A 53,031-nucleotide genomic window follows, 5' to 3' on the forward strand; every position below is an offset into this window, starting at 1 on the left:
TCAAGAACCGCGACCTCGGCCGCGTCCCCGCCGCCGGCACAACTGAAGAATGAACCATCAAACCGAGCCGAGCAGATGGTCCAAATTGAGATTCCGTCAGATGGTCCGGGTTCGCGTGCCGTTGACAGGGATATGGTGCTCAGCGATTGCGCGGAAATGCGCGGCCGCGTCGGCGCGGGTGGAGCGGTGTGTGATCCACGCAGTGGCGACGCGGCCGTGCTCATCTTCCGGCCAGTTCAGCTTCCAGTCGCTCGTCGGGGCGTACAGCGCGGCGATGTTCTCCGGATCGCCGCCGGCCATGCGGGCCAGCAGATCTTCGACGACGATGCGGGTGAGCGCGGCATCATTCACCATTCCGACTTTGCCCGTGTGGACTCCGCGAGTCCATTACCTCCGACGTCATGCGAATCGAACGATTCAGGATTTCTTGCTGGGGATGACGATGACCACGATGAGGGTCAGGATGCTGAAGAACAGGCCCAGTAGACCCCACCCGAACGGGTTGCGGCCTTTGGCTGCGGCGATGGCGGCGCAGATGAACGCGGCGATGATGCTGCCGATGGCGACGAAGATTCCTTTGATGCCGCGCAGAATGAATCCGGCCGCTTCCGGATCGGTGTGGGCGGCTGCCAGCAACAAGTTCATGATCACTCCTCCTGTGCCGCGACCTTCCGTGCCGAATAATCCGGCCCTCGGCATCCGGCACTGACCCTCGGCCGACGTCCGTCCCCCGCGCACATCGGCGAGACCCGAACATGTCGGTGCCCCATGGGAGAATCGAATTCGTCGAGACTTGAACCGGGGGGTGGAAATGAACGAGCAATCCGGGCGTCGGCCCAAGGGGTTGGGTAAGCGGGCATGGCTTACCACGCAGTTCGTGCGACGGATTCTGCGCACGCTGGCGTGGGCGAATGTCGTGCACGTCACCGTGACGGGCCGAGAGCTGGTGCCGAAGGCGGGGCCGGTGATCGTGGCGAGCAATCACATCTCGATGCTGGACGCGGTATTCCTGTGGGGCGCGTTGCGACGCAGGGCAATTGCCATCGCTATGGCCGAGCTGTGGTCGTGGCCGGTGGTCGGGTGGCTGGTGCGACGGCTGGGGCATATTCCGGTGGTGCGGCGCGACAGTGCATCCGGGCAGTCGGCGATGGCGCAGGCGGAACAGATTCTGCGATACGGCGGGGTGCTGATCATCTATCCGGAAGGGCGGCTGGTCGCACCGGGCGAGAGTGAACCGTACAAACCGGGAGTGGCGAAACTGGCATTGGCGACCGGAGTTCCGATCGTCCCGGTGGGGACCACTGGGACCGACCGCGTGTTGCCGATGCGCCGCATCCGCGGCGACGGCCCCGCGTTCGACCGCCGCCAGCGGGTGCGCATCCACTTCGGCACGCCCATCGATCCCGCGGAATTCGACGATCCGGAGAAATTACTCGATCACCTGCGCCGGCGCATCGAGGACCTGCGGGAATGAGCTCGGCGGCCGGCAGATGCCGACGGCTCGGCGGCATCCTCCCGTAGGGTCGGCATGTGCGCACTCCGGATGGAACCGAGCTCCGATGACCGCGGAGCGCGTCTGGTACGCCGCTTACGGATCCAATTTGTTCGAGAAGCGGTTCACGTACTACCGGGCGGGCGGCAACCCGCCGGGCACCCCGCGTCTCTACGGGGGTTTCCGAGATCCCACGCCGCCCGCGCGGAACCGTCCGCTGTCCCTGTCCGGATGCGTCTATTTCGCCGGGCAGAGCCCGGTGTGGAGCGGCGGCGTCGCGTTCTACGCCCACCGGCCGCCACCGGGCTGGCCGGCCGGCGCGGCCGCGCGTGGCTACCTGCTGACCGTCGGCCAGTTCAGCGATCTGATGGCCCAGGAGATGCACCGCCAGCCCGGAGAAGGCCCCGACTTCGATCCGTCCGAGGTGGTTCTCCAGGGCTACGTCCAACTCGGCGACGGCCGCTACGAAACCCTGTGGCACGTCGACGACGTGGACGGCATCCCGGTCCTGACCTTCACCTCCCCGGGCAGCCCGCTGACCGCCGACCTGACCAAACCGTCCGCGCGCTACCTCGGCATGCTGGCCGGCGGTCTCGGCGAATCCCACGGCTGGCCTCCGGACCGCATCCTGCACTACCTGTCCGAACTCCCGGGCGTGCGAGACTACTGGGAACCGGAAGAACTCCGAGGAGTGGTCGACGGCCTAAGCCTCTGATGTGGCGGCCGGGCTGCCCACGTCAGGTGAGCTCTTCCACCGGGGGGATGGTTCCGGTGGTGGCGTGCAGGGCGGTGCGGGCGGCAGAGATCGTGGGGTGGGTGCGGGTGCCGGCGCGGTAGGCGATCCGGGTGCGACGGCGAATGGGGAGCGCGGTCAATTCGACCGGGGTGGTGTCGGTTTCGGGATGGAGGGGAATCGCGAGCTGGGGGATGAACGCGACCCCCTGCCCGGCGGCGACCAGGGCGATGACGGTGCCGAAATCGTCGGAGCGGTGGCGGATATGGGGGACGAAACCCGCTGCCTCGCAAGCTCTTACGGTCATGGTGTGGCAGAGGGTGCCGGGTGTTCCGGAGATCCATGCCGCATCGCGGTAGGCGGACAGCGGCTGGGTGGTGCGGGCGGCCAGGTAGACCGGCTCCTCCAGGAACGGTTCGGTGTCCAGGCCGGCCTCCGGTTCGGCGGGCACGTAGTCGTACTCCTGGATGAGCGCGATATCCAGAGTGCCGGCGCGCAGTGCCGCGGGCACGGCCGCCGGATCGAGTTCCGTCACATGCAGTTCCAAGCGCGGATGAGCCCGGCTGAGCGAGACCAGCGCATGCGGCAGGATCCGCTGCACGGCGGTGGGGAAGGCGCCGATGTGCAGGGCGCCGGTGAGCTCGGCCGTGGCCAGTTCGGCCTCCGCCTGTTCCAGGATCGCGAGGACCGCTTCGGTATGTTCCACCAGGCGGCTCGCCGCCGCGGTGAGGGTGACGCGGCGACCGCTGCGTTCCAGTAGCGTGACTCCTGCCTCGCGTTCCAGGGCGGTGAGCTGCTGGGATACCGCCGACGGGGTGTAGGACATGGCTTCGGCGACCGCAGCAATCGTCCGGCGATGGGCCAATTCCCGCAGCAGCCGTAGGCGGCGAACATCAAGCATGAGTTCAGCTTAAGCTCGATAGAAGATTTGTGAACTGGACCTGAATCAACGCCTCGACGAGGGTAGGTGGCATGACGTTCAGCGGTCTCTTCGTTCCACTCGTCACGCCGTTCACGGCGGACGGCGAGCTGGCCGGCGACGCACTGGGCCGGCTCGCGCACGAGGTCCTCGATGCGGGCGCCTCCGGACTCGTCGCCCTGGGTACCACCGGTGAGCCGGCCACCCTGACGGCGGAGGAGAAGCGCCGGGTCGTCGACATCTGCGCCCAGGTCTGCGCCGAGCGTGACGTGCCGCTGATCGTGGGCACCGGCTCGAATTCGACCGCCGATTCCGAGCACGCATTGGCCGTGCTGGACGAGCGAGTCTCGGCGGCGCTCACGGTGGTCCCGTATTACACGAAACCCTCGCAGCGTGGCGTCGTGGAACATTTCCGGCGGCTCGCGCACCGGAGCCCGGTGCCGCTGCTGATCTACAACGTCCCGCATCGCACGGGCCGGCCGCTCGATACGGAAACCTTGACGGAACTGGCCGAACTGCCGAATGTCGCGGGCTTCAAACATGCCGTCGGCGTCGTCGACGAGACCACCGTCGCGTGGCTGGCTGCCGTCGGCGAACGGACGACGGTCTTGTGTGGCGACGATCTGTACGCGGCGCCGCTGCTGGCGATGGGCGCACAGGGGGCCATTCTGACCTGCTCGAATGTAGCGCCCGCGGCCTATGCGGAGTTGATCGCGGCCTGGCGGGACGGACGGATCGAGGCGGCGCGGAAAATCGGCAACCGGTTGGTCGCGCTCGCGCGGGCGCTGTTCGCCGAGGCCAATCCGACTGTGGTGAAAGGGGTCCTCGCGGCACAGGGCCGGATACCGAGCGCGCGCGTGCGCCTGCCGCTATTGCCCGCGTGCGCCGATTCGGTCTCGGCGGCACTGGCCGCGGCCGGCCCCATCGGCTGAGCGCGCAGCAAGCCGATCGCCCGAGCGTGCGTCGGCCCGATCGGACCGATGCACGCGGCAACGCCTGTCGGCCGCGCCCGCAGCGGGGTTCATCACCCGAGGTGACAATATGCGCGTCAGTGATCCGAGCCGGAATCGCCGTCGCGATGTTGGCGGGATATCCGCCACAGGAATTCGGGATCGTCATCGGGACCCACGACTCGACGTCTCTTTTCGGGTCCTCGTCCGATGCCGATCCGGGGCGCATGGTCCGGTCCGAACGCTTTCCAGCACAGCACCGCAACAGCCACGACCGCGATGAGTGCCAACAGGTACGCCACGTCGCTCACCTCCTGACATCGAGGGTAATCCCGTGCGCGTACCTGTCGCACTGTGACCGCCGGAATGAGCGGTCTTGTCGGCTCAGGGGCGGGTCGCCTCGGTGGTCAGCGACTTCAGCAGCTGCATTACTTCGGACTCACGGAAGCGGCGATGTCCGCCCGGGGTGCGCAGCGAACCCAGCCGCCCGGCGTGTGCCCATCGAGTGACCGTTTTCGGATCGACGTGGAACAGCGCCGCCACCTGGCCCGGGGTCAGGAGGGCCTCCTGGCCGTTGACGGAACCCAACGTGCGGCTCGCCGCGGTGATCGCAGTCATTCGCAAACCTTTCCGTAATCGACAGATCCCTCATCAGATAGCGACATCGTTGCACCCGGACCCCCAGGTGTTCGAACGATCTAACGTTGGTAAAGGGGAAGTAATAGACAAAACGGATATACATACGGCTGGGTTCGTTGCCTCGGCGAATATCCGGCGATCGAATTCAGGGGACGCGGGCAGGTCGGAACGGGTGCGGCGGCGTCGCCTACCCTGGTCGTGTGAGTGAAGCATCCCGATCCGACGACGCCGCGAGCGATCGGGCCCCGGCCTCGGCGGGTCGGCGGCTCGCGCGCAACCTGGCGCTGTACACCCTGGCCCGGCTGGCTCTGGTCGCCGTGATCGCCGCGATCATCCTGGTGGTGGCGCATGTGGTGAACGTCGACATCCCGCTGATCGTCGCGCTGCTGTTCGCGTTGGTCGTGGCGATGCCGCTGTCGCTGGTGCTGTTCAAGCGGCTGCGGGCGCGCGTGAACGAGGACATCGCGGCGGTCGACGAGAAGCGCCGCAACGACAAAGCGAACCTGCGAGCTCGCCTGCGCGGCGAGGAGGCGCAGTGAGCGACAATCGCGTAGCGGCTCGCTGCGCCGACCGGGTGCGGGTGTCCCGCATGGCACAGGAGGCGCAGTGAGCGACAATCGCGTAGCGGCTCGCTGCGCCGACCGGGTGCGGGTGTCCCGCATGGCACGGGAGTCGCAGTGAGCGAGCGGGTGCTGCGGTGAAGTACTGCGATCGCAGTACTTCGCGGGAGTGGGTCGACAATGCGGTGCGGCTGATCGAGGCTGATGCGCAGCGCAGCGCCGACACCCATCTGCTGCGGTATCCGCTGCCGCCCGAATGGGGTGTGCGGCTGTATCTCAAGGACGAGTCCACTCATCCGACCGGCAGTTTGAAACATCGGCTGGCCCGTTCGCTGTTTCTCTATGCGATCTGCAACGGCTGGGTGCGCGAGGGGATGACGATCGTCGAGGCGTCCTCGGGATCGACGGCGATCAGCGAGGCCTATTTCGCGAAACTGCTCGGCCTGGACTTCGTCTCGGTGGTGCCGGCGAAGACCTCGCCCGAGAAGATCGCTCTGATCGAGGCGCAGGGCGGCCGATGCCATTTCGTCGACCGCGCGCCCGATATCTATACCGAGGCCGTGCGCCTGGCCGCCGAGTGCGACGGCCACTACATGGACCAGTTCACCTACGCCGAACGGGCCACCGACTGGCGCGGTAACAACAACATCGCCGAATCCATCTATCAGCAAATGGTTTTGGAGACCCATCCGGTCCCGGACTGGGTGGTGGTCGGCGCGGGCACCGGCGGTACCAGCGCGACCATCGGCCGGTATATCCGCTACCGGCGCCACGCCACCCGGCTGGCCGTGGTCGATCCGGAGAATTCGGCGTTCTACGGCGGGTACGAGGTCGGCGACCCGGGATATCAGACCGGTATGCCATCGCGAATCGAGGGCATCGGCCGGCCGCGGGTGGAGCCTTCCTTCATCGGCGATGTGGTCGACCGGATGATCGAGGTGCCCGACGCCGCTTCCATCGCCGCATGCCGCCATGCCAGCGATGTGCTCGGCCGGCGGGTGGGCGGCTCCACCGGAACCAATCTGTGGGGCGCGTTCGCGCTCATCGCCGAGATGAACGCCGCCGGCCGCGAGGGCAGCGTGGTGACGCTGCTATGCGACGGCGGGGACCGTTATGCCGGAACGTATTTCAACGACGAGTGGGTTGCGGGCCAGGGGCTGGACCTCACCGATTCGCACGCGATTCTCGACGAATTCACCGCCACGGGTATCTGGACAGCCTGAGTCGGCGGACCACTCCATCATTGTTCGCCGCGGGGGAACATGCCTGATGTCAATTTTGATTGACACGCCCGCGATGTCAACGTAAATTGACGTACATGAGTGAAGCGACAACGCTGGCGGCCGCCGCGGGCAGTCCCGACCCCCAGGTCGGGCTGCGGGCGGTGCTCGCGCTGCGGCGATTGCTCGAGCGGCTCGAGGCGATCCAGGTGGCCAATGCCCGTCAGCAGGGCTGGTCCTGGCAAGCCATCGCCGAGGCGCTCGAGGTCAGTCGGCAGGCGGTCCATCAGAAGTACAACCGGAAAGGCGGAATCCGCTGATGTTCGAAAGATTTGCCAAGGCGGCGCGCTCCGCCGTCGTGGACGCGCAGGAGGAAGCGCGTGAATTGCGTTCGCCCAGTATCGATGTCGAACACCTGCTGCTGGGGCTCGCCACCTGCGCCGATGACCAGTTGCGACACGTGCTGGAGGACAACGGCATCTCCGCCGAAGCTATTCGGCGCGCGCTGCCGAGCCGGGCGCAGACGGAGGAACCGCTGGGTGAGGAGGACGCGGCCGCGCTGAAGTCGATCGGCATCGATCTGGACGCGGTGCGAGACAGTGTGCGGGCCACCTTCGGTGAGGGCGCCTTCGACGAGGCCGTGCCGGTTCCGGACCAGGGCCGCGGGCGTTTCCGGTTCGGTGGCGGAATGCGCTTCGGCCACATCCCTTTCACCCGCGAGGCCAAGAAGGCGCTGGAACTATCACTGCGCGAGGCGATCTCCCGCGGTGACGATCGCATCGAGGCGGGGCACGTGCTGCTCGGCATCCTGCGCGCGCCCAACCCGACCACGCGAGAACTGCTGGGCGGGAACGAAGGGATGGAACGAGTGCGCGACGCGGTCCAGGAGATGCTCGACCGCGCGGCGTGAGGGCGAGCGCACCGTCACCAGGGGCGGGGACGGGTCGCAGCGCGTGACCGGTGACCCGCCTCGTCCGCCGTTAGCATTGCCGCATGGCACTTCTGCTCCGTTTGGCGATCAACGCCCTCGCGATCTGGCTCGCGGCGGCCTGGGTCGGCGGTATCGAATTGAAGGATCCGCCCGATGCGGGCACCGGCGGCAAGATTCTCGTCGTGGTCTGCGTCGCGATCGTCTTCGGGCTGGTCAACGCGCTGATCAAGCCGATCGTGAAATTGCTGTCACTACCGCTGGTGATCGTCACGCTGGGCCTGTTCCTGCTGGTGATCAACGCTCTCATGCTGTGGCTGACCGCCAAGATCACCGAAACCACCGATTACGGCCTGCGGGTCGACGGGTTCTGGGCGGCGATCTTCGGTGCCGTCATCGTGACCCTCGTCAACTGGGTGCTCGGCGTCTTGGTTCCCGAGGGCGGCCGGGACTGACGCCGCGGTGCGGCAGTTCGTCAGCCGAGGCCGAGCGCCAGTGCGGTGAGCAGGGACCAGCCCAGCATCGCCAAGCCGGTATCGCGCAGCGAGGGGATCAATCCCGGCCCCTGCTGCCCACCGCGCACCGGGGCGTTGGATCGGACGGCGAGCGGTATCGCCAGCAGGCTCACCAGGGCCCACGGGGTGCGCAGCACCAGCAGCAGCGAGGCGACGAACGGGACCATCATCAGCACCAGATGCAGTGTGCGGGTGCGGGTGTCGCCCAGTTTGACGGCGAGGGTGGTCTTCCCGGTCGCCGAATCGGTGGGGATGTCGCGCAGATTGTTGGTGACCAGCACCGCGCTGGAGAAGGCGCCGACCGCGATCGCGCCGACCAGTCCGGCCCAGTCGAGCCGTTCGGCCTGGACGAATTCGGTGCCCAGCACCGCGACCAAGCCAAAGAAGACGAAGACGGCGATCTCACCGAAACCGCTGTAGCCGTAGGGTTTACTGCCGCCGGTGTAGAACCAGGCGCCGGCCAGGCAGGCCGCGCCGATCAGCAGCAGCCACCACGCGGTGGTGATCACCAGGACCAACCCGAAGATCGCGCCCACGCTCAGGCAGGCGATCGCCGCGCCGCGCACCGCGGCCGGACTCGCCAGACCCGAACCGACCAGTCGCAGCGGGCCCACGCGCTCGTCGTCGGTGCCGCGAATGCCGTCGGAATAGTCGTTGGCGTAGTTGACGCCGATGATCAGAGCCAGCGAAACGAGCAGGCTCAGCAGGGCCTTCCACCACACCGCGGCATCCAGCGACGCGGCCGCGCCGGTGCCGACGAGGACCGGGGCGATCGCATTGGGCAGCGTCCGCGGGCGGGCGCCTTCTAGCCATTGTGCTGCACTAGCCATATCCGGCAGCCTAATGGTGGTGGCCCGGAGGCGGCAGCGCAGCGTCACCACGGAGGGCTTCACCATTGGGCGAAATCGACACAGCCTAATGGTGGTGGCCCGGAGGCGGCAGCGCAGCGTCACCACGGAGGGCTTCACCATTGGGCGAAATCGGCACAGCCTAATGGTGGTGGCCCGGAGGCGGCAGCGCAGCATCACTGCCCACTGTCGATAACATTATTGCGATATATCGGAGTAAACTGCACGACGTGACGTGGCCCGGGGAGCGGTCGGCCCCGGGCGCAGCGCCCGATATTCATTCGACCGGTCACATACGATTGCGACGGCATGTTTCCTGATCACAGCGGCTCCGGGTCGACAGCGCGCCGCGCCCGTGCGGATGCCGGGACGACGCACACCCGGCCGGATAGCAGCGGCCGGGACGAAAGGCTGCCCGAGATGGGCCTTCGCGTGGCGCTTCTGGGGGAGGTCGCGCTGCGCCGCGACACGGATCTCGTCGCGGTGCCCGGCGCTCGGGCGCGGTTGCTGATCGCCGCGCTCGCGGTGCATCCCGGCCGCAGCCGCAGCGCTCAGGCGCTGATCGACGACATCTGGGGCGAGCAGCCACCGCGCGTACCGATGAACGCCCTGCATACGCAGGTGTCGAGATTGCGTTCGGTCTTGCCGGAGGGGGCACTGGAAATCGGCCCGGCGGGATATCGGCTGCTGCTGACCGAGGAGCAGGTCGACCTGAGTCTGGCCCGCGGCCTGGAACGGGAGGCGCGGCTGCGCTTCGAGCGCGGCGATCCCGCCGGATGCCTCGGCCTGGTGCAGCGGGCGCGCGCGCTGTGGCGGGGCGAACCCGGCGCGGATCTGCCGCCCGGTCCCGTCGCCGACGAACTGCACGAATTCGCGGCCGCGCGCTGGTCGGCGCTGGACACCGTGGAACTGGTGGCGCGTGAGGCCGCCGGCGATATCGGCGGTGCGTTGCGAGTGGCACGGCGGGCGGCCGCCGCCGAACCGCTCGACGAGCCCGCGCACGCCACCCTGATGCGCTTGCTCGCCGGCGACGGGCGTGCGAACGAGGCCCTGGAGGTCTTCGCCGGACTGCGGACGCGACTGGGCGAGGAATTGGGTGCCGACCCCGGCCCGGCGCTCGTCGCGTTGAACACCGCGATTCTGCGCGGTGACCATCCGGCCGTGGGCCCGGTGCAGCCGCACCCGGGGCAGGCCACCTCCGCGATACAACGGGTGTCCACCGCCCAGCACGCGCTGTCACCGGAACCGTACGGGCACCCGGAAACCGCTGCCGCGCCACCGAATACGGCGCTCGGCCTGCGCGCGGCACCCAATCCGTTGCTCGGCCGCGACGGCGATCTGGTGGCACTGGAGAAGCTTGTCCAGGAGTTCCGGGTGACGACCGTGCTCGGTCCGGGCGGCACCGGCAAGACGCGCGTCGCCAACGAGCTGGGCGCGCGAATCGCGGGCAAGCAGGCGGTGGCGCTGGTCGAATTGGCCTCGCTACGTGCCGCTTCCGACGGCGACCCCGGCGAGCGCAACGCCGCGACCTGCGCCGAGATCGAGGCGGCCATCGGGGCGGTCCTCGGTGTCAACGAATACTCCCGCGAAGCGAATGTGTTGCGCCGCAACCAGACCATCGACGGCCGGCGCCGGTTGCGGGAGGCGCTGTCGCTGCGTCCCGTCCTGTTGATCCTGGACAACTGTGAACATCTCATCGACGCGGCCGCCGAGGTGGTCGCCGACCTGGTCGGCAGTTGTGAACATCTGACAGTGGTGACCACCAGCCGGGCGCCGCTGGCGATCACGGCGGAGACGGTATATCCGTTGCCGCCCTTGGCGATCGACGCGCAGGGCTCCCCGGCCACCGAGCTGTTCGTCAGCCGGGCGCGGGCGGTGCGACCCTCGGCCAGGCTGGATCCGGCGGTCGTCGCCCGGTTGTGCCGCACCCTGGACGGGCTGCCGTTGGCCATCGAACTGGCCGCGGCCCGCGTGCGGACCATGAGCGTGGAGGAGATCGAAAGCCGGCTCGAACATCGCTTCGCCCTGCTGCGTTCGGGCGACCGCAGCTCACCCGCGCGTCACCGCACCCTGCACGCGGTGATCGAATGGAGCTGGAATCTGCTCGAACCCGAACAGCGCGTGGCACTGCGACGGCTGTGCCGGTTCCCTGCCGGATTCTCCTTGGAGGCAGCCGAATTCGTGGTCTCGGGCTCGGATTCGATCGACGCGGTGGCCGCTGTGGACGGGCTGGTGAGCCAGTCGCTGCTCACCGTGCTGGCCGACGACGAGATGGTCGCCACCCGCTACCGCATGCTCGAGACGGTGCGAGAATTCGGCGAGGAGCAACTGCTCGCGACCGGCGAATCCGATCTGGTGATGAATCGGATGTGTTGCTGGGCAGGGCAATTCGCGCAGGATGCGGCACTGAACTACGACGGGCCGGACCAGGTCCGCACGGTGCTGTCGCTGGCCGCCGAACTCGACAATCTGCTGGCGGTGCTGCGCCACGCCGTGGAAAACGCCGATTCCCGCACGGTGTACTCGGTGTTCGCGCCCGTCGCCATGCTGTGGGTGATGCGTGGCGCGCATATGGAGCTGATGAGCTGGGCGCCCCGGATCGTGCCGGTGCCGCCGCCCGAGGGGCCGCGCACTCGGATCGAGTCGGATCTGGAATTGCAGAGCTATATCTTCCTGGCGATGCATCTGGCCTTCGGCGAGCCCGGACTGCGTCCCCTCGCGGTGATCCGGTCCCGGGCCCGCCGCTTGCTCGCCACGGCCGACCTCACGTCCGGGGTCCGATATCTCGGCGACATGCTCTGCGCGCGAATCAATGTCGCTTACGGCGTGCGTTTGATGGCGGCGGGCACCCGCTCCGACGACGACCACGTCCGTGCCCTCGCCTTCCTGCTGCGCGCCAATATGCGGGAGAACGCGAGCTATACCGCCGGCTCGATTCGCGATGCGCGGCAAGCTCTCGCATTGGTCGAGGGCCGTGATGTCTGGGGCACCGCGATGTGCTCGCAGCATCTGGGGCAGATGGCCTCGCAGGCGGCGCGGTACGAGGAGGCCGTGGCCTACTACCGTCGCGCGGTGGAGCTGATGCAGGAGTTGCGCTGCTTCGAGGAGAGTGTGGAACTGCGCAGCTTTCTGGCGGTCTCCATGGTCGGCGCCGGACAGTTGGTCGACGCGCGGCGGGAACTCGAATATGCGCTGGGCGTCATCGACGACGGCGTCGGATTGGACGAACCGGTGACGCAGCCGAACCACCGCAAGGGGGCCGTCGTCGCCGGAATGGCGGAACTCGAACTGGCGGAAGGTGAGATCGAGCGCGGTCTGCGCACGTTCCGGCGCAGCCTGCAACTGTTCAATTGGCCGTATGCCGGGGCCGGTCCGGGGCCGGGTGACATCATTGTCGCCAGCGCCGTGCTCGATGCCCACATTCTCAACGACGCCGTGCACGAGGTGCCGGAGTTGCCCGGTCAGGTGGCCAGGGTGGCGCGAGAGCGGCTCACCCAGTTCATCGACCTCCCGCAGATCGGTGGCGCCGCCGGTGCGCTCGGTTCCTATCTGATCCGGACCGGAACCGATCCGGAAACCGGCGCGACGCTGTTGGCGATGGCGATGAAAGTCGTCGGCCGCCAAGACTATTCGTCGATGCGCTGGAATCGGCATCTGGATCTGGCGCGGGCCACCGTCGGTACGGAGACGGTCGCTGCCGGGCAGGATGCGGTCTCGAGTCTCAACCGCCGTTCGGCCGCACAGCGCATCCTCGCGATGCTGCCGGAACTGGAAACTCTGCTCGGCGCCTGAGGCGGTGGTCGCGCGATCTCCGACCGGCGTGCCGTGGGATGTGGCGACATCTGCCCGCGGCACTGTCCGCCGGTCACTTTCGCGACCGGCGGACAGTGCCGCGGTGGATTCGATCACGCCCGGCGCATGTAGGCCCGGATGGCCAGCGGGGCGAAGATCGCGATCACGACCGCCGAGCCGATCAGGCACCATGCCAGGTTGCTGCTGTAGACGTTGCCGTTCATCAGCTCGCGGCACGAATTCACCATGTAGTACACGGGATTGGCCTTGTTGATGCCCTGCATCCAGCCGGGCATGGTGCTGACCAGAGCGAACGCCCCGGACATGAAGGTCAGCGGGAACATGATCATCATCGAGATGCCCTGCACCGAGGCGGCGCTCTTACCGGTGACACCGACCAGTGCCCAGATCCAGCTGACCGCGAACGAGCAGAACACCACGACCAGACCGGCGACGACCACGCCGACGACGCCGCCCTCGGGCCGGTAGCCCAGGATCAGGCCGACCACGATGGTGAGGACGGTCGCGATGCCGTAGCGCACCATGTCGGCGATCAATGCGCCCGCCAGCGCCGAAACACGGGCGATGGGAAGGGATTTGAAGCGGTCGAAGACGCCCTTGTCCATATCCTCACGCAACTGCGTGCCGGTGACGACCGAGGTGAGCACGACCGTCTGGACCAGGATGCCCGGAATCAGCACCGGTAGATAGGCCTGCACGCTGCCGCCGATGGCGCCGCCGAAGATGTAGGCGAACAGGGCGGTGAACAGGATGGGCTGCACGGTGACGTCGAACAGCTGCTCCGGATTGTGCTTGATCTTGAGGATGCCGCGATACGCCATGGTGAGCGAGTTCGCGACGGTCCGGCGTAGTGAAATGCGGTTGCTGGCAACGGGAATCGCGGCGCGCGCGGCGTGCCGGCCGGTTGCGGGGGCGGGAAGAGTGGTGGTCACGATATGTCCTTCGGGGGAGTGGGGAACGTGGCGGGGGCCGGTCTCATGCCGCCGTGCCCTCGGAGTTGGAACCGGCGGAGTCGGATTCGGCGGCGTCGGATTCGGCGGCGTGGCCGGTGAGAGCGAAGAACACCTCGTCCAGGCTCGGCTTGCTGACGGTGATCTCGTCGACGCGGATATCGTTGTCGCGCAACCGGATCAATAGATCCGCGGTCACGCTCGGATCGCTGAGCGGGGCGGTGACGCGACCGGCCTCCGGCGAGATGCTCGCCTCGACCAGCTTGCCGTCGGCGCGGGAGAGGAATTCACCGATCAGGGTGCGGGCCCGTTCGATGACGTCGCGGTCGGCCACGGTGATCTGCAGGGCGGACTGCCCGACCGAACCCTTGAGTTCGTCGGAGGTGCCGTCGGCGATCACCCTGCCGTGGTCGATCACCGCGATGCGGTCGGCGAGTTGGTCGGCCTCGTCCAGATACTGCGTGGTGAGCAGCACGGTGGCGCCCTCGCGCACGAGCCGGCGGATGGTCTCCCACATCTGCGCGCGGGTGCGCGGATCCAGGCCGGTGGTCGGCTCGTCGAGGAACAGCAGCGGCGGCGTCGCGATCAGGCTGGCGGCCAGATCCAAGCGCCGGCGCATACCGCCGGAGAAGTTCTCCAGAGCCTTGGTCGCCGCCTCGGTGAGTCCGAATTCCTCGAGCAGTTCGGCCGCGCGGCGCTTGGCCTCGGACCGGCTCAGCCCGAGCAGCCGGGAGAAGATGATCAGGTTCTCGGTGGCGCTGGGATTTTCGTCGACCGAGGCGTACTGGCCGGTGACACCGATCAGCGAGCGGACCGCGGTGGGCTCGGCCACGACGTCGTGACCGAAGATCCGGGCCCGGCCGCCGTCGGGGCGCAGCAGGGTGGCGAGCATGCGGATGGTGGTGGTCTTGCCGGCCCCGTTCGGGCCGAGCACGCCGTAGACGGCGCCCTGCGGCACCGCCAGGCTCACGCCGTCGACGGCCCGCTGCTCCCCGAAGACCTTGACCAGCTCGTCCGCCTCGATGGCGAGTGCTTCAGCAGGTGCGTAAGAAGTCATGCCACAACCGTGCGGGGGCCGGCTTGCACCCGTCTTGCACCGCTGTTGCGCGGTAGCGCAAGAACGATCGCGGGGCCGCTTGCATGTCGCACCGCGCACGCAAGCGGCGACATCGTCGCAGGTGGAAGCGCTGGTCAGGTCTGTGACAGGGTGAGCCGTATCACCGCGGCGCGGTCAGTGTGTTCACCGCGGCGCGGTCAGTGTGTCGCCTGCTCCAGCAGGTGGTCGCGCAGCTTCACGCGATTCGGCTTGCCGGGGCCGCGCATCGGGATCTCGTCGAGGATCGCCAGTTCCCGCGGGGCGGCGATCGGGTCGAGCTCCGCCACCACGTGGGCGCGCAATTCGTCCAGCGTGGGTATCGTGCCCGGATTGGGCACCACCGCCACCGCCACCCGCTGACCCAGCCGCGGATCGGGCAGACCCAGCACCACAGCCTCGCTGATCGACGGGTGGGTGGCGAGCACGGCCTCGACGACCTGCGGGATCACCAGTAGGCCACCGGTCATGATGGCCTCGTCCAGGCGCCCGGTGATGGTCAATACGCCGTTGTCGAAGGTTCCGGCGTCCTCGGTGCGAAACCAGCCGGGCTCGGCGAACGCTGGATGGTCGGGGATGCCGCGATACCCCTTGGCCAGCATGGTCCCGCCGAGCAATACCCGCCCGTCCTCGATGCGCACCTTCGCGCCCGCCAGCGGCACGCCCTCGTAGACGCAGCCACCGCAGGTCTCGCTCATGCCGTAGGTGCGGACCACGTTGATCCCGGCCGCGCGGGCCCGGTCGAGTACCGGCTGCGGTGTCGCCGCGCCGCCGACCAGTACCGCGTCCAGGGCCGCGAGCGCCTGCGCGCCGACCGGATCGTCGAGTGCCTTGATGAGCTGCGTCGGCACCAGTGAGGTGTAGCGCCGGGGTCCGGTCATCCCGGATACCGCCGTCGCCAGCCCGCCGGGCAGGAAACCACCCGAGACGTCCAGCACCACCGGTTCGGTGCCCGCCTGGATGCTGCGCAACAGCACCTGCACTCCGGCGATGTGGTGGGTCGGCAGCGCCAGCAGCCACTGGCCCGGACCGCCGAGCCGCTCGTGGGTGGCATCTCCGCTGGCGCGCAGGGCGGCCGAGGTGAGCATCGCGCCCTTGGGGACGCCGGTGGTGCCGGAGGTGGTGACCACGAGGGCCACGTCGTCGTCGATCTCCTCACCCGGGCGCAGTGCACTGGAGAGTCGATGGGATTCCCGGCGATCGCCGGTGGGGATCGGCAGCCACGCCGGACCGTTGCCCTCCAAGGCTTCCCGCAGATGCGGCAAGACGTCACCCACCGCGGCTCCGGTGGGCATGGGGAGGGTCCGCAGGGTGGTGCTCACGTTCGCGATCGTGTCATGTCGAGGTCGATGACCCGTGAACGGGTCCGCACTTCCTTCGCTGAATCGGGGAGAAGTCAGTCCGACGTCGGTGTCGCCAGCGGCCAACCACCCGCTGCCAGGTGCGATGCCACTCGAGCGATATCGTCCTCGCCCGGCAGCTCCTTGGCAACTCGGGCGATTGCCGCCTCGATCTCGTGCTGGGCGATCTCGTCGTCGCCGGTGCGTTCGCGCACCAGCTCCTCGACCACCAGATGCACCTCGTAGTCGGTGAGCCGGCGATGCAGGACGGCCAGCAGCGCGACATAGTCCGATTGGGGCACACCCTGCGGATATCCGGCGCGCAGCCAGCCCAGCACCTTCTGCAGGACCGACGGCGTGGCCTCGTTCGATTCGGGTTGCTGTGGCGATGCGGATTCGGTGGTCACGTTTGTCCTTTCGACGATCAGGGCGGCGCCACGCGGCCGCTCAGCCTTGACCGAACAGATGGATGCCGAGTCGGGCGGCCAGAAAACCTCTGGCAACGAACAACACTCCGGCGATGACGGTCAGCAATACCACCGAATAACACAACCCCGCGCAGGCCGCAGCCGCACGCCGGCGGGTGGAATCCGGTTGTGGCGCATCTCCCGCGATCGAATGCAGCCGCACCCCGAGCGCGAAGATCGCCGGCAATCCGGCCCCGAAGATCAAGGCGGCGGCGGTGACTCGCCACAGCTCGGTCAGATCGTCGATCAGGGTCTGCATCAGAAGTTCCTTGCGGCGCGATGAGAGGCGCGTGAGTCGCCGGGTGGGGAAGTCGCGGTGTCACCCGCGGCGTCGACGGCGCCCGAATCGGTGGCGCCGGGATCGGTGCGCCCGGAATCGGCGGTGTCCACGGCCGGATCGGTGCCGGGGCCGGCGGGCCGGGATTCGACAGCCGGTCCGGTGCCGTCGGTCCCCGGCAGGCTCGTCCACTGCTCGTTCACGTTCGCGGCGTGCACCGGGGTCCGGCGCGAGCGCAGGTAGATCAGGCCGGCCGTCGCGATCAGGACGGCGAAGACGACCAGTACACCGGGCAGTCCGCCGATCAGATGCGCCAGCGCCCAGCAGATCGCACCCGCCAGCCCGGCCAGCGGCAGGGTGAACACCCAGGCCACCACCATGCGCCCGAGTACCGACCAGCGCACCTCGGCGCCCGGACGGCCCATGCCGGTACCCAGGATGGCGCCCGTCACCGTCTGCGTGGTCGACAGCGGCAACCCGAAATGCGCCGAGGTGAGAATGATCGCGGCACTGGTGGATTCGGCCGCCAGACCCTGCGGCGGGGTGATGTCGACCAGTCCCTTGCCGAGGGTTCGGATGATGCGCCAGCCGCCCAGCGAGGTGCCCGCGGCGATGGCCACCGCACAGGCCACGATCACCCACAGCGGCAGCGGGTCGCTGGGTTGAGCGGACCCGTAGGCGATGAGCGCCAGGAAGATGATGCCCATGGTCTTCTGCGCGTCGTTGGTGCCGTGGGCCAGTGACACGAGCGAGGCCGAGCCGATTTGGCCCCATCGGAAACTCCGGTTCACCACCCGCTGATCACTGCTGCGGGTGATCCGGTACACCAGCCAGGTGCCGACCGAGGCGACCAGCGCCGCGACCACGGGCGCCAGCACCGCGGGCACGATGATCTTGGTGAGCACGCCCTTCTGCCCGGCCGACCAGATCACCCCGCTCCAGCCGAGCGCGGCGATGGTGGCGCCGATCAAGCCGCCGAACAGGGCGTGTGACGAGCTGGACGGCAGACCGAAGAGCCAGGTCAGCAAATTCCACAGGATCCCGCCCACGAGGCCGGCGAAGACGATGGCGAGCAGGTCCGCACCGCCCACCTCGTCCAGTCGCACGATGCCCTCGGCGACGGTGGCGGCCACCTCGACACTGAGGAAGGCGCCGATCAGATTCAGCCCGCCGGACAGCAGCACCGCGGCGCGCGGGCGCAGGGCGCCGGTGGCGATCGAGGTCGCCATGGCGTTGGCGGTGTCGTGGAAGCCGTTGGTGAAGTCGAAAACGAGAGCCGTGACGACGACGATGAGCAGAACGAACAGTTCGGCGGTCACGCGTCCAGTGTGCGTTATCGATCCGTTAACGCGATCGCCAGGTTCCCGACATGTCCGACAGATCGGGATGGTAAGGCGGGTTCATTCCGGCGGCTTGCGGGTGTCGCGGCGCAGCGGATGTTCGGCGGGCACCTCGACCAGAACGATCGGAACGCCGTCCGGATCGCGCAGCCACATCTCGATCAGACCCCAGGGTTCGCGCACCGGCGGCCGGTCGATGGGAATGCCCCGGGTCGCCAGTTCCGTGGCCGCGACGCTCGCGTTGCGCACCTGCAACCACACCGCGCCGGCGAATCCGGCCGGGGCCGTCTCGTCGCGTCCGTGCGCGGCTACCTCGATCAGCGATTGCCCGGCGAAGAACACCGTGCCGCCCGGATACTCCCGCGCGATCGCCAATTCCAGCCCGTCTCGGTAGAAGGCCAGCGTGCGTTCGTAATCGCTCGGCCGCAGGATGATTCGACTGCTGAGGATGTCCACGAATCGAGCCTAGAGGGACCACCTCGGGCCGAGTCGTGGCTTCGCGAGGTCCGGCGCGAACCGGCGCGACTCCGTGACCGAATGCCGGCCACGGAGTCGGCGCGAGGCGAAGCGGCCTCAGAAGTAGTACGGGTAAGGACTCCAGTCCGGCCGGCGCTTCTCCAGGAACGCGTCGCGGCCCTCGATCGCCTCGTCGGTCATATAGGCCAGGCGCGTCGCCTCACCGGCGAACAGCTGCTGGCCCACCAGGCCGTCGTCGGTCAGGTTGAACGCGTATTTGAGCATGCGCTGAGCCTGCGGGGATTTCGCGAGGATGTCGGCAGTCCACTCCAGCGCCTCGTCCTCGAGCCGGTCGTGGTCGACGACCGCGTTCACCGCACCCATGTCATGCATCTGCTCGGCGGTGTAGGGGCGGCCCAGGAAGAAGATCTCCCGGGCGAATTTCTGCCCGACCATCTTCGCCAGGTAGGCACTGCCGTAGCCGCCGTCGAAGCTGCCGACATCGGCGTCGGTCTGCTTGAATCGGGCGTGCTCGCGGCTGGCCAGGGTCAGGTCGCAGACCACGTGCAGGCTGTGCCCGCCACCGGCTGCCCAGCCGTTGACCAGCGCGATGACCACCTTCGGCATGAACCGGATCAGCCGCTGCACCTCGAGGATGTGCAGGCGTCCGGCTCGGGCCTTGTCGACGGTATCGGCGGTCTCGCCGTCGGCGTACTGGTATCCGCTGCGCCCGCGGATGCGCTGATCGCCGCCGGAGCAGAACGCCCATTCACCGTCCTTGGGACTGGGGCCGTTCCCGGTGAGCAGAACCGCACCCACATCCGGCGTCGTCCGCGCGTGGTCGAGCACCCGGTACAGCTCGTCGACGGTGTGCGGCCGGAAGGCATTGCGCACCTCCGGACGATCGAAGGCCACGCGCACGGTGCCCTGTTCGATGTGCCGGTGGTAGGTGATGTCGGTCAGGTCCTCGAAACCCGCGACGGGCTCCCAGAGTTTCGGATTGAACGTCACCCGAGCCATCATGCACCCCACCCGTCACCGGCTGTTCGCCCCCGCCTGGGCGGGCCGTCGACAATGTGAGGTTCGTTCGGTATCGGAGAACTACCGACGGGTTGGGTTGGACGGTGTAAGAACTGGCGTTACCGTGCAGGTATGAGTGAGCGCGCGGAACCTGTGATCGACACCAGTGCGGTCGATCCCGATCGGTACGAGAAGCACGGCGGATTTCCCAAGGTGGAGGAGGCCGAACTCGGCCCGAACTACGCGCCGTTCCTGGAGGCGATGCGCACACTCCAGGACCTCACCGTCTCCGTGGACTGTCCCGACGAGGTGTTCGGGCAGGCGCTCGCCCAGGCGAACGCGCTCGCCGAACTGCTCGAGCCTTATCGCGCACAGGAGCTGCAGGGCCCGGCGGGACGGGCGCCGGCGCTGCCGGGGCGCGGCAACCTGCTGCTGCCGCCGTGGGTGATGACCGAGGCCGGTCCCACGGGTGTCCGGATGCGCGGCGAATTCCGCCGGTATCACCTCGGCGGCAACCACGCCGTGCACGGCGGCGTGCTGCCGCTGCTGTTCGACGATCTGTTCGGCTCGCTCGTGCACTACGCGGGACGGCCGATCAGCCGCACCGCATTTCTGCACGTCAACTACCGCACGGTGACCCCGCTGGAGACGCCGCTGACCGTTGAGGGAACCGTCGATCGGGTGGAGGGGCGCAAGACTTTCGTGTCCGCGCGACTGCGTGACGAATCCGAAACGTTGCTCGCCGATTGTGAAGGGCTCATGGTGCAGTTGCTGCCCTGGCAGCCGTAGTCGGCGAGAGGACGGTGTGTCCGGTGCGTCCGATGCGTATAGTTACCCGCGCTCGCTCATCGAAAAACTATCCGGAGGAACCTGAAAGTGGTTGCAGCACTGTCTGAATCCCTGCTCGATGACGCCAAACGCCAGGCCTTCCTGGCCGACGCCCAGGAGGTTCTGGATGCGGAGGTGTCGGATAAGGGGGGTGCATCGGGCCTGGCCGTGAAGGGCGGCTATGCCGCGGTGAAGAAGGTCAGCCCGACCATCGTCTCGGACGCGCTGGAGTCGTTCGCGCCCAAGTTCGTCGAGCGGCTGGAACCGTACTGGGCTCAGTTCCAGGCGGCGGGTGGCGGCTCGTTCGCCGATCTGCTGGTCGCCAACTCCGACGAGGTTGCCGAGTCGCTGCTCGCGGTGACCGACGCTCGTGCCGAGGCCTCGTCGCGTCCGGCGCTGAAGAAGGCGTACTCGTCGCTGCGTTCGTCGGCGAAAAAGCATGTGGTCGAGGCGCTTCCGCGCGTCGGCGACCTGGTCCAGCGGCACGCCGGCTGAGTTGCGGTTCTGCGACCTCGTCGTTCGGCATACGGATGGAGTATGATCCCCGGATGCCGAACGGCGGGGCCCGCCCCGGCTCGATCAGCCCGGCGCCGACTTCCCGAACCGCCAGTACCCCGTGAAAGTGATGTCCGCCTTGGCGATTCCGCGCTCGTTCGCGAGATGTCGCCGCAGGCCGGAGGCCAATTTCTGTTCGCCCGCCACGAAGGCGTAGACCCCGCTCGCGGCGATGTCGCCCGCTCGAACGGCTTCCAGTGCGAGACTGCCGATCTCGGACTCCGCATCGGTACGGACCAGCCAATTCACCACGACGCCTGCGGGTTCGCCCAAGTCCTGAGCATCGTCGGGGTGGGTGATCTCCAGATACGCCGCACCTCGCAGATCCCGCGGCGCCGACCGCAGAATTCCCGCGACCGCCGGCAGGGCGCTCTCGTCGCCCACCAGTAGCGACCACGAACTGTGTTGCGGCGGTTGGTACATGATGCCCTCGTCGAGCAGCCCCACCGCGGTGCCCGCAGTGGTGTTCGCCGCCCAGCCGCAGGCGGGGGTGTGCTCGCCGTGCATGGCGAAATCGATGTCCAGCTCGGCGGTTTCGCCGAACTCTCCTCGCCCCGCCGGCCGGAATTCGCGCACGGTGTAGTTGCGTACTACGGGACGGTGATCCTTGCTCATCATCAGCCACTGCGCGTACCAGAGATTGCTCGTCGCGGAGGGCAGCCGCAACTCGCCGTCGCGCGGCAGGAAGAGCCGGAACCACTGGTCGAATCCCATCGGGGTGAAATCGTCCAGCCCGGCGCCGCCGAGAGTCACTCGCACGAAATTCGGACTGATCCGCTTGTTCGCCAGCACCTCGGCGGTGAGGATCCGACGCTCCTCCGGTTTGACGTACTTGGTCCGCTTGGCCACGGATATTAGGTTAGCAAAACCTAACTCTGTGGAGAACTGTGAGCGGGTCGACCTCCCCTCCGGCCGCAAGGTCTGACAGGCTGGGGGTGTGAATCCATCGACAGCACAGGCCCAGGTCGTGGTGGACGAGCTGGTGCGCGGGGGTGTGCGTGACGTCGTGCTGTGCCCGGGCTCGCGCAACGCGCCGCTGGCGTTCGCGCTGCAAGCGGCCGATGCGGCGGGGCGGCTGCGACTGCATATGCGCATCGACGAGCGGACCGCCGGATTCCTCGCGGTCGGCATGGCGGTGTCCACCGGGGCGCCGGTGCCGGTGGTGATGACCTCGGGAACCGCGGTGGCCAACCTCGGGCCCGCGGTGCTGGAGGCGAACTACGCCCGGCAGCCGCTGATCGTGCTCAGCGCCAACCGTCCCTACGAGATGCTGGGCAGCGGCGCCAATCAGACCGTCGAGCAATTCGGTCTGTTCGGTAGTCAGGTGCGTGCCGCGATCAGCCTGGGCCTGGCCGAGGCGGAACCGAATTACCGCAGCCAGAACAGTGTGTGGCGGGCCGCGGTCTGCCGCGTCCTGGCCGCCGCGCGCGGCACCCGCTCGGGCAACGCCGGGCCCGTGCACTTCGACATCCCGCTGCGGGAACCGCTGGTCCCCGATGCCGTTGCCGGCGAGCCGATTCCGGCCGGACGCACCGGTGACGCGCCGTGGACCGAGACTCGACACGCGACCCTGGACGTCCCGCTGGAGATCGACCTGACGCCAGATACCGTCGTCATCGCCGGTCACGGCGCGGGCTATCGCGCCGAGCTGGCGCAGCTGCCCACGGTCGCCGAACCCACCGCGGCGATGCCCGGCCCGGCCCTGCATCCGCTGGCGCTGCCGTTGCTGAAGCCGCGGCAGGCGATCATCACCGGCCGGCCCACGCTGCATCGGCAGGTGTCGAAGGTGCTGGCCGATCCGAATGTCACTGTCTTCGCCCTGACCACCGGCCCGCGCTGGCCGGATGTCTCCGGCAATGTCGTCGGCACCGGCACCCGCGCGGTTACCTCGGGGGCGCCGCGTCCGGAATGGCTCGAGCAGTGCCGCGAACTCGATGCGATGGCCTGCCGGGCGATCCGTACCGAACTGGCCCGCCATCCCAAGCCGACCGGCCTGCATGTGGCCTCGGTGGTGATGGACGCCCTGCGTGAGGGCGACCAGCTCCTGCTCGGCGCCTCGAATCCGGTACGGGACGCGGCGCTGGTGTCGTATCCGCGTCCCGGGGTGAAGGTGCTGTCCAACCGGGGTGTGGCCGGTATTGACGGCACGGTGTCCACCGCGGTCGGCGCGGCGTTGAGTCATCCCGGCCGGACCTTCGCGCTGATCGGCGACCTGACCTTCCTGCACGATGCTTCCGGCCTGCTGATCGGCCCGGGGGAGCCGCGTCCGGCGGATCTGACCATCGTGGTCGCCAACGACGACGGCGGCGGCATCTTCGAACTACTCGAACAGGGTGATCCGCAGTACGCCGGCGTCTTCGAGCGCATCTTCGGCACTCCGCACGGGATGGATCTGGCAGCGCTGTGCGCCGCCTACCGGATTCCGCATCGGCAGGTCGATCCGGCCGAGCTGGCGGTGGAACTGACCGGGCACGCCCACGGCATTCGCGTGCTGGAAGTCGCGACCGAGCGATCCAGCCTGCGCGAGTTGCATGCCGCGGTGCGCGCCGGCATCGAATAGGTCAGTATTCGGCCTCGGGCTCGTCGTATTCGTCGTCGAGCGGTACGGGAATCGACTGCTCGATGAGGTCGGCCTCGGCGGCTTCGCGGTCGGCCGTGGCCACGGGCATATCGACTTCGGATTCCTCCGGAGCGACCTCGAGGCTCTGCTCCAGCTGATCGGCCTCCGGAACCATGTCCACGGAGGTGGTGTCGATGGTGGGATCGGTCATCGGTGGCTCCCTTCCGCTGGGGGTCCGACATGTCGGATACGGCGATCCGGCACTGTCGAGGATGCCCTCACCCGCTCCGGCTGGCAACCCGCTCGCACCCGCCGCCGATGAATTCGGGCAGCTCGCCTCGTCCCCTCTGTGGGTGCCTGTGCCGGTACAGGCCGTATTCGGAGGAGGATCACATGGCGACACCGAGATTCGATCTGGCGGGCGCCACCGATGCGATGGCCGAGATCGTCAGCGGCATCGGCGCCGACGATCTGACGGCGGCGACCCCGAGCCCGGGGGTGACCGTGCGGGATCTGCTGTTCCACATCCTCGGCTTCAGCGAGGCGTTCCGGCAGGGTGCCACCAAGGAGGGCGTCGGTCACTCCGCGCCGCCGCGGCCGGCGCCGGATACCGCTCTGCCCGACGGGTGGGGTGAGCTCATCACCACCCAGTTGAAGGCGCTCACCGAGGCATGGCGTGACCCGGCCGCCTGGGAGGGCGATACCGAGGTCGGCGGCGTCACCGCCCCCGCGGTCGCGATGGCCGGCTTCGCCCTGAACGAAGTGGTGGTACACAGCTGGGATCTGGCCCGCGCCACCGGCCGCCGCGTCGAACCCGCCGACAAGGATGTCGCGGTGCTGCTGGAGAAGTTCCGCGATACGCCCCGGGAAGGCATCCCGGGCCTGTTCGGCCCGGTGGTCGAGGTCCCCGCCGATGCGTCGGAGTGGGAGCGGTTGCTCGGCCTGACCGGCCGCGACCCCTATTGGCGGCCCTGAGCGCCGATCGTCGCGTCAGGCCGGAAGGCGCATTCCGCGCTCCGGCAGACCCCAGGCCGGCGTGCCGTACACGGTGTACTTGTCGATCCCGAATTCCGGCGAAAACCCCAGGCCGAGAACGGAGAACGTCAATGCGGCGTGGGTGGCTTTCGCGGCGTGGGTCATCGCATCAATCGCGTCCAGGGTGCCGTGGTGCCGGGCCGCGAGCTCGGACGCGAGTTCGTCGAGGTTCTCACCTCGTCTCGGATAGAACGACAGGGTGAAGGTTGTTCTCTCGCCGCGCCGGGCACGACATGTGATGAAGTCGTTCTTGTGAAGTCCGGCGGCGTCCACACCACATTCGACCAACTCCGTCAGCACCTCCCAGGCCGGATCACCGAAACATCGCACGAGCTTCATGGGCAGGGCGATGTCGCGAGAACGGGGACGCAGGTAGACCTTCTGGCTGACCTCGCCCTGTCCGTCGATTTCGATTGCGACGAAGATGGGGGCGAAGTACTTTTCGTCGTTGGGCAGAGTGAACAGCCCCTCGAAACCGGGCCAGGCCCGGCAAAGTCGCTCGAAGGCTCCGGGAGAGGCGTTAGGGGTGCCGTAAACCTTCAAACCCGCCAACTGATCTGGCAACGCGACGTGATGGACCACTCCCAGCCATGTCCACAGAGGTTTGCGCGCCGACTGCCGCAGATCGAGGGGATAGATTGCTTCGAGAAAGGTGTCGACCGTTTCGACAACCGACTTGTCGGCGACGGGTAACCACGCAGCCAGCTCTGCGATCGCGGCTGACTGCGCGATGAACCTGGCGGAGTTGCCTCGGCCGGGGGGAATGATCTCGGTGCCGTAACGAACGGCGGGAGTTCGTGCCCCGCGTCCTCCGGTGAGGCTGATTTCGAAGGGCATCCCGGTGCTGGTCAGTTGACTGGCACGTTTGCCGTCGGGTCCGCGCGCATTCAGGCGCCCCGCACACGCACTTCGTAGGACGGTGCGCAGGGCATCGGCCGCACAATTCGGTGCCATTCGCTGTGCGACGTCGACGAGAAAGTCTCCAGCACTCCGGACCAGCGCATCGGTCATATTTGCCGACTCTGCTCGGCACTGACGCCTGGGCCGGCCGGTGCCGTCGCGGCGACGGATTGCGCAGTATTCCGATGGGCGTCACTCGGGTCGGCGCCGGAGGGATGGAAAAACGTGTAGTCCGTCAGTGACCCCTGCGCCATCAAGTTGAGCGGTTTCATTTCACCGTCGACAACCATATACGCGTTGTCCTGGCCCTCCCGCACGATTACCGCACTATGGTTTCCCCACCGCACGATATCGCCCGTGTGCGCCGCTGATGGGTCGATCTGCGTCAACTGACCGAGTGCGTTGCCGTAGGCGCCGTCGGCGTTACAGCCGTTCGGATTGTTCATTTCCCTGTTCACGACGTCGGCCACGACAGCGGAAACCGTCTGCGCGCTGCCATCCGGCAATTTCATGTCGACCATCGAATTGCTGTTCGCGGGAACGGGTCCGGGCGAAGTGGCCGACGCGGACACTACGCCGGGTTGGACCCCAGTCAGGGGTTGGCTGCTCGTGGCCGCCGCAGGCTGCACAAACGGCGCACTCGTATACGGCCGCCCTTGCCTGCCGATATGTGAACCGGAACTGTCGCCATTATTTCCGGTGCCTCCCGTATTGCTGAAATTGCCGCCTCCGAACGGCCCGTTGCCCTGACCCAGTCCTCCGAGACCGAGTCCGGAGGCCAGCGCCGGGAACATGTTTGCGGGATTGAGCTGCGAGGCAGAGTTTTGTGGTGCGGCGTTCTGTGGTGCTGCGGCAACTGCCGGTGTGGCGGTCAGACCGCTCTCGAGGTCGTCGACGGCTTGTTTGAGCCATGACGCGGGATCGGTCGCCGAGGTCTGTGTGCTGTCTGCGCCGGTCGTGTCGGTGCCGGTCGTGTCGGTGCCCAGCGGATCGGTGGCGGATCCATCCGTGAGACCGGCCGGAAACAGATCCTTGAAATCCTGGGGCTGATCGTTCCCCGGACCGTTCAGGATATCCTGCCCGGTGGTCGTCGCACCGCTGTTGTTGTTACCCCTGTTGTTGTTGCCGCCGTTGTCGTTACCCCCGTTGTTCTTGCCGCCGTTGTTCTTGCCGCCGTTGTTCTTGCCGCCGTTGTTCTTGCCGCCATTGTTCTTGCCGCCATTGTCGTCGCCGCCATCGACCTTCGTGGCCTTGTCGCTGTAATCCTTGACGGCAGCCTTGTATTTCTCGTGCCAATCGTCGACTGCCGCGTGAATCGCGGAGACGTAGAACGTCTGCTCAGCCTCTGCGGTCAAATAGAAATTTCCATCACTGGACTTCTTGTAGACCGTGGTCTTGATGGGATCCTGCGGATTACCGGAATAGTAGTTGATGTCGTCACCATCCCGTGTGGAGTACGAACCGGGTGCCTTGTGGTCCGTCGGGAGGTAATCGATTTTCAATTGGTCATTGAGGTTGTCTTTGACCGTTTTCAAGTCGGTGAAGACTTTCTTTCCCAAGATCTTGGTATCGAGGGTGTCCAGGTTGACATCCTGGAGCTTTGCCTCTTGGTCATGCTGTCGATCGGTCAGCTGCTTCACGACTTTCTCGTGGTCGTCCTTGATCTGGGACCAGCCGTCGACCTCTTTCACATTCGGATCCGAATCGAGGATCTTGCTGAAAGGAGGGGCGTCCTTCGCCTCATGCGCGCCGAGGGTGTCGAACCCCCATTGCATTGTGAACTGCGTATCACCGATCAAAGCCGTCAACGAATCGCTGGCGCCCTTCGGAACGTAGAGGTCCACCCACTCGAGATGGTTTTTCTCATCCCTCGTCTCCCAGCCCCATCCGTCACGGAAGGTAACCTTTTCCTTCGCCTCGTTCTCGGTTTTCCGCGCATTCAGGACGGCTTGCGGATTACGTTTATCCAGAGCATCCACCAAAGTGGCATACTTGGGGTCGAACCCCTGATCTTTGGCATCTTTAGCCAGTCGCGTCAGCGGCGATTCCATATAGCCGTTCGACCTGACATCGCTCAGTTTGTCGAAGACTTTCTGCAGATCGGCGTCGCTCAGCCCGTTGATTTCCTCCAGTGTGTTCTTCACTTCGTCACCCTGGAAATGATGGTCGTCCTGCCAAGGACCCCAGCCGCTGAAATTGTCCCGATCCTCGATATCGCTGATGACTTTATCTGCGTCTTTATCGCCCATCAGGCCCTCCTCCGGCTGCCGGCACTTTCCGGCGCCGCCGAACCGTTCATCACCGCTGGAACCGAGGCCACCGAATCCGCCGTCACCGCTGTGGCGGAAGGTTCAGCGCTGAACCGCAACGCGGCAACCAAGGGATTCGCTTCGACTTCCCCATACACATACAGCGCATCGCGCAGCGTCTGACGATCAGGTGCCGGGCTGCCGGCCAACGCCAGCAATTCATCCGCACGCCGCTCCAATACCGCGAAAGCCGCGGTATCCGAAGCCGAGGGTGGTGCGGTGTCGTCGGCGCGGACGCTCGCAGTAACAGTCGCACGCATTCGGTCTCCGCTCGGCGTGGCAGCGGATACTCCGATACGGCGCCCCGGACAGGACTCCATCGGCGGCCCCGACCGAAGCGCTGTCAGCAATTGCTCGCGACGAGCGCGGCGTATCGCGAGCTGTGGATCGGTGGCGGGGGAAGCGGACCGCAGGCATTCGTCCGCGATGCGGGCCAATTCGATACATCGCGCCCGAATATCCTGGTCGCTCACCGTTTCGGCTTGGGCCTTCAGCCAACCCGACCCGGCCAGCGCCAGCCGGTCGACCAGGCCCGGGCCGGGGACGGACAGATCGACACAGGCCTCGGCGGGTGCGACCAAGCCCTCCGCGGCGACGTGGGGATCGAGATCGGCGATGATCTCGGCCGAGATCATCGCCGATGAAACCAGCGCGCTGATCCGCACTCCGGTCCGGGAAGCGGCTAATCGAGCGAAGTTCACCAGCCTTCTGGCGGAATCGGGAAGGTCTTCGAGTAGTGCGATCTGGATCTGCCCGGATACGCCGAACACCTCGGCCCACTGCCACGGTGAAACGACTTCCGCTGGAAGGTGCAGTCCGGCGGGCAGCCAGCCGCGCCCCTCGCTGGACGTCAGTATCACCACAGCGCCGTTCGGTGTTCGCATCACAGCTACGGCCCAGTTCACGTCCGGAGTCGAGGTGCCCACGGCTGCCAGGATCGCGGACAGGAGCGTACGGGCCAAGCCGAGATCGCCCTCTGGATCGCCCACCTCGAGGCGTGGGAGTACGTGCCGCCGCTGAGGCGTATGCGCGACCGAAGCGAAGGCGCCCGGTGCGAGTGGGCGCGGAAGGGTCGGCGTCCCTCCGGATCCGAGCGGGCCTACCGCCGGACCCGAGCCGGCCGGCCCGGGCGACGCGCCGGGAACCCAGCCGAACCCCTGCGGACCGGCCGGTGGTACCGGAGCGTAGGCGGGGCTTCCGACCGCCGCAGCGGTATCGCTGGACTCCGCAACCTGGCTCGGTCCCGATTCGAACGCGCCGGGGAACGAGGAAACGGGCAGGGCCTCCGGCACCGCGCCCTCGATTGCCGAGTTCGAGGATCGATAACTCGGCCCGGTAGGTGTGGGATCGTTTGCCGAAGAGGGGAAAGCGTGGCCGGCCGAATCGATCGTCGATTTCGCCGGACCGGAGTGCACCCCGCTCGGCGTGCTGTCGAGCGGTGACGGCTGCGCCGAACTCGGGGGGACGCCAGGCCGCGGTGGTGGTGAACCCATGAGCCCGTTGGTGTTGGGACCGTCGCCCGGCGGCGAATTCGGAGCTCCGGCATTTCTGATCCGGTGACTGCTGGTGTTCTCCGTGCGCTCCAAGGCATTCGCTGCTTCGATCAGCCTGTCCCGGGCGCGGTCGTGGTTGTCCGCGAGGCGTTCCGCGTTGTCGTGGCGGCGTTGGTAATAGTCATGTAGCGCGGCGCGCACCGGCTCGGCAATCGTCCCGTAACCGGACGGGAATTCCGAGAGCCAGTCGTGTGGAATCTGTCCCCATTCACGGAGCTTTTTCGCACGCCGACCATGGTCCTCGGCCCGCCTCCGCAGGTCATCTGGGTCCTGGTCCATGTAATTCGGCATACTCGGCCGATCCTCCCGCCAGTATTTCCAGTCCTATTGTTCCGCCTTCCCAGAAGTGGGGACTTCAGCGGGAGGAAGTGTCGGACCGTTGCCACTCGGCGACAACCTCCCGCAACGGTCGGGGGATATTGCCGGGGTCGTTCATCGCGATGTGATACTGCCGCCGAGCGTCTTCGGTACTTTCCGCTATCGCCGCTATGATCTCCTCGGCCAATTCCTGATTGCCGAAGCGATCGCAGGTTCCGGGAGCCAGGTACAGGTCGGTCAACCGTCCCTGCGCGTCGACCTCCGGGATGACGAGACCACTGGGCGAAGGGCGGCGCGCCACGATCGCCTCGGCTCGCTCCCGTACATCGGCGACTCGGTTCCGCAGCTCACGCGTCATATCGAGCGCGATCTGCACATTGGGATGTATCTCTCTCATCAATCCTCACTTGCCCCAGAGAAACCCGTCCGCACCCACACATTCCGAATCGTTCGAACACACCAGTGTTGCAACTGCGGTGACCCGTGTCGGTCTCCTGATTCCCGCCGGTGGGAACTCGGCCCGAGATGGAAGCCGATGTTATGGATACCGAAGGCGGATGCTGATCACCCGGTGAACAGTCCGGCGGCAGCCGCGGTCGCGGCGGCCTCGGCGGCGGTCACCGCCACGGCGTCGTCGATCGGGTCGCCGGAGGCCAGGAAACGGTAGTACAGCGGTGCCGAGACGGCGGAAACGACTGCGCGGGCATCGGTTTCGGGGGCGAGTTCGCCGCGTTCGATCGCGGCCGCGATACATGGCTCCCATTCGGTGAGCCGCACGTCGTAGAACCGGTGCAGGGCTGCGGTCGTCTCCGGATCGCAGATTGCCGCCGCGACAAGGGCTTTGAACAGCGGGCCTTGGCGTGGGTCGGTGAGGGTGCGCGCGACGAGGCGGGCATTGGCGGTGAGATCGCCGCGCAGCGATCCGGTATCGGCGTGGGGCTGTGAGGTTTCCGCCATTTCGGTGAGCATGTCCGCCACCAGGCCGGCCGGCGTGCGCCAGCGACGGTAGACCGTCGTCTTGCCCACCTCCGCGCGCGCCGCCACCTCGGCGAGGTCGAGTTCGGCGAAGCCGCGTTCGGCCAGCAGATCGCCGGCCGCGCGCAGGACGGATTCCCGGACGCGGGCGGTGCGACCGCCCGGGCGTACCGAGCCGGGCGGGGCAGTGTCCGAGCTCATAACGGTCCTCCAGTTTCATTAGCGTCGGATCGAGTGTATCGTCTGCGATGTTAATGAAACTTCAATTCCGTTAGGAGTTGATCATGGACTATCGTCGACTGGGTGCATCGGGTCTGCTCGTCCCGGCCCTGAGCTTCGGCGCGGGCACCTTCGGTGGCCGGGGCGAACTGTTCGGTGCGTGGGGCGATACCGATGCCCGGCAGGCGCGGCGGATGGTCGATGGCGCGCTGGAGGCCGGCGTCACGATGTTCGACACCGCGGACGTGTACTCCGACGGCGCCTCGGAAGAGATTCTGGGCCAGGCGATTCGGGGCCGCCGCGATCGAGTCCTGCTGTCCACCAAGGCGGGGCTGCCCACCGGGCCGGGAGCCGCCGAGGCCGGATCGGGACGTTCCCGGCTGATCACGGCCGTCGACGCCGCGTTGCGCCGGCTCGGCACCGACTACATCGATCTGTTCCAGCTGCACGCGTTCGATGCCGCGACACCAGTCGAGGAGGTGCTGGACACCCTCGCGGATCTGGTGCGCGCCGGGAAGATCCGCTATCTGGGCGCCTCGAACTTCGCGGGCTGGCAGCTCATGAAATCGCTGGCCGCGGCCGAGCGCGGCGGTCGTCCGCGATACGTGGCCCATCAGGTCTACTACTCCCTGGTCGGTCGTGACTACGAATGGGAGCTGATGCCGCTCGGCCGCGACCAAGGCGTCGGCGCGATGGTGTGGAGCCCACTGGGCTGGGGCAGGCTGACCGGCAAAATCCGGCGCGGACAACCACTTCCTGCGGGCAGCCGGCTGCACCGCACCGCCGAGGCCGGACCGCCGGTGAACGACGAACTGCTCTACGACGTGGTCGACGTGCTCGACGAGATCGCCGCCGAAACCGGAAAATCCGTACCGCAGATCGCCTTGAACTGGCTACTCTCCCGCCCGACCGTCGCGACGGTCATCGTGGGCGCCCGCAACGAGGACCAGTTGCGCCAGAACCTCGGCGCGGTCGGCTGGCAGCTGGAGGCCGAGCAACTGGCCCGGCTCGACAAGGTCAGCGCCGTGACGCCGCCGTATCCGTACTACCCCTACTACCGGTTGCCGGATTTCGCGCGGCTCAACCCGCCCGCCGTCGCGGCGTAGCGCGTGTCTCAGTACACGTCGCGCACATACCGCTTCTCCGCGACCAGCTGCTTCTTGAACGCCAGCGCCGCGTCCTCGTCGAGATTGCCGTGGATGCGGGCGATCTTCAGCAGGGCGTCGTCGACGTCGCGGGCCATGCGCGCGGCGTCACCGCAGACGTACAGGTGGGCGCCGTCGCGCAGCCACGCCCACAGTTCGGCGCCGTGTTCGATCATGCGGTGCTGCACGTAGATCCGCTCACGCTGATCCCGCGAGAACGCGAGGTCGAGCCGGGTGAGGAAGCCCGCGCGGAACATGTCCTCGAGTTCGGTGCGGTAGTAGAAGTGGTCGCGCGCATGCTGATCGCCGAAGAACAGCCAGTTGCGCCCGCGGCATCCCAGTGCGCGGCGTTCGTGCAGGAAGCCGCGGAACGGCGCGATCCCGGTACCGGGACCGACCATGATCATCGGCGCGTTCGGATCCAGCGGCGGCCGGAAATGCGGTGCGCGCTGCAGGAATACGGGCACGCCGCCGGTCTCGTCACGGTCGGCGAGGAAGGTGGAACACACCCCGCCCCGCGGGTCGTCGGCCGCGCCGTAGCGCACCACGCCGACGGTGAGCTGCACCTCGCGCGGACTCACCAGCGGGCTCGACGAGATCGAATATTGCCGCGGCTGCAGCCTTTTCAGCACCGAGAGCCACTCCACCAGATCGGCCCGCACGGGAAAATCGCGCAGGACGTCGACGGCATGGCGATCCCACAGATAGTGGTCCAGTTCGTTGCGGTTGTCGCGGCGCAGCAGTTTCGCCAGTTGCTGACTGGGGTTGTGGGTGGCGACGAAGGACAGCAGATCGCCACTGATCTTCGTGATGTCGAAATGGGTGCGCAGGGCCGCTTCCAGCGGTACGTCGCGCCCGTCGATCTCGACCGGCCGGGCGCCGTCGAGTCCGGTCGCGGCCAGCCAGTTGCGCACGGCGGCGGTACTGTTCGCCGGCCACACGCCGAGGCTGTCACCGACCTCGTAGCCGGCGTCCAGGCCACTCAGATCGAATCCGAACTGCCGCACCTCTTTCGACGATCCGGGCCGTGACAGCAGGTCGTTGCGAACCAGCGGGGCCAGGACCGGGGCGTTGCGGGTGAACGGCGCGGGGACCGATCGGGTGGTGCGGGTGGGCGCGACGGGGCCGGCCTCGACGCGGTCGAGCACACGCACACCGAGCCCCGCGGGCGCGCCGGCACGACCGGCGCCGGTGGACGTAACCGCACCCTCGCCACCGCTGGGCGTGTCGGCCACACCGCTACCACTGGACGCGCCGGCACCATTGTCGTCGGTGGGCGCATTCCCGCGGCCGTCACCCAGGGCGGTGAGGACCGCGGTGATCCACTCGCTCGACAGATCCTCGTGATCCGGTTCGCTGTCGACGCGATCGAGCAGCCGGACACCGCCCCGTTCGGACAGCAGCCGATCCACCTTGCGCCCGTAACCGCAGAAATCGTCGTAGGAGGAGTCGCCGAGGGCGAAGATGCCGTAGCGCAGACCGTTGAACCGAATACCACTGTCCTGCAGCCGATCCCAGAAGTCAGCGGCATTGTCCGGTGGGCCGCCGTCACCGAACGTGCTGGTGACGAGCAATACGTCACCGGTCAGTTCGGGCAGATCGCACGCGTTCATCTCGAGCAGCCGGGGCGCGTGCCCGTGTTCGGCGAGCGCCGCCGCCACCGTGGCGGCCAATTCTTCGGCGGTACCGGTCTGGGAGGCCCACAGCACGGTCACCGGTCGTTGCTGTGGGTCCGCCGGCGTCGCAGCTGCGGGTGCCGCCACTGTAGCGCCGGGCGGGGAGCACGCGGCCCGCGAGTACATCCCCGCCAGCAGCCCGTCGATCCACCAGCGGCTGCGGTCGGACAGCGGCGCCGATTCCGGGAGTACGGGCTGGCCCTGGACCGGAAGCGAGTGCAGCGCGGCCAGATACCCGCCCAGGTAGATCCGCTCCGCCTCGCTGAGCATGGGCGCCGTCGCGGATTCGAGTCCCAGCATGGCGGCGAGTGGATGCGATGCAGATGCGCCGCCCGATTCGATCAGGCTGCCGCCGGCGGCGTCGACACGGTGGTCCGATCCGGTGCCGCCGCAGTTGTCCCCGTCGATGCCCTCGCGGGTGTCCCGAGCGGGGCCGACGCGCCGCAGCGTCACCGCGCACGCCTTGAATTCCGGCTGCAGCGAATCCGGATCCACAGCGTCGTTGGTCACGGCGTTGATGGTCAGATATTCCCCCTGCTCGTCGTTCCAGTGGAACGGTGCGAAACACGCACCGGGCCGCACCCGATCGGTGATCTGTACCGGCAGCACCGCTCGCCCACGGCGAGAGGCGATTTCGATCTGATCGCCGGGGCGCACTGCCAATCGGCGCGCATCCTCGGGATGTACTTCCACAAACGGCGCCGGATTCAATTTGTTCAGCTTCGCCACCCGGCCGGTTTTGGTCATGGTGTGCCATTGATGTTGGACGCGACCGGTATTGAGCACGAACGGATAGTCGTCGTCCGGCATTTCGGCGGCCGCCATATGTGGCCGGGCCCAGAACACGGCCCGGCCGCTCGCGGTGGGGAAGGCCAGGGCGCGCGCATCGTCGGTGCGATACCGAATCGGGTTGCGGCGTCGCGCGGAATCGGCGCAGGGCCACTGCATCGGGCCCTCCCGGAGCGCGGGATAACTCATTCCGCTCAGGTCGTATCCGGTCGCCGGATTCGCGAAGCCACGGATCTCGTCGAAAATCTCGGAGCTGGAACCGTAGTCGAATCCGGCGAATCCCATCGCCGTCGCGATCCGCGCGATCCACTCCCAATCCGGCAGGGCCGCGCCCAGCGGATCCACCGAACGCTGCAGGAGAGTGACGTTGCGTTCGGAATTGACCATCACGCCGTCGGCTTCGGCCCACAGCGTCGCCGGCAGCAGCAGATCGGCATAGGCATTGGTCGCGGTGTCGAGGTAGGCGTCCTGGGCGATCACCAGTTCCGCCGCCTCCAGTCCGGCGATGACGGTTTTGCGATTCGCCACCGACGCCACCGGATTACTGCAGATGATCCAGCACGCCTTGATCGTGCCCTCGGCCAGTTCCCGGAACATGTCGATCGTGCCGCGCCCGGATTCGGCGCGAATCGTGCCGGGCGGTAGGTGCCATGCGGTTTCGACGAAGCGGCGGTCGGCCTCCACGAGGGCACTGCGCTGGCCGGGCAGGCCGGGACCCATATAGCCCATTTCCCGACCGCCCATGGCATTCGGCTGCCCGGTCAGCGAGAACGGCCCGCTGCCCGGCCGGCAGATCGCACCGGTGGCCAGATGGAGATTGCAGACGGCGTTGGTATTCCAGGTGCCGTGGGTGGATTGATTGAGCCCCATCGTCCACAGCGTCATCCATTCGCCCGCCGCGCCGATCCACGCGGCGGCGGTGCGAATATCGGCTTCGGCCAGCCCGGTGATCTCCGCGACGCGGGCCGGTGGATAGTCGGCGAGGAACTGCGGCATCGCATCCCAGCCCTCGGTATGGGCGGCGATGAATTCGGCGTCGATATCGCCGTTGTCGACCAGCAGATGCAGCAGTCCGTTCAGCAGTGCCAGATCCGTGCCCGGCTTGATCTGCAGAAAAAGGTCGGCCCGCGCGGCGGTGTCGGTGCGGCGCGGATCCACCACGATCAGTTTGGCTCCGGCCTTGAGCCGATCGGCCATGCGCAGGAACAGAATCGGGTGACAGTCGGCCATATTCGAGCCGATCACGAAGAACAGATCGGCACGGTCGAGGTCGTCGTAGGACCCCGGCGGGCCGTCCGCGCCCAGCGATTGTTTGTAGCCGGTGCCCGCACTGGCCATGCACAGCCGCGAATTGGACTCGATATTGACCGTGCGCAGATAACCCTTGGCCACTTTGTTCGCCAGATACTGCGCTTCGAGTGACATCTGCCCGGAGACGTAGAGCGCGACGGCATCGGGACCGTATTCGTCGACGATGGCACGCAACCGCTGCGCCGCCTGCCGCACGGCCTCCTCGACGGCTAGTTCGACCGGTTCCTGTCCCCGCTGTGGCCGGTGCAGCGCCGTGGTCATGCGTCCGGGCGCGCGCATCATCTCGAGGTGGGTGGCGCCCTTGGTGCACAGCCGCCCGGCATTGACCGGATGCAGTTTGTCGCCGCTCACCTTCGCGATGACGGGTGCGCCGGCCGCGTCGCGTCCGGTCTGCACCGTGATGCCGCAGCCCACACCGCAGTAGGAGCACGCGGTCCGGACGGTGCTCGTGGATTTCTCGGCGCTCGACACATCCCCGATAATGGCGAGCCGCCGTTGCGAAGGATTTACCGAACGTTATCGGCAGATGACGAAAATCCTCACCACTTCGGTGTCAGCATGGTGAGATTTCCGGTTCACGCCCGGTCGGGCGCCGTTCCCGCGGTCGATACCACGGCGTGCGGTGAGCTACTTCACCCCAGTTTGTAACCGCGATGCAGTGCGACGATGCCGCCGGTCAGATTGCGCCACTTCACCGACGACCAGCCGGCATCGGCGATCCGCATAGCCAACTGCCGCTGATTGGGCCAGGCCCGGATCGATTCGGCCAGATAGACGTAGGCGTCCGGATTGCTGCTGACGGCCTCGGCGACCCTCGGCAGCACCTTCATCAGATATTCCATGTAGAGCGTGCGGAACGGCCCGAAGACCGGGGTGGAGAACTCCGCCACGACCAGGCGTCCGCCCGGTTTGGTGACGCGCAGCATCTCGCGCAGGGCCGCGTCCGGTTCGGAGACGTTGCGCAGGCCGTAGGAGATGGCGACCGCGTCGAAGGAGTCGTCGGCGAACGGCAGGGCGGTGGCGTCGCCGTTCACCATCGGCACTCGGCGGAACCGCCCCGCCTCCAACATGCCCTTGGAGAAGTCCAGGGCCAGGCACCAGGCGCCCGACTTCGCGAATTCGGCGGTGGAAACGCCGGTTCCGGCCGCCAGATCCAGCACCCGCTCCCCGGGTCGCAGGGCCAGCGCCCGGCGGGTGGCCCAGCGCCAATAGCGGTCCTGTCCGCCGGTGAGCACCGTATTGGTCAGGTCGTACCGCTTCGCGACCCCGTCGAACATGGAGGCGACCTCATGCGGTTGCTTGTCCAACGAGGCCCGAAACGACTCTGTCTTCGCCACGGAAGTGACCCTAGCGTCCGGCGCCCGGGGCAGGGCCGCGGGCCGGTGCGCGATCAAGGGGAGGATTGGGCGCCTGCGCTATTCGCTCCCGGCTCGACAGCGCGTAGGCCAGATGCTGTCGTCAGCAGGGCGCCGGTGCCCGCCGCGACGTCCTACATGCGCCGCATCGCTGTGCCGATCTCGTCGAAATCGGGATCGCGCCGCGCGATGTCGTTCGGACCGCACGGCAGATGCGGCAGGTCCGGACGGAAGCCCACAATGCGGCCGCCGGGGAACCGAGGAGTCCTGAGACCGCCGAGTCCCCGAAGCCGCCGAGTCCCCGAAACCGCCGAGTCCCCGAAACCGCCGAGTCCCCGAAACCGCTGGGCCGCTTGCGATACCGCAGAGATCAGGCGCTGCGGTGCAGAGCTTCCTGCCCGCCGATCACCTCGTGATAGTGCCCCATCAGCTCGGTGCAGATCGCGGGCCAGGTGCGGTGCAGCACCGATTTGCGTGCCGCGCTGGCGAATCGGGCTCGCAGAGCCGGATCACGCAGTGCCGCAACCGCACTCGGCAGAAGTTCGGCGAACCGGTCGACGGGCAGCAGATATCCGTTACGGCAGTGGGCGATCAGATCGCGCGGACCGCCGGCGTCGGGGCCGATCACGGGAGTGCCGCACGCCAACGCCTCCTGCACGCCCTGGCAGAAGGTTTCGTGCTCGCCCGGGTGGACCATCAGGTCCAGGTTCGCATAGGCCTGAGCAAGTTCGGCACCGCCGAGTTCCCCGGTGAAGACGGCCGTCGGCAGCAGGCGTTGCAGATGCGCCCGCTCCGGTCCGTCGCCGACCACGACCAGCCGGATGCCGGGATCGTGTGCCAGCGCGGCGAGACGTTCGACATGTTTCTCCGGCGCCAACCGGCCGACGAACCCGACCACCAGCCGGTCGCCGTCCGCCCACCGCGCGTGCACGTCGGCGTCGCGGGCGCTGGGTGTGAACCGCACGGCATCCACGCCACGGGCCCAGCGGTGCACGCGGGTGATGCCGTGCCGCTCGAGGTCGTCCATCGCCGCCGACGAGGGCGCCAGGGTGCGCGCCGCGCGATTGTGGATGCGCCGCGTCCAGGCCCATGCCGCCCGCTGTGCCGCGCCCAACCCGTAGCTGGCCGCGAATCCGGCGACATCGGTCTGATACACCGCCACGGCCGGCAGATCCAGGCGCAATGCGGCCGCCGCACCGCCCGCACCGAGCAGGAACGGCGAGGCCAGATGCACAACATCGGCATCGAAATCCTCGATTGCCGAGGTCAGCAGCGGTTGCGGCAGGCCGACCGGCAATGAACTGATCCGGGGCACCATGACCGCCGGCACCCGGATCACCGGAAAGCGGCCGTACGAGCGAGGCGCCGCGGTGTGGCCGCGGGGAGTATCCGGGGCGATGACGAGCGCATCGTGTCCGTTGCGGTCCAGGTGTGCCAGGACCTGCAGCACGGAGTTCACGACACCGTTCATATTCGGCAGAAACGATTCGGAGACGATCGCTACACGCACACCTGAAGTGTGCGATGTGCGGCACGCCAGGACACCACACCCATGTGACGGATGTGCGAAGTTCGGGCGAACAGCTAACCGGAGGTGCGCACCGACCGGCGCTCGAAGCGGCGCACCACCCACAGCACCGGCAGCGCCACCACCCACACCACCACGATCACCGACAGCGCCGGAATGACCGCGACCCGGGCGTCGCGCCCGGCGACCCGGACCAATTCCGGATCGCTGCGGCTGTATTCGACATTGATCCGCTCGCCGGCGGTGAGTTTGGTGGGATACAGCACCCCCACCTTCGGGTTGTGCGTGACCCCGTCCGGCGTCACGTAGGTGACCGCGGATCGCAGGCGGCCCGCCGACAACACTTCCGCACTGGTCACGCCCTTGTCGGAGCTGATCAACATATCGTCGCGCCAGGCCGCCAGCACCAGCAGTATGGCCAGCACGCTCACCGCGGTGGCGATCATCGCGACGGTGATCCGGGTCCGGCGCAGCCGAGGCGAACCGGCCTCGGCTCGGTGCTCACGCGCAGCAGACTCGGTGGTTTCCGACACCGCAACAGGCTATTGCATGGTTCCGATAGCGTGTGCGCTCATGTCCCGAAACTTCCGCTTCACCGTGTCATACACCGTCCCGGTCGAGGAATTGCACCGGGCGCTCACCAGCGACGAATTCTGGCAGGCCCGCTTCGAGGGCGCCGAGACCGCGACCATCGAACTGGCCCATCCCAACGGCCCCGGCACCATCCATCTGCGCATGACCGAGAAGGCCCGGCAAGACAAGATTCCGGCCATCGTCCGCAAGGTGCTCAAGGCCGAACTGGTGCTCGAACGCACCGACGACTGGGGTCCGCTGGAGGGCAATTCCGCCGCGGGCACGTTCTCGGCGACCTCCTCGGGCATCTCCTCCGACATGACCGGCAAGTACCTGCTGCGGGCCGCGGGCACCGGCTCCGAATTGGAGGTCAGCGGCAGTGTGAAGGTGAAGGTCCCGCTGGTCGGCGCGGCCATCGAGCCACTGGCCGAACAGTTGCAGCACCGGGTGGTGAACAGCGAGCGCAAATTCGTCGAGCAGTACTTCGCCGCCGAATCCGGGACGTAGCGCACAGGGGCGGGGGCGAGCGGCGCGGGCCGCTCGCCCCCGTTTCGCGTTCGGCTACTGCGCGTCCGGACCGAAAGCGCCACCGTCGAACGCACGCTGCTCGACCAGGACGAGCCAATTGCCGGAGTTGTCGCGCATCACCGCTTCCACGCCGTAGGGCCGCTCCGCGGGCGGCTGCACGAATTCGACGCCTTTCGCGGTGAGCTCCTCGTACGCCTTCTGACAGTCCTCCGTGCGCAAACCGAGCGCGCCCATGGTGCCGTTGCCGAGGGAGCGGCGGATCGCGTCGGCCATCGTCTCGTCGAGCGGCGGCCCCGGCACCATCAGCGTCACCTCGAGTTCGGGGTGATCCGGTTGGGCCACGGTGACCCAGCGGAAACCGTTGTCGCCCATCGAGATATCGGCGGTTTCCACGAAACCCAGTTTGTCGATGTACCACTGCTTGGCCGCGGACTGATCGGTCACATACACCGTGACCAGCGATACGTTGGTGATCGTCGTCATGAACTCAGGCTATGAGCCCGCGGCGCCCGCCGGCTTCTCCGAAATTGCGCCACCGGGATCGGGCGCGGGCTCCGGCGGTTTCCGGTCGGAGAGGCCGTGCATGAACACATAACATCCCGGAATGCGCGGGACTCCGTCCGCCGCGAATTTCGCCTGATAGGCCGACGGCGTCATTCCCACCAGTTCGGTGAATTTGCGGCTGAACGAGCCCAGGCTGGCATACCCGACCAGCATGCACGCCTCGGTCACGGTGATGTTGGTGGCGCGCAACAGGTCCTGCGCGCGTTCGATGCGCCGCTCGGCCAGGTACAGCGCGGGGGTGCGGCCGTAGGTGGCGGCGAAACAGCGCAGGAAATGATATTTCGAAACCCCCGCGGTCGTGGCCAGCTCGTCCACGTCGAGCGGACGGGCGTATTCGCGATCGACCAGATCCCGCGCCCGGCGCAGATGCGGAAGCAGATCCTCCGGCACCGACGGCGTTCGAGCGCGGCGCGGGCGTGCCCCGCCGCGGTTGTCCTCGCTGCGACTGTCCACGCTGCCTCCTGCCCGGCCGTCGGCGCCGCGCATCGCTAACTGAACGGCGCCGGATCGTCGAAACGCAGCGATGCCCGGCCCGCGGCCCGCCAGGCCCTGGCGGTGAGGTCGGCATCCTCCTCGTCGACGAGATTGCCCATCACCCGCACGGCCGTGCGCTGCAGCAGCGCCGAACGCATCACCGGCGGTCCGCCGGTCGGCACCATCCGCGGGTGGGTGGCCAGGGCCGCGATCCGGCGGGCCACCGAGAAGGTGCGCCCGTAGCGGGCACGCAGCAGATCCGGCCACACCGTGGTCAGATCCGGTTCGCCGAGCAGTCCGGACAGCAGATGCCCGCCCTCGAGCCCGTAGTCGATGCCCTCGCCGTTGAGCGGGTTCACACAGCCGGCGGCGTCGCCCACCAGCACCCAGTTGCGGCCCGCGATATTCGATACCGCCCCGCCCATCGGGAGCAGCGCCGAGGCGACGGCCCGCGCCTCGCCCTCGAACTGCCACTCCTGTCGGCGCAGTGAAACATAATGCTGCAGAAGCGGTTTCAATGCGATATGCGAAGGCCGGCGTTCGGTGGCCAGTGAGCCCACGCCGATGTTGACCTCGCCGTTGCCGAGCGGGAACACCCAGCCGTAGCCGGGCACCAGACCGCCCTCGGCATCACGCAATTCCAGATGCGACGTGATCCATTCGTCGTCGCTGCGGGCGGAGCGGATGTAGGCGCGTGCGGCCACGCCGTAGGCGAAGCGGCGATGCCAGACGCGGCCCAGCAACTTCCCGACCGGCGAGCGCACCCCGTCGGCGACGATGAGGATGTCGCAGCGGATCTCCCGCGAGCCCGATTCGGCCTGCACGGTGACACCGGTGACCCGGTCGCCCGCGCGCGCCACGTCGACCACCCGCACCCCGTCGACCATGCGCGCGCCCCATTTGACCGCGGTCTCGCGCAATTTGTCGTCGAGTTCGGTTCGGGGAACGGCACTTCCGTAGGCGGGGAAGGACCCACCTGGCCAGGGCAGCAGTGCCTCCCGCCCGAATCCGGCCATCCGCAGGCCCCGGTTGACGGTATGCGCGCGCAGCCAATCGCCGAGCCCGAGCGCCTCCAGTTCCGCGATGGCACGCGGTGTCAATCCGTCGCCACAGGTCTTGTCCCGGGGAAACACCGCGGCATCGGTGAGCAACACCTCGCGCCCCGCCCGCGCCGCCCAGGCCGCCGCCGCGGAACCGGCCGGTCCCGCACCCACCACCAGCACCTCGACGTGGTCGGGCAGGACGGTGCCGCCCTCCCGTTCCGGTGCCGTCGACCCGCCGTCCTGAGCTGAAGCCATAGCCCAATACTGGCAGAATCCTTGGCCTACGCTGTGCTCCGGCGGGTCCGCGGCCCTCCGGGCCTCGATTTTTCACTCCTCCGCTCAGTCGCTGCGCTCCCTCGCTCCGAACTCGAGGCGGGCCGAAGACGAGCGGGGTGTACATCTCGCAGAGACGGACCGCGGGTGTTTGCGTTGGCGACCGCACGGGCACGTTCCGTAGACGGACGCTCTCGGCGGAGCACTCGCCTCGGTGTGCCGGAACCGTCCATAGTGACGGTGTTCATGGGAGGGAACGGGGCAACACGCTAGGTTCTTCGGTGTGGGGACGGACGCGGCATTGGGAGACGACATGAGTGCATCGGCTGTGAGCGATGAAAGCACCGTGGTTGCCGGGGTCGATCTCGGCGATCCCGAGCTCGCGGCGACCGTGCGCAACGGGCTTGACGAGGTGGAGAAGCTGCTGGTCAGCGAGCTCTCCGACGGGGAGGACTTTCTGCTGGAAGCCGCGCTGCACCTGGCGCGCGCCGGCGGGAAGCGGTTCCGGCCGCTGTTCACCATCCTCACCGGCCAGCTCGGCCCGCGCCCGACCGACCCCGATCTGATCACCGCCGGCACCGTGGTGGAACTGGTGCATCTGGCCACGCTCTACCACGACGATGTGATGGACGAGGCGTCCATGCGCCGCGGTGCCCCGAGTGTGAACTCCCGCTGGGGCAACAGCATCGCCATCCTCTCCGGCGACTACCTCTTCGCACACGCCTCCCGGCTGGTATCCACCCTCGGCCCGGACGCGGTGCGCACCATCGCCGAGACCTTCGCCGAGCTGGTCACCGGCCAGATGCGGGAAACCCTGGGCGCCAAGAAATCTCAGGATCCGGTCGAACACTATCTGCGGGTGGTGTGGGAGAAGACCGGCTCGCTGATCGCCGCATCAGGGCGCTTCGGCGGCACCTTCTCCGGCGCGAGCCTCGACGACGTCGAGCGGCTGGCACGTCTGGGTGACGCGGTCGGCACCGCCTTCCAGATCTCCGACGACATCATCGACATCTCCTCGGTGTCCGAGCAGTCGGGTAAGACGCCCGGCACCGACCTGCGCGAAGGTGTGCACACCCTGCCGGTGCTGTACGCGCTGCGCGACGAGGGAGCCGAGGGTGACCGGCTGCGCACGCTGCTGGCCCGGCCGCTGGAATCAGACGACGAGGTCGCCGAGGCGCTGGAATTGCTCTCGCGCTCGCGCGGCATGGTCTTGGCCAAGCAGAAGCTGCAGGGCTATGCCGATATCGCGCACGCCGAACTTTCGGCCCTGCCGCAGGGCCCGGCCAACGACGCGCTGGAACGCCTGGTCCGATACACCATCGAGCGGGTCGGCTGAGCCTTCCGTCGCGGCAGTCGACGGCTCGCGGAACAGCCGGTTCGCCCTGTTGTGATCGATTTCGCAGCGCGGAGTGCCGGACCGGGGCGGAACCCGAGTCCGCCGCCGATCGTTGATCCGACATGCATGGTTACGCGAACGGTTTGAAGACCTTCGGGCTCATGGTGGGCCTGTCGGCTCTGATCGTGTTCGCAGGTGCGATGTTCCGCAACCCCACGATTCTGATCATCGCCATCCTGCTGGCCGTGGGCATGAACGCCTACGCCTATTTCAGCAGCGACAAGCTGGCCCTGCGGGCCATGCACGCGCAGCCGGTATCCGAACTCGAAGCGCCCGTGATGTACAAGATCGTGCGCGAGCTGGCCACCACCGCGCGCCAGCCCATGCCGCGGCTGTACATCAGCCCGACGAACGCGCCCAACGCCTTCGCCACCGGACGCAATCCGCGTCATGCGGCGGTGTGCTGTACCAACGGCATCCTGCAGATCCTCGACGAACGGGAACTGCGGGCGGTCCTCGGCCACGAACTGTCGCACGTCTACAACCGCGACATCCTGATCTCCTCGGTGGCCGGCGCCCTCGCCGCGGTCATCTCCGGTCTGGCCAATCTGGCCTTCTTCGCGAGCATGTCCGGCGGCGGCAGCCGCGACGGTGAAGGCCCGAACATCCTCGGCGTGCTGTTGGTCTCACTGCTGGGCCCGATCGCCGCCACCCTGATCAAACTCGCCGTCTCCCGCTCCCGCGAATACCAGGCCGATCAGGACGGCGCCGAAATCACCGGCGACCCACTGGCCCTGGCCTCGGCGCTGCGCAAACTCGAACGCGGCACCCAGGCCGCGCCGCTGCCGCCCGAGCCGCAGCTGACCGCGCAGTCGCATCTGATGATCGCCAACCCCTTCCGGGCGGGCGACAAGATGGCGCGCTGGTTCTCCACCCACCCGCCCATGGCCGAGCGCATCCAGCGTCTCGAGCACATGGCCGGCGGGCCCCGCGGGTATTAGCGGTAGTTGACGAACTGCAGGGCCACGTCGAGATCCGCACCCTTCAGCAGGGCGATGACGGCCTGCAGATCGTCGCGCTTCTTACCGCTGACCCGCAGTTCGTCGCCCTGGATCTGCGCCTTCACGCCTTTGGGGCCCTCGTCGCGGATCTTCTTGGCGATCTTCTTCGCGTTCTCCGGGGAGATGCCCTGGACCAGGGTGCCGGTGATCTTGTAGGTCTTGCCAGAGGCCGCCGGCTCGCCCGCGTCGAAGGCCTTCAGCGAGATGTCGCGGCGAATCAGCTTCTCCTTGAACACCTCCAGCGCCGCCTTCACCCGTTCCTCGGATTCGGCCGACAGCACGATCTTCTCTTCACCCGACCACTCGATGCTCGCACCCGTGCCGCGGAAGTCGTAGCGGGTGTTGAGCTCCTTGGCCGCCTGGTTGAGGGCGTTGTCGACCTCCTGCCGGTCGACCTTGCTGACGACATCGAATGACGAATCGGCCACGCTGCGCTCCTGTCTGACGGCTCACATTTCACCCGGAACTCCGGTAGGGAACTTTCTACCCCGGCCGCCGCGCATCGGTCACGGCACCCCCGCTGGCCAGCCGGTTTGCATCCGGGCGCCCTGGTCGTTGTATTCTGCTCTGCGCGCTGGCAACAGTGCGACAAGGCGGATTGCCCGAGTGGCCAAAGGGAGCTGACTGTAAATCAGCCGCGCAAGCTTCGGAGGTTCGAATCCTTCATCCGCCACCCTCTCAGGGCCCTCCCTAATCGGGGAGGGCCCTGGTCTTGTTCGAGGGTGATTTGTGGGGGCACTGCTGGACGACGGGCCACGGTTTGGGGTGTGCCAGAGACTTGTCGGACGGTTCAGTTCTCGTGGTTTCGCTCTCGTCGTCGGCTGGGCCGGCCCGCCGCGAGTGTGCGCCGCGGGCAGCAGCGCCTCGCTGTGGGATGAATCTCCTCCCGGCGCGGCGATGTCTTGGCGCAACGGTGTCGACCTTCGTGCCCTTCCGAGGAGAGAGGCATCCGCTGCGCCGATGTTGTGCTTTCGAAAGCCCAGTGACCAGCTGGTTTGGTAACTTTGCCGGGGAGTGTGTAACCTCGTTCAAGGCTTCAGCGCCCCGGGTTCGAGGATTCGAGTTCGGAGCGAATGTAGCCATGCCCCCTTAGCTCAGTCGGCAGAGCGTTTCCATGGTAAGGAAAAGGTCAACGGTTCGATTCCGTTAGGGGGCTCGCCGGATTGCCGGTGGTGACCGACTCGGCACTCCACATAGCGCCGAACCTGGTTCCGCCCGCATTACCGCGCATATGGCGGTGTAGCTCAGGCGGTAGAGCAAACGACTCATAATCGTTGTGTCGCCGGTTCGAGTCCGGCCATCGCTACCCATACTGATTGACCCTCTAGGTTGACCGGAAAGAAGGCATAATCGTGGCCGCGAAGTCCACCGATGTCCGGCCAAAGATCACCTTGGCCTGCGAGCAGTGCAAGCATCGCAACTACATCACCAAGAAGAACCGGCGCAACGACCCGGATCGTCTGGAGCTGAAGAAGTTCTGCCCGAACTGCGGCACCCACCGGGCGCACCGCGAATCTCGCTAGATCTCACCGCGTGCACGCTGCCGCGCGCAACGTCGGTGCCCGGATTCAGGGAGGTCTGTCGATGACCTTCCCGGATGTTCGTGGCCCGCGCCGATCCATGCAGCACTCCATGCCGGAGCAGGTTTCCCGACCCGCTCCGGCATTTGCTGTACATGCGGTAGTTTCACGCTCCGCAGACTCCCGGTAGCCGAGTCAGATAGGGACCTACTCTCCGTGACAATCAACACCGGAACCGATGCCGTGGACGCGCAGAACGCCGACAGTGAACCGTTCGACGCCTCGGTCCACGCCGCCGCCATGGTCGGTCACCACTACCGCGTCGACGACTACTACGAGGTCGGCCGCGAGAAGGTACGCGAATACGCACGCGCGGTGCAGGACTACCACCCCGTGCACTGGGAGGAGAGCGTCGCCCGCGACTACGGCCACGACGGCCTGGTCGCACCGGTGACGTTCATCTCCCTGGTCGGCATCCTGGCCCAGCGCAAGCTGTTCGAACAGGTCGTCACGGGTTACGACCTGAGCCAGATCATGCAGACCGACCAGATTCTGGAATTCCACCGCCCGATCCGGGTCGGCGACCAGCTCACCTGCGACGTCTACCTGCACTCGTTCCGGCAAGCCTTCGGCGGCGACATCATCGTCACCAAGAACATCGTCACGGCGCAGAACGACGAGCTGGTGCTCACCACGTACACCACCCTGGTCGGCCGCAGCGGCGGTGACGTCGATCCCAATATCGCCGACGCGGTCCGCAACATCCTCATGCACGGCATGGCCGAGGCGCCCGACCGTCCGACCGCGGAGCCGCCCATCACGGCGCCCCCGGTGCCGGTGACCACGGTTCCCGAGGTCACGGTCAGCAGCCACACGCGCTCGTTCGACAGCGTCACCGTCGGCGACGAACTGCCGACCCGCGTGGTCCGGCTCACCCGCGGCGATCTGGTGAACTACGCCGGCGTCTCCGGTGACGCGAACCCGATCCACTGGAGCGACGAGGTCGTGGCACTCGCCGGCCTGGACAACGTGGTCGCGCACGGCATGCTGACCATGGGCCTGGGCGGCGGATTCGTCACCTCCTGGCTCGGTGATCCGGGTGCGGTGAAGGAATACAACGTGCGGTTCACCAGCCCCGTCTACGTGCCGAGCGATCATCCGGCCGAGGTCGAATACACCGGCAAGGTGAAGTCGGTGGACCCGGAGAACCGCACCGCCGTGATCGCGATCGTCGCCAAATCCGGCGGCCGGAAGATCTTCGGACGTGCGACCGCGACGGTGCAGCTGGCATGATGGTCGCCGGGCCGGCAAGCCGCTTCGCGGTGGCGGACGGCCCGATTGGCTATCCGCCGGGGCGGTAACGTACACTCGGATCTCTGGGGTCGCCAGCCACTGCGCGCTGCTCTGAGGGGCTGGTTCCGGGCGGGTGACCGCCGGGGCCGGCACACCGGTGGAGCGGCGCGCGTGTTGTGTGGCCCCGGGTTGGCACAACTGAATAAGCACCGTGCTGGATGACACTGCGATTCCAGCCGAAGGGGCGTAGCTCAATTGGCAGAGCAGCGGTCTCCAAAACCGCAGGTTGCAGGTTCAAGTCCTGTCGCCCCTGCACTGGATGCCAGCGACGAGAGAGGGTTCACGTGAGCGACGAGCGGGACATTCGCCACGGCGCGCATGCCGCCGATGGCGAAGACACCGCTGCGGTCAGCCGGCCGAGTGGTAAGCGGTCGACTCGCCGGGCTCGCGCCGGATCCTCCTCGGACACCGGCTCCGTCGCCACGATCGACCGTGACGACCGCTCGGATTCGGCATCGCGTAAGGCGTCCAAGTCGGCGGGGAAGAAGACCGCCGAACGCGGTCGGGGCAATCCCTTCAAGCGTCTGGTGAAGTTCCTGCGGGAAGTCATCGCGGAACTGCGCAAGGTGATCTGGCCCAACCGCAAGCAGATGGTCACCTATACAAGCGTTGTCCTGGTGTTCGTGATCTTCATGGTCGCGTTCATCAGCGGGTTGGACCTGGCGTTCATCAAGGGTGTCAACTGGCTGTTCGGCTAGCTGACCGGTGCGTCAGGAGCGGAGCCTGCGGAGCGACCCATGGGCGCTGCTAGCCGTCCGCCACGCGAGGACGGAAACCATCCGCCGGATTCACCTCCGGCGTAGTGGATGTACGTGACGACACAGGAAGCGAGTGCCCAGTGAGCACCCCGGAGAACGGCACAACCGACGAGTTCCCGGTCGACGACGAGGCGGCGGAGACGGCCGTCGACGAGGCGACCGTCTCGGACGGTACCGAGGCGTCCTCCGGCGAAGTCGAGGGCGACGACACCGAGACCGACGACACCGAGACCGACGAGACCGAGACCGACGCAGCCGCGGAGCCCGCGGCACCGGAAGAGCCGGCCGACCCCGTCGCCGAGATGAAGGCCGCGCTGCGTCGCGCCCCCGGTGACTGGTACGTCATCCACTCCTACGCCGGTTACGAGAACAAGGTGAAGACCAACCTCGAGACCCGCGTGCAGAACCTGGGCCTCGAGGACTACATCTTCCAGGTCGAGGTGCCGACCGAGCAGGTCACCGAGATCAAGAACGGCCAGCGCAAGAACGTGCAGCGCAAGGTGCTGCCCGGCTACATCCTGGTCCGGATGGATCTCAACGACGAATCGTGGGGCGCGGTCCGCAACACCCCCGGTGTCACCGGATTCGTCGGCGCCACCTCCCGTCCGTCGCCGCTGACGATCAACGACGTGGTGAAGTTCCTGGTCCCGGCCGAGCAGCAGCAGAAGAAGCCGGCCGCCGCTGCGGCGGGTGCCGCCGCGTCCACGTCGGAGACCGTCACCGAGGCCGCGGCCAAGCCAGCCATCGAGGTCGACTTCGAGGTCGGTGAGTCGGTCACCGTCATGGACGGCCCGTTCGCGACGCTGCCGGCCAGCATCTCCGAGGTCAACGCCGAACAGCAGAAGCTGAAGGTGCTGGTGTCGATCTTCGGTCGCGAGACCCCGGTCGAACTCGCCTTCACGCAGGTCGCGAAGATCTAAGACTTCCGGGGTTCGGCCCCGGGACAGGCTTACGGAAGTCCGTAAGGAACCTAAACCAAGGAAAGAAAGATGCCCCCCAAGAAGAAGAAGGTCGCCGGGCTCATCAAGCTCCAGATCCAGGCCGGTGCGGCCAACCCGGCCCCGCCGGTCGGCCCCGCGCTGGGTCAGCACGGCGTCAACATCATGGAGTTCTGCAAGGCGTACAACGCCGCGACCGAGTCGCAGCGCGGCAACGTCATCCCGGTCGAGATCACGGTCTACGAAGACCGCTCGTTCGACTTCAAGCTGAAGACTCCGCCCGCCGCCAAGCTGCTGCTGAAGGCCGCCGGTGTGCAGAAGGGCTCCGCCGAGCCGCACCGCAACAAGGTCGCCACGGTCACCATGGATCAGGTCCGTGAGATCGCCAAGACCAAGCAGGAAGATCTGAACGCCAACGACATCGATCAGGCGGCCAAGATCATCGCGGGTACCGCTCGCTCGATGGGTATCACCGTCGCCGACTGACGGTCCCCGTCTCCGCCGGTGACCGGCGGGATGTGCGTGGGAGGGACGGCCAGTCCCGACAACCACTTCTGACTTACGAACAGGACAGAGAATCATGGCAAAACGAAGCAAGGCGTATCTCGAGGCGGCCGCCAAGGTCGACCGCTCCCAGCTCTACTCCCCGCTGTCGGCCACCCGGCTGGCGAAGGAGACCGCGACCACGAAGACCGACGCGACCGTGGAGGTCGCCGTCCGTCTGGGCGTCGATCCCCGTAAGGCCGACCAGATGGTCCGTGGCACCGTCAACCTGCCGCACGGCACCGGTAAGACCGCGCGCGTCATCGTGTTCGCGGCCGGCGAGAAGGCCGCCGAGGCCGAGGCCGCCGGTGCCGACGCCGTGGGCGCCGAGGATCTGATCGAGCGCATCCAGGGCGGCTGGCTGGACTTCGACGCCGCGATCGCCACCCCGGACCAGATGGCCAAGGTCGGCCGCATCGCGCGTGTGCTGGGCCCCCGCGGCCTGATGCCGAACCCGAAGACGGGCACGGTCACCACCGATGTGACCAAGGCGGTCAACGACATCAAGGGCGGCAAGATCAACTTCCGCGTCGACAAGCAGGCCAACCTGCACTTCGTGATCGGCAAGGCCTCCTTCGACGAGAAGAAGCTGGTCGAGAACTACGGCGCCGCGCTGGAGGAGATCCTGCGTGTGAAGCCGTCGACCGCCAAGGGTCGCTACGTCAAGAAGGTGACGATTTCGACGAACACCGGACCGGGCATCCCGGTGGACCCGAACCGCACCCGCAACCTCACCGAAGAGGACGCGTAGCGAATAGTCCAGGAAGCGGCCGGTACGGAAACTCCGTGCCGGCCGTTTTCGCATTGCAGTCGGTTGTCATGCCGACAGGACTCGGCCGTTTATCATGCTGTCATGACACGGACCGTGCACATCCCGTATGTGCTGGAACAAGATGAAGATGGTGTCTGGTGCGCAAGTGCGACGGTCCGACCGGGAGTTGGCGCCGTTGGGGACGGCGAGACCCCTGATGCTGCGCTTCGAGATCCGTCGGAGGTAGTGAGGTCGTAAAAGCATTGCAGCGCGCGGGTTTTCAGATCGACCGCATTCGCGGCAGCCATCACGTGATGAAGCATCCGGATGGTCGGACGGTGCCGGTTCTGGTGCACAAGGGCCGGGATATCCCAAAGGGACATTTCGCAATATCGCGACCATCGCCGAGATGACGCTGGACGAGCTGGTCGAGTTGCTCTAGCCCGTTTTGGCTTCTAGCTGCGGGTCCGCTATTCTGTACTGCGGTCGCTGACCAGTTCGGCGATCACCCCCAATCGTTCTACCGAAGACCGTTGGTTGCTGCCGTCAGGCAGTCGAAGGTCCGGCGATATTGCCGGCGGCCCACGCAGGGAGAGCCGAGGTGAGGGACGACATGTGAGCCATGTGCTCATGTCGAGTTTCTTGTGCGCCCCGGGACCACTCTGCGTCCGGGGCGTTTGCTTTGTCGCCGGGTCGACGTAGCCTCCCCAGGCCCAGCCTCCGTGAGTCGGTAGTTCATCGCAGAACCGACCATCCAGAGAGGAGGCGAAGTATGGCGAAACCAGAGAAGGTCACCGCGGTCGCGGAGATCACCGAGCAGTTCAAGAGCGCTACGGCCACCGTGGTCACGGAATACCGTGGTCTGTCGGTCGGCAGCCTCACCCAGCTGCGTCGTGCACTGGGCAGCAATGCCACCTACTCCGTCGCCAAGAACACCCTGGTCAAGCGTGCGGCCGCCGAGGCGGGCGTCGAAGGCCTGGATGACTTGTTCGTCGGTCCGACCGCGATCACCTTCATCACCGGTGAGCCGGTCGACGCCGCCAAGGCCCTCAAGACCTTCGCCAAGGACAACAAGGCGCTGGTCATCAAGGGTGGCTACATGGACGGCGCCCCGCTGTCGGTCTCCGAGGTCGAGCGCATCGCCGACCTGGAGTCGCGCGAGGTGCTGCTGGCCAAGCTGGCCGGCGCCATGAAGGGCAACCTGACCAAGGCGGCCGGCCTGTTCGCCGCGCCGGCCGGCCAGGTGGCTCGCCTGTTTGCCGCGCTCGAGGACAAGCAGCGCGCCGCGGGCGGTGCCGAAGCGGCTCCCGCCGCCGACGCCGAATAAGCCGACACGAACAAGTCGACAAACCAACTCTTTTCTCCCCGCCGATGCGGGGATGAACTACCGAAAGGAAACACCATGGCCAACGTGGACGAGCTGCTCGAGACCATCGGCAACATGACCCTGCTGGAGCTCTCGGACTTCGTCAAGAAGTTCGAGGAGAAGTTCGAGGTCACCGCCGCCGCTCCGGTCGCGGTTGCCGCTGTCGCCGGTGGCGCTGCCGCCGGTGGCGCCGAGGCCGCCGAGGAGCAGGACGAGTTCGACGTCATCCTCGAGGGTGCCGGCGACAAGAAGATCCAGGTCATCAAGGTCGTGCGCGAGATCGTCTCCGGCCTGGGCCTGAAGGAAGCCAAGGACCTGGTCGAGGGTGCCCCGAAGCCGATCCTGGAGAAGGTCGCCAAGGACGCCGCCGACGCCGCCAAGGCCAAGCTGGAAGAGGCCGGCGCGAAGGTTTCCGTCAAGTAATTACGGTAATCGAGTACCGGAAAAGGGCGGTCCCGTTGTGGGGCCGCCCTTTTCGAATATTTCGTCGCGAATGTTGTGAACTGACGCGACCAGCTCATTACCGTCGACGTTTCTACCGACCAGTCAGGTAGGGTGTCCTGCACCAGCGGCATGCGATACAGTGGCCGCACCCCAGTGTGACGCGTCACACCGCGCTGAAATACGGTGACGCGGCCATGGGCGCTCGTCAGAAGAAATATGGAGGTCGGCGTGGGCGTCGAGGTCAGGACCGAAGGTGTGACGAAATCTTTCGGGTCCCAGCGGATTTGGCAGGATGTCACTCTGACGCTGCCCACGGGGGAAGTCAGCGCTCTGCTCGGCCCCTCCGGTACCGGTAAGTCGGTGTTCTTGAAGTCGCTGATCGGTCTGCTGCGTCCCGAGCGTGGCTCGATCTACATCGACGGTACCGATATCACCACCTGCTCCAACAAGGAGCTCTACGAGATCCGCAAGTTGTTCGGTGTTCTGTTCCAGGACGGCGCGCTGTTCGGTTCGATGAACCTGTTCGACAACGTGGCCTTCCCGCTGCGCGAGCACACCAAGAAGAGCGAATCCGAGATCAAGCAGATCGTGATGGAGAAGCTCGAGCTGACCGGTCTGCTCGGCGCCGAAGGCAAACTGCCCGGTGAGATCTCCGGTGGTATGCGCAAGCGCGCCGGTCTGGCCCGCGCGCTGGTGCTGGACCCGCAGATCATCCTCGTCGACGAGCCCGACTCCGGTCTGGACCCGGTGCGTACCACTTATCTGTCGCAGCTGCTGATCGATATCAACGCGCAGATCGACGCGACGATTCTGATCGTTACCCACAACATCAACCTGGCTCGTAGCGTGCCCGACAACATCGGCATGTTGTTCCGCCGCCAGCTGGTCAT

The 53,031-nt window shown here is 67.1% G+C and carries 55 protein-coding genes, 4 tRNA genes and 2 pseudogenes; 31 read left to right on the forward strand and 30 right to left on the reverse strand.

Annotated features, from left to right (window positions below):
- Window positions 1-96: 96 nt before the first annotated feature.
- Window positions 97-354, reverse strand: coding sequence for a hypothetical protein (locus tag C5E41_RS30275; protein WP_181063491.1), 258 nt, complete (start codon window positions 352-354; stop codon window positions 97-99).
- Window positions 355-417: 63 nt separating this feature from the next.
- The gene (locus C5E41_RS30280) at window positions 418-645 is read right to left on the reverse strand and encodes a deoxyribodipyrimidine photolyase (RefSeq protein ID WP_258081365.1); all 228 of its coding nucleotides are present in this window, start codon (window positions 643-645) and stop codon (window positions 418-420) included.
- 166 nt (window positions 646-811) lie between these two features.
- Here C5E41_RS30280 and C5E41_RS30285 point away from each other — a divergent pair, with 166 nt between their 5' ends.
- The gene (locus tag C5E41_RS30285) at window positions 812-1,474 is read left to right on the forward strand and encodes a lysophospholipid acyltransferase family protein (RefSeq protein ID WP_104379136.1); all 663 of its coding nucleotides are present in this window, start codon (window positions 812-814) and stop codon (window positions 1,472-1,474) included.
- 85 nt (window positions 1,475-1,559) lie between these two features.
- The gene (locus C5E41_RS30290; protein WP_104379137.1) at window positions 1,560-2,207 is read left to right on the forward strand and encodes a histone deacetylase; all 648 of its coding nucleotides are present in this window, start codon (window positions 1,560-1,562) and stop codon (window positions 2,205-2,207) included.
- 22 nt (window positions 2,208-2,229) lie between these two features.
- Here the strand turns inward: C5E41_RS30290 and C5E41_RS30295 are convergent, their stop codons facing one another.
- The gene (locus C5E41_RS30295) at window positions 2,230-3,126 is read right to left on the reverse strand and encodes a LysR family transcriptional regulator (protein WP_104379138.1); all 897 of its coding nucleotides are present in this window, start codon (window positions 3,124-3,126) and stop codon (window positions 2,230-2,232) included.
- Window positions 3,127-3,197: 71 nt separating this feature from the next.
- Between C5E41_RS30295 and dapA the strand changes: the two genes are divergently transcribed.
- On the forward strand, window positions 3,198-4,076 hold the full coding sequence (gene dapA / locus C5E41_RS30300; RefSeq protein ID WP_104379139.1) for a 4-hydroxy-tetrahydrodipicolinate synthase: 879 nt from the start codon (window positions 3,198-3,200) through the stop codon (window positions 4,074-4,076).
- Between the two features lie 116 nt (window positions 4,077-4,192).
- Here the strand turns inward: dapA and C5E41_RS30305 are convergent, their stop codons facing one another.
- Both C5E41_RS30305 and C5E41_RS30310 read right to left on the reverse strand, forming a co-directional pair.
- A complete protein-coding gene (locus tag C5E41_RS30305) occupies window positions 4,193-4,396 on the reverse strand; it encodes a hypothetical protein (RefSeq protein ID WP_104379167.1) in 204 nt (67 codons plus the stop codon).
- Between the two features lie 82 nt (window positions 4,397-4,478).
- Window positions 4,479-4,712: a BldC family transcriptional regulator gene (locus C5E41_RS30310; RefSeq protein WP_051025198.1), complete on the reverse strand. Its 234-nt coding sequence runs from the start codon at window positions 4,710-4,712 to the stop codon at window positions 4,479-4,481.
- Window positions 4,713-4,933: 221 nt separating this feature from the next.
- Here C5E41_RS30310 and C5E41_RS30315 point away from each other — a divergent pair, with 221 nt between their 5' ends.
- From C5E41_RS30315 to C5E41_RS30335, 5 genes are all read left to right on the forward strand, one after another.
- Complete coding sequence (locus C5E41_RS30315) at window positions 4,934-5,272, forward strand: DUF4229 domain-containing protein (protein WP_030516232.1); 339 nt, start codon at window positions 4,934-4,936, stop codon at window positions 5,270-5,272.
- 158 nt (window positions 5,273-5,430) lie between these two features.
- Window positions 5,431-6,516 carry a PLP-dependent cysteine synthase family protein gene (locus C5E41_RS30320; RefSeq protein WP_104379140.1) on the forward strand — a complete coding sequence of 362 codons (1,086 nt, stop codon included), beginning with the start codon at window positions 5,431-5,433 and terminating at the stop codon, window positions 6,514-6,516.
- A 95-nt stretch (window positions 6,517-6,611) separates the two neighbouring features.
- Window positions 6,612-6,833, forward strand: a complete 222-nt coding sequence (locus tag C5E41_RS30325; RefSeq protein WP_104379141.1) for a helix-turn-helix domain-containing protein — start codon at window positions 6,612-6,614, stop codon at window positions 6,831-6,833.
- Window positions 6,833-7,423: a Clp protease N-terminal domain-containing protein gene (locus C5E41_RS30330; protein WP_104379142.1), complete on the forward strand. Its 591-nt coding sequence runs from the start codon at window positions 6,833-6,835 to the stop codon at window positions 7,421-7,423. The genes C5E41_RS30325 and C5E41_RS30330 overlap by 1 nt, the downstream gene beginning before the upstream one ends.
- Window positions 7,424-7,506: 83 nt before the next feature.
- On the forward strand, window positions 7,507-7,896 hold the full coding sequence (locus tag C5E41_RS30335) for a phage holin family protein (RefSeq protein WP_039781154.1): 390 nt from the start codon (window positions 7,507-7,509) through the stop codon (window positions 7,894-7,896).
- A gap of 20 nt (window positions 7,897-7,916) precedes the next feature.
- On the opposite strand, the gene C5E41_RS30340 is transcribed toward C5E41_RS30335, so the two are convergent.
- The gene (locus C5E41_RS30340) at window positions 7,917-8,786 is read right to left on the reverse strand and encodes a 1,4-dihydroxy-2-naphthoate polyprenyltransferase (protein ID WP_104379168.1); all 870 of its coding nucleotides are present in this window, start codon (window positions 8,784-8,786) and stop codon (window positions 7,917-7,919) included.
- 438 nt (window positions 8,787-9,224) lie between these two features.
- Here C5E41_RS30340 and C5E41_RS30345 point away from each other — a divergent pair, with 438 nt between their 5' ends.
- Window positions 9,225-12,596 carry an AfsR/SARP family transcriptional regulator gene (locus C5E41_RS30345; protein ID WP_258081366.1) on the forward strand — a complete coding sequence of 1,124 codons (3,372 nt, stop codon included), beginning with the start codon at window positions 9,225-9,227 and terminating at the stop codon, window positions 12,594-12,596.
- A gap of 113 nt (window positions 12,597-12,709) precedes the next feature.
- Here C5E41_RS30345 and C5E41_RS30350 read toward each other — a convergent pair whose 3' ends face one another.
- From C5E41_RS30350 to C5E41_RS30385, 8 genes are all read right to left on the reverse strand, one after another.
- Window positions 12,710-13,549, reverse strand: a complete 840-nt coding sequence (locus C5E41_RS30350) for an ABC transporter permease (protein ID WP_104379144.1) — start codon at window positions 13,547-13,549, stop codon at window positions 12,710-12,712.
- Window positions 13,550-13,592: 43 nt separating this feature from the next.
- Window positions 13,593-14,624 (reverse strand): ATP-binding cassette domain-containing protein, encoded by a 1,032-nt coding sequence (locus C5E41_RS30355; RefSeq protein ID WP_104379145.1) that lies wholly within the window; start codon window positions 14,622-14,624, stop codon window positions 13,593-13,595.
- A gap of 197 nt (window positions 14,625-14,821) precedes the next feature.
- Window positions 14,822-15,955 carry an o-succinylbenzoate--CoA ligase gene (menE, locus tag C5E41_RS30360; protein ID WP_104379169.1) on the reverse strand — a complete coding sequence of 378 codons (1,134 nt, stop codon included), beginning with the start codon at window positions 15,953-15,955 and terminating at the stop codon, window positions 14,822-14,824.
- Window positions 15,956-16,056: 101 nt separating this feature from the next.
- Entirely contained in the window at window positions 16,057-16,407 is a 351-nt protein-coding gene (locus C5E41_RS30365; RefSeq protein ID WP_181063492.1) for a DUF3349 domain-containing protein, read from the reverse strand.
- Between the two features lie 40 nt (window positions 16,408-16,447).
- Window positions 16,448-16,726: a hypothetical protein gene (locus C5E41_RS30370; protein WP_063015400.1), complete on the reverse strand. Its 279-nt coding sequence runs from the start codon at window positions 16,724-16,726 to the stop codon at window positions 16,448-16,450.
- Window positions 16,726-18,063, reverse strand: coding sequence for an inorganic phosphate transporter (locus tag C5E41_RS30375; protein WP_104379146.1), 1,338 nt, complete (start codon window positions 18,061-18,063; stop codon window positions 16,726-16,728). Before C5E41_RS30375 ends, C5E41_RS30370 begins: the two co-directional genes overlap by 1 nt.
- A gap of 81 nt (window positions 18,064-18,144) precedes the next feature.
- Window positions 18,145-18,540 (reverse strand): VOC family protein, encoded by a 396-nt coding sequence (locus C5E41_RS30380; RefSeq protein ID WP_104379147.1) that lies wholly within the window; start codon window positions 18,538-18,540, stop codon window positions 18,145-18,147.
- A 117-nt stretch (window positions 18,541-18,657) separates the two neighbouring features.
- Entirely contained in the window at window positions 18,658-19,551 is an 894-nt protein-coding gene (locus C5E41_RS30385; protein ID WP_104379171.1) for a 1,4-dihydroxy-2-naphthoyl-CoA synthase, read from the reverse strand.
- Between the two features lie 141 nt (window positions 19,552-19,692).
- Between C5E41_RS30385 and C5E41_RS30390 the strand changes: the two genes are divergently transcribed.
- Together C5E41_RS30390 and C5E41_RS30395 are read left to right on the forward strand one after the other, a co-directional pair.
- Entirely contained in the window at window positions 19,693-20,349 is a 657-nt protein-coding gene (locus tag C5E41_RS30390) for a PaaI family thioesterase (RefSeq protein ID WP_104379148.1), read from the forward strand.
- A gap of 87 nt (window positions 20,350-20,436) precedes the next feature.
- On the forward strand, window positions 20,437-20,883 hold the full coding sequence (locus C5E41_RS30395) for a DUF6918 family protein (RefSeq protein ID WP_104379149.1): 447 nt from the start codon (window positions 20,437-20,439) through the stop codon (window positions 20,881-20,883).
- 84 nt (window positions 20,884-20,967) lie between these two features.
- Here the strand turns inward: C5E41_RS30395 and C5E41_RS30400 are convergent, their stop codons facing one another.
- On the reverse strand, window positions 20,968-21,792 hold the full coding sequence (locus tag C5E41_RS30400) for a siderophore-interacting protein (protein WP_104379150.1): 825 nt from the start codon (window positions 21,790-21,792) through the stop codon (window positions 20,968-20,970).
- Between the two features lie 88 nt (window positions 21,793-21,880).
- On the opposite strand from C5E41_RS30400, the gene menD reads away from it, so the two are divergent.
- Entirely contained in the window at window positions 21,881-23,503 is a 1,623-nt protein-coding gene (gene menD / locus C5E41_RS30405) for a 2-succinyl-5-enolpyruvyl-6-hydroxy-3-cyclohexene-1-carboxylic-acid synthase (protein WP_104379151.1), read from the forward strand.
- Between the two features lies 1 nt (window position 23,504).
- Here the strand turns inward: menD and C5E41_RS30410 are convergent, their stop codons facing one another.
- Window positions 23,505-23,714, reverse strand: coding sequence for a hypothetical protein (locus C5E41_RS30410; RefSeq protein WP_104379152.1), 210 nt, complete (start codon window positions 23,712-23,714; stop codon window positions 23,505-23,507).
- A gap of 182 nt (window positions 23,715-23,896) precedes the next feature.
- On the opposite strand from C5E41_RS30410, the gene C5E41_RS30415 reads away from it, so the two are divergent.
- Window positions 23,897-24,478: a TIGR03086 family metal-binding protein gene (locus C5E41_RS30415; RefSeq protein WP_104379153.1), complete on the forward strand. Its 582-nt coding sequence runs from the start codon at window positions 23,897-23,899 to the stop codon at window positions 24,476-24,478.
- Between the two features lie 15 nt (window positions 24,479-24,493).
- Here the strand turns inward: C5E41_RS30415 and C5E41_RS30420 are convergent, their stop codons facing one another.
- The 6 genes and pseudogenes from C5E41_RS30420 to C5E41_RS30440 form a co-directional block, all read right to left on the reverse strand.
- The gene (locus C5E41_RS30420; protein ID WP_104379154.1) at window positions 24,494-25,549 is read right to left on the reverse strand and encodes a hypothetical protein; all 1,056 of its coding nucleotides are present in this window, start codon (window positions 25,547-25,549) and stop codon (window positions 24,494-24,496) included.
- Complete coding sequence (locus C5E41_RS30425) at window positions 25,546-27,687, reverse strand: hypothetical protein (protein WP_104379155.1); 2,142 nt, start codon at window positions 27,685-27,687, stop codon at window positions 25,546-25,548. The genes C5E41_RS30420 and C5E41_RS30425 overlap by 4 nt, the downstream gene beginning before the upstream one ends.
- Window positions 27,687-28,736: a hypothetical protein gene (locus C5E41_RS35525; protein WP_258081367.1), complete on the reverse strand. Its 1,050-nt coding sequence runs from the start codon at window positions 28,734-28,736 to the stop codon at window positions 27,687-27,689. The genes C5E41_RS30425 and C5E41_RS35525 overlap by 1 nt, the downstream gene beginning before the upstream one ends.
- Window positions 28,737-29,309: 573 nt before the next feature.
- A pseudogene (locus tag C5E41_RS36070) lies at window positions 29,310-29,591 on the reverse strand (type VII secretion target); the annotation flags it as partial.
- Window positions 29,592-29,655: 64 nt separating this feature from the next.
- Window positions 29,656-30,015, reverse strand: a complete 360-nt coding sequence (locus C5E41_RS30435; RefSeq protein ID WP_181063494.1) for a hypothetical protein — start codon at window positions 30,013-30,015, stop codon at window positions 29,656-29,658.
- A 167-nt stretch (window positions 30,016-30,182) separates the two neighbouring features.
- Window positions 30,183-30,794 (reverse strand): TetR/AcrR family transcriptional regulator, encoded by a 612-nt coding sequence (locus C5E41_RS30440; RefSeq protein ID WP_104379157.1) that lies wholly within the window; start codon window positions 30,792-30,794, stop codon window positions 30,183-30,185.
- Between the two features lie 83 nt (window positions 30,795-30,877).
- Here C5E41_RS30440 and C5E41_RS30445 point away from each other — a divergent pair, with 83 nt between their 5' ends.
- Window positions 30,878-31,918 carry an aldo/keto reductase gene (locus C5E41_RS30445; protein WP_104379158.1) on the forward strand — a complete coding sequence of 347 codons (1,041 nt, stop codon included), beginning with the start codon at window positions 30,878-30,880 and terminating at the stop codon, window positions 31,916-31,918.
- Window positions 31,919-31,926: 8 nt separating this feature from the next.
- Here the strand turns inward: C5E41_RS30445 and C5E41_RS30450 are convergent, their stop codons facing one another.
- The 4 genes from C5E41_RS30450 to C5E41_RS30465 form a co-directional block, all read right to left on the reverse strand.
- Window positions 31,927-36,204, reverse strand: a complete 4,278-nt coding sequence (locus C5E41_RS30450) for a bifunctional nitrate reductase/sulfite reductase flavoprotein subunit alpha (protein WP_258081368.1) — start codon at window positions 36,202-36,204, stop codon at window positions 31,927-31,929.
- 161 nt (window positions 36,205-36,365) lie between these two features.
- Window positions 36,366-37,070 (reverse strand): demethylmenaquinone methyltransferase, encoded by a 705-nt coding sequence (locus tag C5E41_RS30455; protein WP_181063495.1) that lies wholly within the window; start codon window positions 37,068-37,070, stop codon window positions 36,366-36,368.
- Between the two features lie 388 nt (window positions 37,071-37,458).
- The gene (locus tag C5E41_RS30460; protein ID WP_219823289.1) at window positions 37,459-38,598 is read right to left on the reverse strand and encodes a glycosyltransferase family 4 protein; all 1,140 of its coding nucleotides are present in this window, start codon (window positions 38,596-38,598) and stop codon (window positions 37,459-37,461) included.
- A gap of 74 nt (window positions 38,599-38,672) precedes the next feature.
- The gene (locus C5E41_RS30465) at window positions 38,673-39,062 is read right to left on the reverse strand and encodes a DUF3592 domain-containing protein (protein ID WP_104379174.1); all 390 of its coding nucleotides are present in this window, start codon (window positions 39,060-39,062) and stop codon (window positions 38,673-38,675) included.
- 127 nt (window positions 39,063-39,189) lie between these two features.
- On the opposite strand from C5E41_RS30465, the gene C5E41_RS30470 reads away from it, so the two are divergent.
- Window positions 39,190-39,696: a DUF2505 domain-containing protein gene (locus tag C5E41_RS30470; RefSeq protein ID WP_104379160.1), complete on the forward strand. Its 507-nt coding sequence runs from the start codon at window positions 39,190-39,192 to the stop codon at window positions 39,694-39,696.
- 54 nt (window positions 39,697-39,750) lie between these two features.
- On the opposite strand, the gene C5E41_RS30475 is transcribed toward C5E41_RS30470, so the two are convergent.
- The 3 genes from C5E41_RS30475 to C5E41_RS30485 form a co-directional block, all read right to left on the reverse strand.
- Window positions 39,751-40,200, reverse strand: a complete 450-nt coding sequence (locus tag C5E41_RS30475) for a VOC family protein (protein WP_104379161.1) — start codon at window positions 40,198-40,200, stop codon at window positions 39,751-39,753.
- Between the two features lie 9 nt (window positions 40,201-40,209).
- The gene (locus C5E41_RS30480; RefSeq protein WP_104379175.1) at window positions 40,210-40,671 is read right to left on the reverse strand and encodes a helix-turn-helix transcriptional regulator; all 462 of its coding nucleotides are present in this window, start codon (window positions 40,669-40,671) and stop codon (window positions 40,210-40,212) included.
- Window positions 40,672-40,769: 98 nt separating this feature from the next.
- On the reverse strand, window positions 40,770-42,053 hold the full coding sequence (locus C5E41_RS30485) for a geranylgeranyl reductase family protein (RefSeq protein ID WP_104379162.1): 1,284 nt from the start codon (window positions 42,051-42,053) through the stop codon (window positions 40,770-40,772).
- 331 nt (window positions 42,054-42,384) lie between these two features.
- Here C5E41_RS30485 and C5E41_RS30490 point away from each other — a divergent pair, with 331 nt between their 5' ends.
- Together C5E41_RS30490 and htpX are read left to right on the forward strand one after the other, a co-directional pair.
- Complete coding sequence (locus C5E41_RS30490) at window positions 42,385-43,407, forward strand: polyprenyl synthetase family protein (protein ID WP_104379163.1); 1,023 nt, start codon at window positions 42,385-42,387, stop codon at window positions 43,405-43,407.
- Window positions 43,408-43,529: 122 nt separating this feature from the next.
- Window positions 43,530-44,408 (forward strand): zinc metalloprotease HtpX, encoded by an 879-nt coding sequence (htpX, locus tag C5E41_RS30495; protein ID WP_104379164.1) that lies wholly within the window; start codon window positions 43,530-43,532, stop codon window positions 44,406-44,408.
- Here the strand turns inward: htpX and C5E41_RS30500 are convergent.
- Complete coding sequence (locus C5E41_RS30500) at window positions 44,405-44,896, reverse strand: YajQ family cyclic di-GMP-binding protein (RefSeq protein ID WP_030516272.1); 492 nt, start codon at window positions 44,894-44,896, stop codon at window positions 44,405-44,407. The genes htpX and C5E41_RS30500 overlap by 4 nt on opposite strands.
- A gap of 164 nt (window positions 44,897-45,060) precedes the next feature.
- Between C5E41_RS30500 and C5E41_RS30505 the strand changes: the two genes are divergently transcribed.
- From C5E41_RS30505 to C5E41_RS30570, 14 genes and pseudogenes are all read left to right on the forward strand, one after another.
- A tRNA-Tyr gene (locus tag C5E41_RS30505) sits at window positions 45,061-45,141 on the forward strand.
- 410 nt (window positions 45,142-45,551) lie between these two features.
- Window positions 45,552-45,624, forward strand: a tRNA-Thr gene (locus tag C5E41_RS30510).
- A 77-nt stretch (window positions 45,625-45,701) separates the two neighbouring features.
- A tRNA-Met gene (locus C5E41_RS30515) sits at window positions 45,702-45,774 on the forward strand.
- A 46-nt stretch (window positions 45,775-45,820) separates the two neighbouring features.
- Window positions 45,821-45,991, forward strand: coding sequence for a 50S ribosomal protein L33 (gene rpmG / locus C5E41_RS30520; protein ID WP_011211653.1), 171 nt, complete (start codon window positions 45,821-45,823; stop codon window positions 45,989-45,991).
- 219 nt (window positions 45,992-46,210) lie between these two features.
- On the forward strand, window positions 46,211-47,281 hold the full coding sequence (locus C5E41_RS30525) for a fused (3R)-hydroxyacyl-ACP dehydratase subunits HadA/HadB (RefSeq protein WP_104379176.1): 1,071 nt from the start codon (window positions 46,211-46,213) through the stop codon (window positions 47,279-47,281).
- 240 nt (window positions 47,282-47,521) lie between these two features.
- Window positions 47,522-47,594, forward strand: a tRNA-Trp gene (locus tag C5E41_RS30530).
- 31 nt (window positions 47,595-47,625) lie between these two features.
- Window positions 47,626-48,039, forward strand: coding sequence for a preprotein translocase subunit SecE (gene secE / locus C5E41_RS30535; RefSeq protein ID WP_104379165.1), 414 nt, complete (start codon window positions 47,626-47,628; stop codon window positions 48,037-48,039).
- Between the two features lie 140 nt (window positions 48,040-48,179).
- Window positions 48,180-49,019, forward strand: a complete 840-nt coding sequence (nusG, locus tag C5E41_RS30540; RefSeq protein ID WP_104379166.1) for a transcription termination/antitermination protein NusG — start codon at window positions 48,180-48,182, stop codon at window positions 49,017-49,019.
- A 69-nt stretch (window positions 49,020-49,088) separates the two neighbouring features.
- The gene (gene rplK, locus C5E41_RS30545) at window positions 49,089-49,523 is read left to right on the forward strand and encodes a 50S ribosomal protein L11 (protein WP_030516276.1); all 435 of its coding nucleotides are present in this window, start codon (window positions 49,089-49,091) and stop codon (window positions 49,521-49,523) included.
- A 94-nt stretch (window positions 49,524-49,617) separates the two neighbouring features.
- Complete coding sequence (gene rplA / locus C5E41_RS30550; RefSeq protein ID WP_062967392.1) at window positions 49,618-50,331, forward strand: 50S ribosomal protein L1; 714 nt, start codon at window positions 49,618-49,620, stop codon at window positions 50,329-50,331.
- A 254-nt stretch (window positions 50,332-50,585) separates the two neighbouring features.
- Window positions 50,586-50,744: pseudogene (locus C5E41_RS36075) on the forward strand (type II toxin-antitoxin system HicA family toxin); the annotation flags it as partial.
- Between the two features lie 359 nt (window positions 50,745-51,103).
- Entirely contained in the window at window positions 51,104-51,658 is a 555-nt protein-coding gene (rplJ, locus tag C5E41_RS30560; RefSeq protein ID WP_030516278.1) for a 50S ribosomal protein L10, read from the forward strand.
- A 75-nt stretch (window positions 51,659-51,733) separates the two neighbouring features.
- Window positions 51,734-52,120, forward strand: coding sequence for a 50S ribosomal protein L7/L12 (gene rplL, locus C5E41_RS30565; RefSeq protein WP_063002280.1), 387 nt, complete (start codon window positions 51,734-51,736; stop codon window positions 52,118-52,120).
- A gap of 237 nt (window positions 52,121-52,357) precedes the next feature.
- Window positions 52,358-53,031 (forward strand): ABC transporter ATP-binding protein (locus C5E41_RS30570; RefSeq protein ID WP_146097743.1); only part of this gene is annotated, 674 nt, incomplete at its 3' end.

The sequence above is a fragment of the Nocardia nova genome, from assembly GCF_002933465.1.
Lineage (GTDB): Bacteria > Actinomycetota > Actinomycetes > Mycobacteriales > Mycobacteriaceae > Nocardia > Nocardia nova_B.

Excerpts from the sequence above, each read along its gene's own strand:
- htpX (WP_104379164.1), top strand. The coding sequence starts at position 43,530 with ATGCATGGTTACGCGAACGGTTTGAAGACCTTCGGGCTCATGGTGGGC.
- C5E41_RS30280 (WP_258081365.1), bottom strand. The coding sequence starts at position 645 with ATGAACTTGTTGCTGGCAGCCGCCCACACCGATCCGGAAGCGGCCGGA.
- C5E41_RS30290 (WP_104379137.1), top strand. The coding sequence starts at position 1,560 with ATGACCGCGGAGCGCGTCTGGTACGCCGCTTACGGATCCAATTTGTTC.
- C5E41_RS30465 (WP_104379174.1), bottom strand. The coding sequence starts at position 39,062 with ATGATCGCCACCGCGGTGAGCGTGCTGGCCATACTGCTGGTGCTGGCG.
- rplL (WP_063002280.1), top strand. The coding sequence starts at position 51,734 with ATGGCCAACGTGGACGAGCTGCTCGAGACCATCGGCAACATGACCCTG.
- C5E41_RS30415 (WP_104379153.1), top strand. The coding sequence starts at position 23,897 with ATGGCGACACCGAGATTCGATCTGGCGGGCGCCACCGATGCGATGGCC.
- C5E41_RS30390 (WP_104379148.1), top strand. The coding sequence starts at position 19,693 with ATGAGTGAGCGCGCGGAACCTGTGATCGACACCAGTGCGGTCGATCCC.
- C5E41_RS30445 (WP_104379158.1), top strand. The coding sequence starts at position 30,878 with ATGGACTATCGTCGACTGGGTGCATCGGGTCTGCTCGTCCCGGCCCTG.
- C5E41_RS30335 (WP_039781154.1), top strand. The coding sequence starts at position 7,507 with ATGGCACTTCTGCTCCGTTTGGCGATCAACGCCCTCGCGATCTGGCTC.
- C5E41_RS30425 (WP_104379155.1), bottom strand. The coding sequence starts at position 27,687 with ATGGGCGATAAAGACGCAGATAAAGTCATCAGCGATATCGAGGATCGG.
- rplJ (WP_030516278.1), top strand. The coding sequence starts at position 51,104 with ATGGCGAAACCAGAGAAGGTCACCGCGGTCGCGGAGATCACCGAGCAG.
- C5E41_RS30475 (WP_104379161.1), bottom strand. The coding sequence starts at position 40,200 with ATGACGACGATCACCAACGTATCGCTGGTCACGGTGTATGTGACCGAT.
- C5E41_RS30330 (WP_104379142.1), top strand. The coding sequence starts at position 6,833 with ATGTTCGAAAGATTTGCCAAGGCGGCGCGCTCCGCCGTCGTGGACGCG.
- C5E41_RS30345 (WP_258081366.1), top strand. The coding sequence starts at position 9,225 with ATGGGCCTTCGCGTGGCGCTTCTGGGGGAGGTCGCGCTGCGCCGCGAC.
- C5E41_RS30410 (WP_104379152.1), bottom strand. The coding sequence starts at position 23,714 with ATGACCGATCCCACCATCGACACCACCTCCGTGGACATGGTTCCGGAG.
- C5E41_RS30490 (WP_104379163.1), top strand. The coding sequence starts at position 42,385 with ATGAGTGCATCGGCTGTGAGCGATGAAAGCACCGTGGTTGCCGGGGTC.
- C5E41_RS30295 (WP_104379138.1), bottom strand. The coding sequence starts at position 3,126 with ATGCTTGATGTTCGCCGCCTACGGCTGCTGCGGGAATTGGCCCATCGC.
- C5E41_RS30370 (WP_063015400.1), bottom strand. The coding sequence starts at position 16,726 with ATGCAGACCCTGATCGACGATCTGACCGAGCTGTGGCGAGTCACCGCC.
- C5E41_RS30275 (WP_181063491.1), bottom strand. The coding sequence starts at position 354 with ATGGTGAATGATGCCGCGCTCACCCGCATCGTCGTCGAAGATCTGCTG.
- C5E41_RS30285 (WP_104379136.1), top strand. The coding sequence starts at position 812 with ATGAACGAGCAATCCGGGCGTCGGCCCAAGGGGTTGGGTAAGCGGGCA.
- C5E41_RS30340 (WP_104379168.1), bottom strand. The coding sequence starts at position 8,786 with ATGGCTAGTGCAGCACAATGGCTAGAAGGCGCCCGCCCGCGGACGCTG.
- C5E41_RS30325 (WP_104379141.1), top strand. The coding sequence starts at position 6,612 with ATGAGTGAAGCGACAACGCTGGCGGCCGCCGCGGGCAGTCCCGACCCC.
- C5E41_RS30310 (WP_051025198.1), bottom strand. The coding sequence starts at position 4,712 with ATGACTGCGATCACCGCGGCGAGCCGCACGTTGGGTTCCGTCAACGGC.
- C5E41_RS30435 (WP_181063494.1), bottom strand. The coding sequence starts at position 30,015 with ATGAGAGAGATACATCCCAATGTGCAGATCGCGCTCGATATGACGCGT.
- C5E41_RS30470 (WP_104379160.1), top strand. The coding sequence starts at position 39,190 with ATGTCCCGAAACTTCCGCTTCACCGTGTCATACACCGTCCCGGTCGAG.
- C5E41_RS30485 (WP_104379162.1), bottom strand. The coding sequence starts at position 42,053 with ATGGCTTCAGCTCAGGACGGCGGGTCGACGGCACCGGAACGGGAGGGC.
- rplK (WP_030516276.1), top strand. The coding sequence starts at position 49,089 with ATGCCCCCCAAGAAGAAGAAGGTCGCCGGGCTCATCAAGCTCCAGATC.
- dapA (WP_104379139.1), top strand. The coding sequence starts at position 3,198 with ATGACGTTCAGCGGTCTCTTCGTTCCACTCGTCACGCCGTTCACGGCG.
- C5E41_RS30440 (WP_104379157.1), bottom strand. The coding sequence starts at position 30,794 with ATGAGCTCGGACACTGCCCCGCCCGGCTCGGTACGCCCGGGCGGTCGC.
- C5E41_RS30420 (WP_104379154.1), bottom strand. The coding sequence starts at position 25,549 with ATGACCGATGCGCTGGTCCGGAGTGCTGGAGACTTTCTCGTCGACGTC.
- C5E41_RS30355 (WP_104379145.1), bottom strand. The coding sequence starts at position 14,624 with ATGACTTCTTACGCACCTGCTGAAGCACTCGCCATCGAGGCGGACGAG.
- rplA (WP_062967392.1), top strand. The coding sequence starts at position 49,618 with ATGGCAAAACGAAGCAAGGCGTATCTCGAGGCGGCCGCCAAGGTCGAC.
- menE (WP_104379169.1), bottom strand. The coding sequence starts at position 15,955 with ATGCCCACCGGAGCCGCGGTGGGTGACGTCTTGCCGCATCTGCGGGAA.